This window comes from Streptomyces sp. CA189 (genome assembly GCF_056428985.1).
In genome coordinates this window covers 1-56,735 of sequence record NZ_JBWJVM010000054.1, presented here as the reverse complement: position 1 = coordinate 56,735, position 56,735 = coordinate 1, and the positions used below count along the sequence as shown (strand labels likewise).

Below are 56,735 nucleotides of genomic sequence, written 5' to 3'. Positions count from 1 at the left end.
CGTCGCCGGAGTCGTCGGTCCAGCCGGAGTTGCCGGAGAAGACGAGATCGTCGCGGATCTTCAGAACGTCGGCCCGGTTGTTCGGGTTGTCCAGGCTGGCGTAGTAAGCGGCAGCCCCGGCCACGTGCGGGCTGGCCATCGATGTTCCCGACAGCGTGCTGTAGCCGCCGTCCAGGGAGGTCGAGTAGATACACGTGCCTGGTGCGGCGATCTCCACGGTGGAACCGAAGTTGGAGAAGTCGGCCAGTGTGTCGTCGGTCTCGGCCCGGCAGGTCGAGGCGGCCCCGCCGCCGGGGGCGCCGTTGAAGTCGGCGAGCGCCGAGACGGTGATCACGTCAGGGTGATTGGCCGGAAAGAAGGTGGATGCGTCCTTCCCGCTGTTGCCCGCGGCCACCACCACGACGACGCCCTTGTCCGCCAGGTTGGTGATGGCGGTGGAGATGGCGGCGCTGGTGCACTCGCAGCCCAGGCTGAGGTTGGCGACCTCGATCGTCGTGGATCGGGCGGCCACCCAGTCGAGCCCTTCCGCGATGTCGCTGAAGGAGCCGCTTCCCGAGTCGTTGAGGACCTTGACCGACCACAGCCGGGCACCCGGTGCTACGCCGACGACGCCGATTCCGTTGTCGATCGCCGCCGCAGAGCCGGCCACGTGGCTTCCGTGACCGTGGTTGTCGTCCATGGCGGATTCGGTGTCGTTGTCGTTGCAACCGACGAATCCGTAGGCGCAGTTGGTTCGTCCGACCACGTTCAGATCGGGGTGATCGTGGTCGACGCCGGTGTCCAGGATCGCGATGTCGGCGTCGGTCCGGACGTCGTCCACGCCGTCGACGTCGAGGTCGGCGTTCTCGTCGGCGAAGATCCGCTGCACGCCCGTTGGCACCGTCTGCGCGGTGATGGTGGCGACCTGGTCGAGCTCGACGGAGGCGACCCGCGGGTCGGACCGCAGGCGGGTGACCGCCGAGGCGGGGAGCTTCGCCGAGTAGCCCTTCAGCGCGTGCCGGTAGACGGACTTCACCGCGCCGTCGTGCCGGCGGACCTGCTCGTCGGCGAGACCGGCCGGGTCGTTCACCGAACTCTTGAAGGTCACGATGTAGTTCGACTGCTGTGACGCCGACTCCGGCTGCGATTGCGCCGGGGCGGCCCATGCGAAGGTGAACAAGCAGGTAGTGGCGGCTGTGACACAGCATGCGAGCACTCTTCGTATCACGTGATTGTGCCCCTTCTCGGAACAGTGCGGGGGGGTAGGGGAGCGAAGCGCACTCTACGAGCCCAGAGCTGTCATGAGCAGGCCATCGGCCGCGTCTGAAAGCAGACGTTCGACGGGTAGCAGACACCACCGTGCCGGGGCGGACGCGACAATCTAGAGCCAGCCCAGCTTGGCCGCCCGCAGAGCCGCCTGGAACCGCGTTTCCGCACCGAGCGTCTTCAGCAGGTGGGCAACCCGCCGGGTGACACTGCGCTCTGTGATACCCAGCGCCCTTGCGATGGCTCGATCCTTCATCCCCGCGGCGAGCATGGTGAGCATGTCGCGATCCGACTTGCCCGGCTCACCGCCCTTCTGGCCCCCCGACACCGGTACGGCCTGCATCCACAGATGCTCGAACGACGTCACGATCGCGGACAGTAGCGGTGACGCGTGGACCAGGATCAGACCACTCAGTTCGGCGGCGTCGAAACTGACCGGGATCAACGCCTGCCGGCCGTCAGCGATCACCATCTTCATTCGGACCGCGGGTAGTACCCGCGCCTTCTCACCTGCCGCGATATTGGCCAACAAGTCGTCCATGCGGCCCGGTTCGTCCAGTACGGGAGCGTGGTAGATGGCCCGGTACGTCACACCACGACGCATGGACTGTGTTTCCTGCGGGTTTCCCGTGGTCGGCCGGTGCAGGTAGGGAGGACAGTCGACGATCAGTACTTCCTGACGTGCCCCGAGCTGGAGCCTCAGTACGTGCTCCACCACGGCCTGCTCACCTTCGATCATTTCGATCATGTCGACACGGCTCCGGGGAGCCTCCCGCAGCAGATCGGCCAAGGCTCTCGCATGGCCACGCGCCTGTTCCAGCTCTTCCTGGCGGCGCCGGACCAGAGCGTCAACCGCCACGTCCGGAGGGGCGGGCAGGTAACGGCCGGGTTTGCCTGAAACCCGAGTGATGAGTCCGGCGTCCACCAGAGAGGCAAGCGCTCTCCGTATCCGGCCGGGAGACATACCGATACGGCCCGCAAGATCCGCCACAGTACTGCTGGGTTCGGAGAGCACCTGCATGTAGATGGAGCTCTCCACGCCACTCACCCCCAGCGGCTCCAGCATCCTCATCCCCGTGAGACTGTCCGGCATCGGTTGCGCTCCCCTTCTCGGCGTCGTCCTGATTCGGGCCCGTGGGTGCGGTGAGGCAATCGACGGGCCGATAGACCTCGGATCAGACTTTCAACTTCACCTGCGACGAGAGCCTCCACGCCAAGAGAGACGAATCGACTCAGGGATCAACTGGCCGAAGAGAAGGAGTGGATGTCCAGCTCGCCGATGGCATGGGCGGGGCCCCTCGGAGCCGTGGCACAAGGCTCCGAGAGCGCACCAGGTCAACGAGATCGAGGCGACCTTCCTCGCCGACCTCGCGGGCTGGAGGTCTCATTCGAAGCAGACAAGCGCGGCGGCTCTTCTCCGAGGGCCACGACGCCCTCTCCCGCCACCGGATCACCTACACCTACGGGCGCTCCAGCCCGGTCAGGCCCCGGCGGTAGATCTGCGCGGCTTCCAACTGCTGGCGCCAGCCCGGCTCGTACCGGTAGCAGAGGTCGTCCAGGGTGACCCCGAGGCGAGCGGCGAAGTACGTCGTGACACGGCAGGAAGGGCCCGCTTGCCTCCCTCGCGGCGCGTCGAGCCGCTCGAGTTCGGGCGGCGTCAGGAGACGGCGCCCCGTACGGGCCGCACCGGAGGCCATGGCCCACCAGACGTGGCGGGTCCCGTTGCGCTCGTCCGTTCCGCCGTACCCGCTCGTCCTTGACCAAGGCCGGCGCATGGCTGCCGTTCGCGGCCCTGGTCAGGGCACCGTGCTCACGGGACAGGGGTGTCGGCCAGCGCGGGCCGGACCGCGTGCAGCCGACCCATCAGCTCCCCCAAATCACCGTGGCCGGGGCAGTCCAGCAGCGCCCAGGCCAGCCGGTCCAGCGACGAGCGCGGCGGCCCTACCGGATCGCCGGGCCGGGCGAGGACGCCGCTCGCCTGCACTCCAGGCCAGTTGGACCACTCCTCCTGGCCGGTCGACTTCAGCACTCCCAGCCGGTCGGCGACCAGAAAACAGCTGCCTCCGTACCGCGGCTCGGGGGCGGGCGCCGGGCGCATCGTGTCGCCGAGTGCAAGCCCCAGAACCTCGGCGAACAGGTCGATGCCGTAGCTGACACACATGGCGTCCATGCAGAAGTCGCCGGGCGCCCGCACCGCCGTCTCCATGATGACGAGTTGGTCTGCTCGGGTGCGGAATTCGACGAACATGATCCCGGTCCGCATCCCGATCGCATCCGCCACCGCCTGGCCCAGCGCGTCCGAGGCCCGGCCCAGGCGGGGGTTCAACCGCTCATGGCCCGAGAAGTGTGCAAGCTCGACGAAATCGGGGGCGCCGGTGGTGAGCTTCCGGGTCAGGCTGCCGAAGCAGACCCGGCCATCGGCCACCAGTCCCTCCCATGAGTACTCCTGCCCCTCGACGAACTCCTCGACCAGCAACGGCCCCTCGTCGCCCCGCCGCCGTACGGCATCGGCCCAGCCATTGGCGTCGTCGATCCGCTCCACCCCGTCGCTGCCCGCCCGGTTCAGCGGCTTGACCACCACCGGGAACCGGGCCGCCGCCCAGTCGGCGGCGGCGCCGAGGCGGGGCGCCTTGAAGTGTGCGGGCTGTGCCAGCCTGGCGGCGGCGAACCGGAACCGCTGCTGGCCCTTGTCCCGGGAGATCGCGGCCGCGTCGAGTCCGGGTCCGGGCAGGCCGAGCTGGTCCTGGGCCATCGCGGCGGCCAGTACATGGATCTCCGAGGAGGCCAGGATCCCGTCCGGATGCAGCCGCTGGGCCAGGGCCTGGACCGGACCGAACCAGCCGTCGTCGCGGCCGACCGCCGCTGGGCCGACCTCGGCGGTGTCGACCACGCACCGGTAGTGCTCGCGCAGCTCGGCGGCCCGGGCGGCAGTCTCTACCAGGCCGACCTGCAGGCCGAGGCGCTCGGCGGCCCGTAGGTAGCCCTCGGTCATCGGCGCGGTGCCGACCAGTAGCAGCCTGCGGCTCATCGCACCGCCTCCTGCTCCAGCAGCACCGTCAGCGCCCGGCGGTCGGTCTTTCCGTTGGTGTTCAGTGGAAACGCGTCCAGGTGGGTGAAGCCGCGTGGGAGCATATAGCCGGGCAGCCTGCCCAGTCTGGTCCGCAGCGCCACCGGGTCCTGCCGCTCCCCGGTGTAGCAGGCCTCCAGCCCGGGCTCCCCGAAGGTGTCGGGCAGCGCCAGGACCACGGCTTCGGTGATGCCGGGGAGAGACCTCAGTGCGGCTTCGACCTCGCCGAGTTCGATCCGATGCCCTCGGATCTTCACCTGCTGGTCCAGCCTGCCGAGGTGCACCAGCTCGCCGTGGACCACCGCGACCTGGTCGCCGGTCCGGTAGTACACCTCGGGCGCCGGGCCGCCGCCTTCCCATGGCGCCGCCCGTACCCCGTCGTACGCGACGAACAGGCCCGCGTTGTCCGCCGGGTCGAGATACCCGGGAAACCGCTGCGGTCCACGGAGGCAGAGCTCGCCTACGGAGGCCTCGCTGCCGTCCTCGTCCAGCACCAGGCAGTCCAGGTGCGGATAGGGCGTTCCGATGGGCACGGTGCCGTTCGACGTGGTCGGCCACTGGCCCGGATCGGCGGGCAGCCGGTAGTCGGAGCACACGACGGTGACCTCGGTCGGTCCGTACAGGTTTTCCAGCACGCTGCCGGGAGCGGCCTCGTGCCACAGGCGGATCTGCTGCAGCGTCAGCTGCTCGCCGCAGAAGCCGCTCCAGCGCAGTCGCGGCATGCTGCCCGGGGCTAGATCCCCCAGTCGGTGGGCGAAGTTGATGATCGACGGCACCGAGAACCAGTGCGTGACCTCCCGCTGTGCGACGAAGCGCGCCGGCCGGACCAGTTCGCTCCGGGTCGGGACAACCAGCGTGGCCCCAGTGCCCCAGGCGGCGAACAGGTCCCAGACCGACAGGTCGAAGGTGAGGTCGAAGGTCTGGGAGAGCCGGCAGCCGGGGCCCAGCTCGTAGCGCGGGATAATGTGGTCCAGCAGCGCCGCCACGTTCTCCTGCCGTACCGGCACGCCCTTGGGGGTGCCGGTGGAGCCCGAGGTGAAGAGGATGTACGCGATGTCCTGCGGCTCCTGCCGCCCGCACACGTCGCCCGTCCCGGCGCTGTCCGCCGCCCCGCCGGCATCGACCACTGGCACCGGAAGGTCTCCGGCGGGGTGCTCGGCCAGGACCACGTCGAGTTCCGCCAGCCCGGCCACGGCGGCCAGGCGCTCCGGCGGGAACTGGGGGTTCAGCGGTACCACGGTGCTGCCGAGCAGCTGGGCCGCCAGATAGCCCGCATAGGCCGCCACGCTGCGGTTGGCCAGCACCCCGACCCGCCGTGGCGGGCGTCCGTCGAGACCGGCGAGCAGGCGCGCCGCCAGTCGGCGGGCCTGGCCGGCCAGTTCCGCGTAAGTGAGCCTGGTATCGCCGAGCTCCAGGGCGCTCAGCTGAGGGAATCGCTCGGCGGAGGCGGCGAACCGCTCGTACAGGCTGGGCTGGTCGGCCATGTCAGTTGCCGTCCTTGAGGTAGGCGTTGTAGTAGACAGGGGTGCCGAGGCAGGCAGAGGTGAACACCCCGCCCACCCGCGAACCGCGCAGGGAGAGGTTCACATAGCGAAATAGCGGCACCATGGGTATGTGCTCGCGCATCAGCCGCTCGTCCAGCGCCGCCCATTCGGCGGCGGCCTCGGCGGCCGGCAGCCGTCCGATCCGCGCGATCTCGGCGTTGACCTCCGGATCGTCCAGATAGGTGACGTTGTCGTTGCCGGCCGGGCCGATGGTCCGGCCGTCGAAGATGCTCAGCAGGGTGGAGGCGCCGGGCCAGTCCGGGGCGAGACACACCAGGGAGAGGTCGTACGGGTTGCCGCGGGCCTTGATCGCGGCATTGTGTGCAGGCCGGTCGATCGGCACCACCTCGGTACGGAATCCGGCCCTCTCCAGGCTGCCGGCCAGCATCCGGGCGGGCGTGAGGAAGTAGTCGTCGTCCCGGCTGAGCAGCCGCAGCTCCGGCTGGGTACCGCGAAGCAGCCGGGCGGCTGCCTTCGGGTCGCCGTGCGGACCGCCGGCGTACGGGTCCGGGTAGTCGCGGTGGCCGAGCACCGACTCGGGCAGGATGGTGTGCGCCGCAACGCCCTGGCCCGCGCTCATCGCGTCCCGGACGCCGGCCTTGTCGACCGCCCAGGCGATCGCGCGCCGCACGGCGGGGTCGCTGACCCGCGCGGTGTTGATCGCCAGATACCAGGTCAGCGGCGTGGTGACGCGGCGCATCCGGTCTGCCAGCGAGGCATCCGAGATCAGCCCGGCCGCCACCGCCGCAGGGGGGTTGTTCTCCGCCGCCGCTCTGGCGTCCATGCCGCGGTCGGCGGCGACCCGCAGGTTCTGCTCGCCCGCGTCGACTCCCATCTCAACCTCCACCCGGTCCGGATGGGCGTGCCGTACCGGGTCGGTGGCCGGATCCCAGTGGGGATTGCGTACGAGGGTGAGCCGCTCGCCCGGGATGTGCTCTTCGATCCGGTACGGGCCGCTGGCCACCGGCATCAGGTCGTAGGCGTCCGGGGCGTCCGCATCCCGCGGCACCGGGGAGGTGACCGGCATGGACACCGCGAACGGCAGATCGGGGTGCGGCTGACGGAAGTGCAGCATCAGCGTGTGGCTGTCCGGCAGCTCGATGCCGGGGACCCGGGATTCAGCGTCGCGGTAGGGCCCCTGGTAGTCCCCGTTCTCGCCCAGCCAGGTGCGCAGATGGGTGGGCCCGTCCGAGCACTCGGGGGCGAAGGAGCGTGCGATTCCGTACGCCACGTCCGCGGCGGTGATCTCCCGGCCGTCCTCGAACCTGAGCCCGCGCTTGAGCACGAACTCCCAGCTGCGGCCGTCCCCGTCGATGTCGCGCCCGGGAGTCTCGGCCAGGTCGCCGACGAGCACCCGGCCCCCGGCCGCGTCCTCCCGGACCATGGTGAGGGTACGGAACAGCAGATGGCCGATCGCCATCGACTGCAGGGTGTAGCTGCGCTGCGGGTCGAGGTGGTCGTAGGCGGCATCGCGCAGGATCCGCAGGGTGCCGCCGCGGCGGGCACCGTCCTGCAGCGGGGCCGGGCCGCGTGAAGCGGCCGGGTCCAAGGCGATCGCGTCGGACGTCATGCAGGTATCTCCATTGTGGAAGCAGTGGTCAGGAACTCGCCCTCGGCGAAGAGCAGCGGCCGGTCGGCGGGGAGGAGACCGAAGGCCTGGACCTCGCCGACCACGATCGAGTGATCGCCGGTGGGGCGGATGTCGAAGACCGTGCAGTCGAACCAGCCGACCCCGCCGAGCAGCACCGGGCTCCCTGTGGCCGGTCCCGGGCTCCAGCCGTCACCGGCGAAGGCAGCCGTGCCGGCCGGCCGCGCCGGGTCGGCGAACCGCCGGGCCGTGCCCTCCTGCCCGGCGCCGAGCACAGTGATCGCAAAGCCCCCGGATTCCGGCAGATGCTCTCGGATCCGGGCCCGCTCACCAATGCACACCAGGACCAGCGCAGGATCCAGCGACACGGTGGTGAAGGAGTTGGCGGTCATCCCGAACAGGCCTTGCGCCCCGCAGGTGGTGACCACGGTGACGCCGGTGGCGTAACGGCCTGCCACCCGCCGCAGCAGCGCGGTGTCCTCCCTCACCGGGCGCTCCGCCGGCGCAGTTCGTCGAGCTGCTGCAGGCCGCCCCGTACGGTTGCGCCGGGAATCCCGAAGTCGATCAGGCAGGCCAGCTCGTCGACCCCGGCTTCCCTGGCCCGCTCCACCACCGCGCTCGCCTGCTCGACCGTGCCGAACAGTCCGCTGCCGCTGTAGTACTTGTCGAACGACCGGCGGACCAGGAAGTCGATGTCCCTCTCACGCAGCTGGTCGACGTCAAAGCCGGACAGCACGCTCTTCGCCGACCGGGCGATCAGCCGGATGGAGCTCTTGAGGTACGCGGTGAAGGGCTCGCGGACGATCTCCCGTACCTGATCCGGATCGTCGCCGAGGAAGGTGTGCAGCATCAGCACCACGTGGCCGGGCCGGCCGTCGTGGTCCAGGCGGTCGGCCAGGGCCTTTCGGTAGACGCTGATCTTCTCCGCCAGCTCGTCGAAGTCCTGGCCGAGCAGATGGGTCAGCACACCCGCGCCGGCCTGCCCCGCCCCCTCGAAGGTCTGGGGCCCGCCCGCGCTCGTCACCCAGACCGGCAGCTCTTGCTGGACGGGCGGCGGGAAGATTTTCACCTCGGCTGGATTCCCCGCGCCGTCCACCACGACGAGCGGTTCACCGCGCCACAGCGACCGCACGGTCCGTACGGCCTCCAGCACGGCGTCCTTGCGCTCGGCCCAGCCCTCCGGGCGCAGCGCAAAGTCCACCGCGTTCCAGCCGGAGGCGAGGGAGATACCGGCGCGGCCGCCCGACAGGTTGTCGACCACCGACCACTCCTCGGCGATTCGCAGCGGGTGGTGCAGCGGGGCGACCACGCTGCCGGCCCGGATGGCGATCCGTTCTGTGACCGCCGCCAGCGCCGCGCCCGTGACCGACGGGTTCGGGTAGAGACCTCCGAACGGATGGAAATGGCGTTCAGGTGTCCACACCGCGGAGAACCCGTGGGTGTCCGCGAACCTCGCCCCGTCGAGCAGCAGGTCGTACCGCCCGGTGGAGTCCTCGGCCGAGTCGTCGGCGAAGTAGAAGAGACTGAAATCCATGGCCTGCCTGCCTTGCTGGTTGGCGCGGTGTGGGTTAGCGAACGCTGAGAGGACGCAGGTCCGTCCAGACACGTTCGATGTACTCGAGGCACTCGGCGCGGGAGCCCCGGAATCCGGTCTCCCGCCATCCCGCGGGGACGGGGACGAGGATCGGCCATACCGAGTGCTGGTCCTCGCTGTTGACCACGACGGTGTGCACGGGCTGCTGGTCCGACATTGCGAACTGCCGCCTTTCCTGGTGTGGGGGCGATGGAGGGGTCACTCGGCGAGCGGCGCGGGCAGTTCGTGGCGGATCCGGGCCAGGGATGAAAAGCCCAGTGGGATCAGTGCGAGGCACAGGCCGAGCGTGGTGATCAGGATGGTGCCGCGCAGCCCGACGGACGCACCGAGGACGCCGCCGACCAGTGCGCCGAGCGAGCCCACGCCCACCGCCACGAACCGGTTGGTGGCCGCGACCCGGCCCTGCAGCCCGTCAGGTGTGAGGGTCTGGCGGATGGTCAGCATGATGATGTTGTTGGCGACGCCGAACGAGGCGAAGAGGAAGTGGATCACGACCAGGGCGCCCACCGTGGCCACACCCCACGGCCGCAGCAGTGCGATCAGCGGCATCACCAGATTGGCCGCACAGGCCGTGAGCAGCAGCGTCCTGCCGTAGCCGAGCCGCTTGGGCAGCCAGGTGGCCAGGACCGCACTGACCAGGAAGCCCGGCCCGAGTGCGGCGAACACCAGACCGATCTCGCCGGCGGACAGCTTGAGGGTGTGCGGCATGTACTGGACGAAGGCCACCTCGAACGCGGTGAACGAGAAGTTGAAGATCGAGGCCATGATGGTCATCGCGCGCAGCTGCTCGGTGCGGAACACCAGCCGTAGCCCCTCGCGGATCTGCCTCAGCGTCCCGGCCGCGCCGCTCGCCCCGGAGGAGTCGGGGGCCGTCTCCCGGTGCCTGATCAGCCAGATGCTGACCACGGAGATCAGATACGAGACCGAGGCCGCGCACACGGCGACCGGGGCGGTCAGCCACTGGACGAGCACGCCGCCGAGCGCAGGGCCGGCGATGGTCGACGCCGACTGGCTGCTGCCGAGCAGCGAATTGCCGGTCGTGAGGTCCTCCCGGTCGACCAGCCGCGGCAGATACGCCTGTGCGGCCACGTCGAAGAGCACGCTGCAGCAGCCGGCCAGGAAGCCGAGCACGTACAACCAGCCGATGCCGAGGCTGTGCAGCCAGTACAGGGCCGGGACGATCCCGAGGATCACCGTACGGCCCAGATCGGCCGCGATCATCAGGCTCCGCCGCCGGACCCGGTCCACCAGCACTCCGGCGACCAGCGCGACCAGCAGGTACGGCAGTTTGACCGCGGCGGTCAGCAGTCCGACCTGCTGTGAGGTGGCGGCCAACACCAGCACCGCGGTCAGCGGCAGCGCCAGTTCGCTGATCTGGGCCGCAAACTGGGAGGCGGTCTGCCCGATCCACAGCCTGGTGAAGTCGGCGTTACGCCACAGGCTTGGCCGGACGACGGCCTCTTCCCCGCCCGGTACGGCCTCGGTTGCGCTGGATGACATGGGGGACTACTCCTTGGATGCGTGGGACGGGGATGGCCCGGTCGATCGTGATCAGGCGCGGGCGCACCGGGCCGGGCAGTGGGTCCGGCCGCTCAGTCGGGCTCGACCCCGGCCGGCCGGCCCGCGAGCGAGGCCCCAATCCGGTCGGCGGCCTTCGCGACATGGGGCGGCTCGAGCATCGAAAAGTGGTTGCCGGGCGATTCGTCAATGAGCAGCCGGCCAGCCACCCGTTCCCTCCACCCGAAGTGCCAGCCGCTGAAGAGCTCGCGCTCGGCCCGGATCAGCAGCACATCGCCGCGGTAGGGAGCGCGCGGCGTGTCCCGGTAGGTGAGCAGGGCTCGGGCGTGCCGCTGGTAGAGCCCGAGCAGCCTGCGCAGGTCCTCGACGCTGCCCGCGTCCTGGCGCTCGTCATCAGTGCCCTTGGTGAGCCGGACGACGTACCGCAGCCGGGCATCCGGATCCAGGGCTGCCAGCTTCTCCTCGGTGGTCGGCAGCTTGTGGGCGAAGGCACCGATGATCGCGGCAGCCTCCGAGGTGGCGTACCGGGGCGGCACCGGGTCGTCGATGCTGGCGCTCACGATGACCAGTGCGGCCACTCGCTCGCCGGCGGCCTGCAGCTGCCGGGCCATCTCGTACGACACCATGCCGCCCATGCACCAGCCGCCCAGATGGTAGGGACCCTCGGGCTGGACGGCGCGCAGCTCGGTGATGTACAGCGCGGCGATCGACTCGATGCTGTCCGGCCTGGGGATGTCCGGGCCGGCGTATTCGGGCGCCTGGATCCCGTAGAACGGCTGGTCGGGGTGGAGCGCCCCGGACAGGTCCGCATAGCTGAAGACGCTGCCGCCCAGCGGGTGTACGAAGAACAGAGGCGGTCTGCTGCCTGCCGACCGGAACGGCACGACGACGCTGCTCGTGCCCTGAGGCTCGCCATCGATGATCTGCGCCAGCCGCTCGACGGTGCCGCCCTCGAACAGCGCGGCGACCGGCACCTCGTGCTCGGTCAACTCCGGGAGCCGCATGAGGACGCGGAGCGCCGAGATGGAGGTGCCGCCCAGCTCCAGGAAGTTGTCCGTGGCGCCAACCCGTTCCACGCCGAGGATGTCGGCCCAGATGGCGGCAAGCGCGCGCTCGGTCTCAGTGCGAGGCTCGACGAACGTCCCCGCGCTGGTCTCCTCGCGGCGCGGGGCCGGCAGCTGGTCGCGGTCAACCTTCCCGTTCGGGGTGAGAGGGAAGGCGTCCAGCACCACAAAGGCGCTCGGGATCATGTACTCCGGCAGTTCGGCGGCGACCGCCGTGCGCAGCGCAGCCGCGGACGGGGCGGCTTCCTCCGCGGTCAGATACGCGACCAGCCGGTGGTTGCCGGGCTGGTCCTCGCGGGCGGCGACGACCACCCGTCCGATGCCGGGCTGCCGGGCCAGCACCGACTCGATCTCGCCCAGCTCGACCCGGAAGCCGCGTACCTTGACCTGGTGGTCGGAGCGGCCCAGGAACTCCAGTGCGCCGGAAGGCAGTCGGCGGGCCACGTCGCCGGTGCGGTACATCCGGCTGCCGTCGCCCGCGAACGGGTCGGGAAGGAACCGGTCGGCGGTCAGGTCCGCGCGGCCGAGATAGCCATGGGCCAGACCACTGCCGTCGATGTAGAGGTCACCGGGCACACCCTGAGGAACAAGGCCGAGGGAGTCGTCCAGCACATGGACCCGGGTGTTGGCGATGGGGCCGCCGAGGGTGACCGGATCGCCCGGCCGCAGCCGCTGCAGGCACGACCAGATGGTGGTCTCGGTGGGCCCGTAGGCGTTCCACACCACGGGGAAGCGGGCGGTCAGCTCGGCGGCGAGTTCGTCCGGGAGCGCTTCGCCACCGGAGATCACACGCAGCCCCGGGTCCGGCCGCAGCCCGGCTTCCATCAGCAGCCGCCAGCTCGACGGGGTGGCCTGCATCACGGTGGCCCCGCTGCGCTCCAGATATTCCCGCAGCCGGGGCCCGTCCACCGCGATGTCTGGCGCGAGGATCAGTTCGGCGCCGGTCAGCAGCGGCAGATACACCTCCAGCGCGGCGATGTCGAAGGACAGCGAGGTGACTGCCAGCAGCCGGTCGCGCTCGGTGAACTCCAGATCGGCACGGAAGGACAGCAGCAGGTTGAGCAGCGCACGGTGCGGAATCTGCACACCCTTGGGGCGGCCGGTGGAGCCGGAGGTGTAGATGACGTAGGCCAGGTGGTCGGCGGTGACCGTGAGCGGCGGCCGGTGCCCGGGATACCCCCGGCCGGCGTCGGCGTCCACGGGGAGCTCGTGCGCGCCGGACGGGTCGAGCGTGCCGGCCAGCTCCGGGTCGCACAGCAGCACCGCGGCCCGGGCGTCGGCCAGCATGTACTGCAGCCGGTCCTTGGGATAGCCGGGATCCAACGGCACATAGGCACCACCGGCCTTGAGCACGGCGAGCAGACTGATGATCAACTCTGCGGACCGGTTCAGGTGCACGCCGACCAGTACGTCCGGGCCCACTCCGAGCTCGCGCAGCTGCCAGGCGAGCCGGTTCGACCGGGCGTCCAGCTCGGCGAAGGTCAGCTTGGCCTTGTCGGTGCGCAGCGCGATCGTGTCCGGACGGGCCTGGCACTGTTCGGCGAGCAGTGCGGGCAGGGTCGTGTCCGGGAGCTCTGCCGCCGTGTCGTTGGGGTGGTGCACCAGCCGGTCGAGCTGCTCGCTGTCAAACAGATCGGCCGACCGAGCGGGTGCGGTGGGGTCGGCCACCAAGGCGGCGAGGGCTGCGGCGTAGTGTCCGCCGATCTCGGCGATCCGCTCTTCGGTGAACTGGGCCCGGTCGAAGTTGATCCGCAGCCGGACCTGTCCGGTGGCCGGGTCGGTAGCGAAGTTGGCGGTGAAAGGGAAGTTGGTCTGCTCGAAGAACTCCCCTGCGGTGACCTTGATTTCCTCGAGCTTCAGGTCGTAGCCGCGGAAACTGCGGTGGTCCACCACCGTCTCGAAGAGCTCCGGCCGCCGTAGGTCCTGCAGCAGCTGGGCCATCGGGTAGCGGCGGTGCGGCAGTGCCTCGCTCTCCTGGCGGTGGATCTGCCGGGCCAGCTCGATCCAGCTGGCCCCGGCCACCTCGGCGACCAGCGGGAGCGTGTTGAGGAAGAGGCCGACCACCTGGTCGCCGTCCGCGGTCTCCGGGCGGCCGTTGCTGACCCGGCCGGTCACCACCCGGGTGCGTCCCGACAGCAGCGCCAGCACCCGGGCGTGCGCGGAGAACATCACAGCCTTGACCGGCACTTGTGCCTGGGATGCCACCGAGCGCAGCCCGCTCGCGAGGTCGTCCGGCAGCGGCACCTCGTACACCTGCGCCTGCCGTTCGGCGGCGAGACCCGCCTCAGCGTACCGGGGAAGGCCGGTGAACTCGGTACCGGCCAGGGTGCGGGCCCAGTAGTCCCGGGCCTCGTCGCTGGCCAGAGCCGCCTGCTCCAGGGCCAGAAAGTCCCGGAACCGGGTGATGGGTGCGCCGGTCGGCAGCGCACGCCCCGCAAGCCGGGTGTCGTACCCGGTGAGCAGCTGGGAGGTGATCAGGGACAGGCTCCAGCCGTCCAGGATCGCATGGTGGAAGCTCAGCTGAAGCTGGAAGTCCGTGTCACGGAAAACCTGGACGTGTACCCGCAGCAACGGCGGCGCTGCCAGGTCGAAGGCGGTGGCCTTCTCCCGGGCGGTCCACTGAGCGACGCGCAGACGCTGCTCGTCCTCGTCGAGCCCGCGCAGGTCGTCGACGGTGAGCGGGGTCGGGACGGTGGCGTGCACCAGCTGCATCGGCTGGCTGAAGCCGGTCAGATCGATGCTGCTGCGCAGGATGTCGGAGCGCTCGATCACACCGGTGAGCACCTCGCGCAGCGCGGTCTCGTCGAACCGGCCGGCCAGCCGGATGGTGGACAGGTCGTGGTAGGTGGGTGTGTCCCGGTCCTGCAGGCTGTGGAAGAGCATTCCGGACTGAAGCCTGGTCAGAGGGTAGGCGTCGGTGATCTCACCGAGGTTGGCCATGGAGGGTCCTTTCCGGACGGTCGGTGGTGAGTTCAGCGGCCGGGCAGCTTGGCGAGGTCCTCGGGGGACAGCAGTCCGAACGCGGCGACCGACTGGTGCCGTTCGACTACCGTGGAACGGGAGTCCAGCCAGGCGGCGGCGGACTCCACGGTCGGATGGGCGAACAGTGCTGTCAGCGGAATGTCCAGGCCCTGCTCCCGTGCGAGTCCGGTCAGCCGGACCGCGTGCATCGAGTCGCCGCCGAGCTCGAAGAAGCTGTCGCGGGAACCGATCCGCTCCACACGCAGCACCTGCTGCCAGAGTCCAGCGAGCCGGCGCTCGGTCGCGGTGCGGGGCGCGGTCCAGCCTGCGTCTGTGGACAGATTCCGCTCGGGGGCCGGCAGGCCGGCCCGGTTCACCTTTCCATTCGGGCTGAGCGGCAGGGCGTTGAGCACGACGAAGGCGCTCGGCACCATGTGGTCCGGGAGGCTGCCATTGAGAGCGGCACGCAGAGCGGCCGGACCGGGGGCCGCTGTGCCCTCCGTTGCGGTGAGATATGCGACGATCCGTCGGTCCCCCGGCTTGTCCTCCCGTACCACCACCACGACCTGCCCGGCCCCGGGCTGAGCGGCTACCGCGGCCTCGATCTCGCCGAGCTCGATCCGGAAGCCGCGAACCTTCACCTGATGGTCTAGCCGACCCAGGTACTCCAGCGTGCCGTCCGGCCGCCAGCGGGCCAGATCCCCGGTGCGGTACAACCGGGCTCCCGGCCCGGAGAATGGGTCCGGTACGAAGCGGTCCGCGGTAAGCGCCGCCCGGCCGCCGTAGGCCCTGGCCAACTGGACGCCGCCCAGATGGAGCTCGCCGGGCACCCCGGCCGGGACCGGGGCCATCCATCTGTCCAGCACATACACCTGCGTGTTGGCGATGGGCGTGCCGATCGGCAGGCTCGGCCGGTCCCAGTCCGGCCGGCTCGACCAGCGGGTGACGTCCACGGAGGCCTCGGTCGGACCGTACAAGTTCTCCAGCCGCGTGGTGGGCAGCGTTCGGTGGAACCGGCGGGCGAGTTCGGCGGGCAGCGCCTCGCCGCTGCACACCACGAGCCGCAGCGAATCGCAGTGGCCGGCCGGTGCGGCGGACAGGAAGGCGTCCAGCATCGGCGGCACGAAATGGCACACCGTCACCTGCTCGCGCTGGATCAGCTCCGCCAGATGGCCGGGGTCCCGATGCCCATCGGGTTCGGCGAGCACCAGACGGGCGCCGGTGATCAGCGGCCAGAACAGCTCCCACACCGAGACGTCGAAGCTGACCGGGGTCTTCTGCAGGACGGTGTCCGCCGGGCCGAGCCGGTAGGCGTCCTGCATCCACAGCAGCCGGTTGACGATCCCGCGGTGCGGCACCTGTACGCCCTTGGGGCGTCCGGTGGACCCGGAGGTGTAGATCACATACGCCAGATGGTCCGGCCCAGCCAGCGGCTCGGGGGGGTGCACGGGCGGGCCGGCGGCCGTGTCCGGGCCGACGGCGACGACGGTGACACCTTGTGCGGTCGGCATGCCAGGGCCGCCCGGGGCGGTCAGCAGGACCAGGACCCGGGCGTCTGCGAGCATGAAGTCCAGCCGCTCCTGCGGGTAGCTCGGGTCGAGTGGCAGATAGGCGCCGCCCGCCTTGAGCACGGCCAGCAGGGCGACCATCAGCTCCACCGAGCGCTCCAGATGGATGCCCACGACCACGTCCGGGCCGACCCCGAGGTCGCGGAGCTGCCAGGCCAGCCGGTTCGCGCGCTGGTGGAGCTCGGTCCAGTCGAGCTGCCGGCCGCCGCAGCGTACGGCGATCCCCTCGCCGGGGCACTCCTCCAGCAGCGAGGTCAGCGTGCGCTCGAGCGGCCAGTCCGTGGCGGTGGCGTTCCACTCGCACACCACACGGTCGCGTTCGGTGCGGCCGAGCAGCTGCACAGTCGCCGTGCAGGTGTCGGGCGCGGTGGCCACTGCTGCGAGCACGTTGCCGAAGTGGCCGGCCAGCCGCTCGGCGGTCGCGGCGTCGAACAGGTCGGTGTCGTAGTCCAGCCAGCCGACGATCTCCGTACCGGTGTCCAGCATCCGCAGGTTCACGTCGAACTGGGCGTTCGCCTCGGACACCTCGACCAGCTCGCAGGTCAGTCCGGGCGCCTGCAGCTCTCCCAGCCGCATGTTCTGCAGGGCGAACAGCACCTGCACCAGCGGGCTGCGCGACAGATCGCGGTTGGGTGCCAGCTCGGTGACCAGCTTGCCGAACGGCACCTGCTGATGGGTGAAGACCTCCAGCGCGCTGTCGGTGGTACGGGCGAGCAGTTCCCGGAATCCCGGTTCGCCGCGCAGGTCGAGCGGGACCGGCACGGTGTTGAGGAAGCAGCCCACCAGGTTCTCGAACTCGGCCCGGTCGCGGCCCGCCACCGGGGTACCGACCAGCAGCTGTTCGTGCCCGGCATAGCGGGACAGCACGATTCCGAACGCGGACAGCAGGGTCATGTACAGGGTGCTGCCGGCGTCCCTCGCGAGCTTGCGCAGCCGATCGGCCGTAACCGGTGGGATCACCAGCCGGTGCCGGGCGCCGTGGTGTGCCTGCACGGCGGGCCGGGGGCGGTCGGTGGGCAGCTCCAGTACGGTCGGCAGGCCCGCGAGCCTGCCGGACCACCAGTCGAGCAGCTCCGCCAGCGGCTTGCCGTCCAGTTCGGCGCGCTGCCAGCGCGCCACATCGGCGAACTGCAGACTGTCTCCGAGGTCCGCAGTCCGGCCCTCGGAGGTGCTGCGGTAGGCGCGCGACAGGTCGTCGAGCAGGACTCCGAACGACCAACCGTCGAAGACGATGTGATGGACCGTCAATACCAGCAGGTGCTCCTGGTCGGCGATGCAGATCAGCAGCGCGCGCAGCAGCGGCCCGGTGGCCAGGTCGAACGGGTGCTTGGTCTCCTGCATCGCCTCCCTCAGGGCGCCGTCGGGGTCGTCCCGCATCTCCAGGCGCCGCAGCGGTACCCGGGCGTCCGGGAGGGCCAGCTGCATTGGCTCGCCGCCGGTCTGCCGGAAGCCGCTGCGCAGCACCGAGTGCCGGCGCAGGACCGCATCCAGCGCCGTCTGCAGCGCGGCCACGTCCAGCAGGCCGCGCACGCGCAGCACGAGTGGCATGTTGTACGAGGTGTCTCCAGGGCGCAGCTGGTCCTCCAGCCAGAACCGCTCCTGGGTCCAGGACAGCGGTGCGGCCTCCGCCTCGGGGTGGCGCGGGATGGACCGGGCCGGTGCCGCGGTTGCCGTGCGTCCGATCAGCCCCGCGAGGGCCTCGATGGTGGGATGGGCGAAGAGATCACGAAGCGATAGCTCGACCGAGAGCGTGCGGCGCAGACGCACCAGCACCCGGCTGAGGAGCAGCGAATGTCCGCCGAGCGCAAAGAAATCGTCCCGGGCGCCGATCCGCTCGCGGCCCAGCACCTCCCGCCACAGCTCGGCCAGCCGCTCCTGGAGCTCGCCCTCGGGCGCCGTGTACTCCTCGGCCGCGGCCTCCTCCCGGCCGAGGCGCCGCAGCGCCGTGCGGTCGATCTTGCCGTTGGCGGTCAGCGGGAAGGCGTCCAGCACCACATAGCCGGCCGGGATCTGGTAGCCGGGGAGCTGCGCTGCGAGGGCCGTACGCAGCCGGGCCAGATCGGGCCGGGCCTCGCCGGCGGCCAGATAGCCGACCAGCCGGTGGCCGCCGTCCGGTTCGGGCTCCGCGAGCACCACGGCCTGCCGGATACCGGGCTGGGCGGCGAGGGCAGCCTCGGTCTGTGCCGGCTCGACCCGCAAGCCACGCACCTTGACCTGGTTGTCGGCCCGGCCGAGGTATTCCAGCAGCCCGTCGGGCCGCAGCCGCGCGAAGTCACCGGTGCGGTACACCTCCTCGGGTGCGCCGGGCGCCGCCAGCGGGTTGGCACCGTACCCGCCGGTGTCTGCCGGATCGGCGCGGCGAGCCAGATGCGGCGTACGGACCACCAGCTCGCCGGCCTCCCCGAGTGCGGCCGGCCGGTCACCGGCCAGGACCAGCAGCTGCACCTCGTCGATGCCCGGGCCGAGCGGCACCCGGCCGTCGTCCGGCCGCGCGGGCTGGCCGGCCCGCCGGGCCACGTGCACCGAGACGGCCTGCGGGGTCTCAGTGGCCCCGTACATGTTGAGTAGGTCGGCACCAGGCGCGAGTGCGGCCCACTCCCGCACGGTGCGCCACGTCAGCACGTCGCCGCCGAAGCCGACAAGCCGCAGCCGCGGCCAGCCCGGAGCGCCGGCCTCGGCCAGGGCGCCGGCGAGGGCCGGGGTCAGATGGGCGACGGTGATCTCCTGGCGGCGCAGGTCCTGTGCCAGGGCGGAGGTGTCCCGCACGTCGGTGCCCGGGAAGACCGCTGTCGCCCCTGCCCACAGCGGCGCCAGCACATCGCGCAGGAAGGGGTCGTGGCCGATCCCGGACAGCACCGAGCAGCGGTCGCCGGCACCGATTCCGAAGGTCTTCGTGTACCAGTTCAGGAAGTGGCTGACTGGACCATGGCGGCCGAGGATCCGGCGGGGCCGGCCTGTGGTGCCGGAGGTGAAGCAGACGTAGGCGAGATCCGCTGCGGTCGGCCACGCACCGGTGGAGAGCGGCTCTGCGGCGCCGGGTGAGCGGGTCATGAGGTCGTCCGAAAGCGGCCCGCCCGGACCCTCCACGGCGATCACCGGGCCCGTCATGAAGTCTTCGGCCTTATGCCCCGGTGCCGCCGCGAGCCAGGCCTTCGGCCGCAGCAGCTCGGCGCGTCGGGCGAGTTCGGCCGCGGGATACGCGGTGTCCAGCAGCGCGAAGGCAGCGCCGCTGCGCTGTACGGCGATCATTGCCACCGCCACTGCGGGGTCGCGGCTGGCCTGCACCGCGACCACATCGCCGGGGCCGACGCCCAGCGCGGCCAGCCGGCCGGCGATCCGGTCGGTGCGCTCGGCCAGTTCAGAAAAGGTCCAGCTGCCCGCCGGGCCGGCCAGCGCGGGCCGGTCCGGGTGCTGGGCGGCATGCTCCGCCAGGCGTTCGAGGAGCGACCCCGGATAGGTCTCGGTGAGCACGGCGCCCGGCTCGGGGGCGAGCGCTCTGGCCCGCTCGGTGGCGAGGGCGAAGTCCGCGACCCGGCGGGCGGGGTCGGCGACCGCCTGCCGGAGCACGAGGGCGACCTGCTCGAGCACGTCGTCGATCCGGTCGGCCTGGTAGAGGTCCGCGTCGTAGACCGCCTCCAGCGCCAGCTGGTCCGGCCGTACGGAGACATAGAGCGTCAGGTCGAACTTGTTGTCAATCGCAGGGAAGGGAAGCTGCTGCACGGTGCAGCCGGCCAGGTCGAGGGAGCCGAACGCGGGCATGACGTTGAAGAAGACCTGGATCAGCTGGTTCCGGCCGAGATCGCGGCAGGGGGCCATCTCCTGGACCAGGCGCTGAAACGGCAGCCGCTGATGCGCGACGGCCGCCGTCACGCTGCGCCGCACCCGGCCGAGCAGCTCACCGAAGGCCGGATCACCGTCCAGGTCGAGTAGCAGCGCAAGGGTGCTCACAAAGCAGCCGAGGGCACGGTGCTGACCGGCCCGGCGGGTGGTCGACGGCGAACCGACCAGAAGCCGCTCCTCGCCCGTCTGCCGGGCCAGCACCACGCCGAAGGCGGACAGCAGGGTCACGAACGGGGTGGCTTCATGGGTCCGGCCGAGTTCGCGGACCCCGGCGTTCATCTCCGGGCCCAGCAGCAGCCGGGCCTGGGCGCTGGATCGGCCGCGGACCTCGGGCCGCGGCCGGTCGGACGGCAGGTCCAGCTCCGTCGGCACCTCGTCGAGATACTCCCGCCACCACTTGAGCAACCCCTCCTCCGCTTCGGGGGTGAGCTGCTCGCGCTCAGCGATCACGGCGTCGGAGAACTGCCGTGGCCCGGCGGCGAGCTCTGGCCGGATGCCGGCCAGGGCGGCCGCGTAGCAGGTCGACAGCTCCTCTAGGAACGGAGCGAACGACGTACCGTCGAAGCAGATGTGGTGCAGGGTCAGCACCACCAGGTGGCTCTGCTCGCCGGTGCGCAGGGCGAGCACCCGCAGCAGCGGACCACGGGCTGGATCGAACCCTCGTCGCGCCTCTTGCAGCGCGGCCTTTGCCCCTGCTGCCTGGGGATCGGACAGCGTCCGCAGGTCCTGTTCGGCGACCGGCACCCGGACGGTCGGCAGCACCTGCTGCACGGGCACGCCGTCCGGAGCCGCGAACACCGTCCGCAGCGCGTCGTGCCGGGCGACCACGGTGTCGACGGCCGACTGGAGAGCGGCCAGGTCGAGCGGCCCGGAGACCTTCGAGATGACGGGCATGTGATAAGCCGTGCTGCCGGTCTGGAGCTGCTCCTCGAACCAGATTCGTTCCTGGGTGAAGGAGAGGGGAAGCGGAGCAGAAGTCGTGCCGCCCGCTTCGTCGAGCAACGTGTCAGTCACGTGAGGTCCTTCGTGAGCAGCTGGGTCAGCTCGGATTCGAGCAGGTCGACAAGGAGCGCGCGGGTGGCGGGCGACAGCAGGCCGTCGGGGGCTTGCAGCCAGCCCGTCAGGTGATCGCCGTCCTCCCACAGCTCGCAGACCAGTTCTGCCTGCGGCGCGAGATGCGTGGTGGGCCGCGGCCGGAGAGTGGTCTCGCCCAGCCGCACCGGCGCACCGGCCCGCTGAAGGATGAGCAGGTTCTGGTAGAGCGGCATCCGGCCGTCTGCGGGGCGCGGGGTGAGCCGCGCGATCTCGCCGGTGGGCAGCACCGCGTGCTCGAACACCTTGAGCAGGCGCTCGCCGGCCAGGGTGACCAGGTCGGACCCGGTGTGGTCCGGGGTCCCGGCGATCCGTACCGGCAGGCTGTTGGCCAGCGAGCCGATGGTGCGTTCGTCGGCGGAGGTCCGGTTGGCCACCACGATGCCGATGCTGAAGTCGAGCTGGCCGGTCCACTGAGCCAGCGCGCGCCACCATGCCGCCAGCAGGACGGCGAGCGCCGGCCGCCGGATGCGCGTTGCGGTCTCGCGCAGCCTCGCGGCGGTGCCGGCCGGCAGGTGCACTGGCTGCTCGGCGAGCGGCGCCCTCCACAGGCCGGGCACGGAGGGCGGGTGCGCCACGGGCAGCCGCAGCGGTTCCAGCCCGGCCAGATCCGATCGCCAGAACGCGCGGTGCCGGTCTGCCCCCGGCATCGGGCCGGCCGGGGCCGCGGGTGCCGGGTCCGGTACGGCCCCGGCCCAGACCGCTGCCAGATCTGCGAGCAGTACCTGCTCCGAGTGCCCGTCGTAGAGCGTCTGGTGGCAGGCGATCACCAAGGTGTGCCGGTCCGCGGCCTCGGTGAGCAGACCGGCCGCCCAGAGCGGGCCTTCGGCCAGGTTGTGCACCTTGGCGGCCAGCTCGGCGGTGAGCCGGGCGGTCTCCGACGCCGGTGCGCCCTGGGACCGTTGGCGGAGCAAGGCAAGCGCTGCCGGTGCGTCGGATACCGCGCGGCACGGCCGGCCCCGGTCGGCCGGGAAGGTGGTGCGCAGGGCGGGGTGCGCGGTGGCGACCGCGGTCAGCGCCCGCTCCAGCCGGCCGGCATCGAGCTGTCCGGAGATCTCGATGCGGCTGATGGCCACCTGGCCGCCGGAGCCCGGCGCCAGCTGCTCGGCCAGCCAGAACCGGCGTTCACCGGCGGACAGCTCGGCTGTCGCGGCGGCCGTGTCTTTGCCCGTGAACCCGTCCGGCCGCTCGCCGGCCAGACGTTCCAGCTGCCGGAGAGTGGGGTACCGGTATACGTCTGCCGCGGAGAGGTCCGCGTCGAGCAGGCGTGAGAGCCGGGCCGCGATGCCGAGCACCTGCAGCGAGTTCACTCCGTGGCTCAGCAGATCCTCGTCCGCCCCCAGAGCGGGCAGCCGCAGCAGCGCGCGCACCTCCTCCAGCGCTGGTTCCGCGGCCGCGTCCGCGGCGGCGGTCACCTCGTCGTGAGCGGGGGGCGACGGGTGCCCGAGGCTCTGCTCGATCCTGCGAAGATCGGCTTTGCCGGTCGGCCCGAGCGGCACTTCGGCCAGCTCGGTGAACCGGTCGGGCAGCAGATGGCCGGGGAGGACGGCCACGCTCAGCTCGCGCAGCCGCTCGGCAGACACCGACCGGCCGGGCTCGGCGCGGTACGCGCAACAGGTACTGGTCACCGTCCCGTCGACGGCGCGGACCGGGAACAGGAAGCACTCCCCTATCCCGTCCAGCGCGCCGATGGTCCGTTCCACCTCGCCGGGTTCGATCCGGTAGCCGCGCACTTTGAACTGCCGGTCGGCCCGGCCTACATAGGACAGCCGGCCGGCGGACGTCATCCGCACCAGATCACCCGTCCGGTAGACCCGTACCGGCCCCCTGCCCGGCACCTCGAGCGTGCCGAAGCGCCTGGCGTCCTCCTCCGGACGGCCCAGGTATCCCAGGGCCAGTCCGTCGCCGCCGACCCACAGTTCGCCGGTCTCCCCGGCCGGCACGAGAGCGCCCTCGGTATCCACGACCGCGAGCAGCGTGTTGCGTACCGCCGTCCCCACCGGAATCCCGTCGGGCTCGGTGAGATCGGCCGGTGTGATGTCGTGCGTGGTCACAAACACCATCGACTCCACTGGTCCGAAGCAGTTCGACAGCCGGGCCCCTGGATGGGCGGCGAGGAAGCGGCCCATATGCGGTACGGAGACCCGCTCCCCTCCGGTGAGCAGATGACGGATGCCGGTGAACGCGTCGGGTTCCTCGTCCAGGATCAGGTTGAGCAGGGAGCTGGTCAGGAAGAGGGTGTTGACGCCCTCCTCGCGCACCAGCCGCCGCAGCCGGGACGGCGTCACGGGCCCGGGGGGCGCTTCGACGGCAAGGCCGCCGTTGAGCAGCGGGCCAAAGACCTCGAGGGCGCCAGCATCCCAGTACGGCGCGGCCAGCAGCGGCATCACCGTGGATGGCCCGAACTCCGTATTGCCGCCCTCGATGAAGGTGCGGATCACAGCGCGGTGCGGGAGAGCCACCCCCTTGGGGCGGCCCGTCGACCCGGAGGTGAAAAAGACACAGGCCGGCGCATCGGCCCCGGTCCGCACAGGGGCCGGGACCTGCGGCGCGGCGGCCATGGCGGGAGGCAGCGGTATCAGTCTCGCGGTCGGCATCTGCTCCACGCCGACCGCGTCCAGGACCAGGTCGGTGCCCAGGTCCTGAAGGACCTGGGCCATTCTGGCCGCGGGCCACTGGGGGTCCACGGCGGCGAAGGCCGCACCGGCCAGCAGGACGCCCAGCACGGACACCGCGAAGGCCCCGCCGGGGCGGGCGAGCACCGGAACGTACGAACCGGGGCGGACCCCCGCTTCGTGCAGCGCCGACTGCACCGCCCCGGCCTGGGCCGCCAGTTCGCAGTAGTTGAGGGTGCGGCTGACGGTCCGCAGAGCGGGGGCGTCCGGGGTGCGCGCCGCCTGCTCCAGGAAGACGCCGTGCACGGTGTCGGTATCCCGGACCGGCCGGTGGGACCCGAAAGACAGTGAGAGGTTCATGACCACGGACCGGTCAGTTCTGCGGGAGGTCTCGGAGTGCCGCGTCCACGGCCTGGGCAAGGCTGTCCGGGGTGGCGTTGAGCACCTCGAGGAAGTCCACCTCGACCCCCCAGTCCGCGTGGATGCGGGACATCACCAGCACGGCGAGGAAGGAGTCGCCGCCGTGTGCAATGAACGAGCCGTCACCCGGGATCTCCACACCAAGTACCTCTGCCATCAGCGCTCGGACCGCTGCCGGGTCGGCCTGCTCGACCGATGTGTCCAATGAGGACACTGCAATTCACCTCCAGGTGAGTGAGACATCGCTGTGCCGCAGCGTCAGGGATTCCTGGCTCGGCGGTGCTCAGCGCCAGCTGGTGTACTCGCGGCGAGCCGGCGCGAATGGATGCCGTTGCCCGCGGTTGGGGACGTGGGGTGGTTACCGGAACGTGAGGGCGGGGTGACCCGTGTCTGCCTCTTCCGTGCTTGCACACAGGGAGCTGCCGGAGACCTTGGTGGCGGTGAACGGCTGGTTGGCGTAGTTGCGGGTGGTTGCGTCGCGGGTCCAGACGACGTTGGTGGCCTTGTAGCGGCAGGAGATGAACCCCTTGCGGCCCGTGATGTCGATGACGTCCGTGGTTGCGGTGCCGCTGGTGTCGTCGAACGTGAGGGTGGGGCTGTTGTTCAGGGTGGCGGTGAAGCCGTCGGTGCAGCTGAGGTTGCCGCTGGGCTTGTTGACCGTGGTCCGGTCGATGGCCAGGGTGTCTGGAGGGTTCGCGCTCGTGCTGCCCTGGGTCCAGTGGCAGGTGGTGTCGCCGATCGCGATCGTCCCGTCGACCTTCTGCGTGGACGCCAGTCCGGCTGCTCCCGCGGTAGTGGTGATGCATAAGGCCGCGATCGCGGCTGCGGAGATCGAGCCGAGCTTCATGCTGTGACGCATGTGTCCGCCTCGACGGATGGTGTGGGATATGCCTGTCCGCCGCCGGTAATCCGGGGGGCGGCGGCCAGGGAAGATTTCCGGGTGGAGTGGGGCGGCTGTCAGCCGACGTGGGCTTTGACCTGGCCGTAGACGGTGGTGTCGGTGCGCAGTTCGCCGTGGCTGAGGCAGGCGGTCTTGGTGTTGGTGGCGCCGGTGAGGGCTACGCTGCTGTCGGGGTTGATGACGTTGTCGCAGGGCGACCACCAGGTGGCGTACCGGGAGGTGCCGGGGGTTTCGTCGCCGGAGTTGAGGGCGTTCAGGAAGGTGGAGCCGGGGCGCATCTCGGTGCAGGAGGCGCCGCTGCACCAGTAGGCGGTGTCGGTGCCGTGGTTGGGCCCGCCGAGGGAGATCCAGGCGTCGACTTTGGTGTCTCCGCCGAGGTTCTTGAGGTAGTAGCGGGAGGAGAGTCCGCCCATGGAGTGGGTGATCACGTCCACCTTGGCCGCTCCGGTGGCGGCCAGGACGCGGTCGATTTCCTGGGCGAGCTGGGAGGCGGTCGTAGCGTTGGACTGGCTGGTGTTGTACGTCCACTGGTTGACGTGGCCGACGGGCCAGCCGTCGGTCTTGAACCGGCCGGCCATGGTGTCCCAGGTGGAGCCGCTGGAGTTCCAGCCGTGGACGAACACGATCGGGTCGGGGACCGCGGCTGCGGGCTGTGCTCCACGGGCAGGGCTCTGGGCCGTGAGGCCGATCAACGTGGCGGTGACGGCGACTGTGAGGAGGAGGGGGCGGCGTCGCATGGGCTGTCTCCGGGGAGTGGGGGGCCCGTCGTGCGGCCGACAGCGGATGATGCCGGCGGGGGAGGAAGGTGCCGGGGTCCGGCGCCGTGCCGCACGACGGTGTCGTTGAGGTACCGGGCGGCTAGGAGGCGGGGCAGTACTGTGCTTGTTTGCCGATGGAGCGGTACATGCAGTCGGCGTTCTCTATCAGCTGCAGGACCGCGTCGCGGTTGCGGCTGGTCTCGCGTTCGATGACCTCGTCGGGCGGGTAGAAGCCGCCGGTCCAGGCGCTCTTGGGGTAGAGCTCGAAGGTGTAGCCGAAGATCTTGTGGACGCCCCAGAGGTAGTCGTCGATGGAGCCGTCGGTGATGTACAGGTCGCTGGACTGTTCGGCGGTGTAGCCGTTGCTGGCGGCCATCTTCTGGCCGACGGTCGCGAAGGCGTCGCGGTCGTCCTGGGTCATGCCCGGCGCGGTGTCGGCGTTGGTGTAGCCGAAGGGCCACAGCACCAGTTCGCTGTAGGTGTGGAAGTCGATGCCGGCCGTGATCTGCTGCTTCCCGCCGACCACTCGGGAGCGGACGAAGTCAGAGACGACCTTCACCTCCGGCGCGGACTCGGGCGCGGTGCCCCGGTAGGTGTCGGAGGACTTGCTGGAGGAGGAGCCGCCGCAGCAGCCCCACTTGTAGTCCCAGTTGCGGTTCTCGTCCGTGCCGATGGCCGTGGACCCCGCGTTGGGCTGGCGATTCTTGCGCCAGTTCTTGTAGGAGCCGGTGGAGATGTCGTACTCGCCGCCGTCCGGGTTGAGGTCGGGGATGATCCAGATCTCGCGGCCGTTGACGGCACTGGAGATGCGGGAGTCGGTGGTGTAGTCCTCGCCGAACTCGCGCAGCAGGTAGAGGGCCATTTCGACGGTCAGGTGCTCGCGGGCGTGCTGGTGGGCGGTGAAGAGGATCTCGGGCTCGGCCTCGTCCGCCCCGACATTGTCGCTGATCTTGATCGCGACCATGTCCCGGCCCTCGTAGGACTTGCCGATCACCCGCTTGCTCATGATGTTCGGGTACTGGGCGATCCGCTGGTCGATCTCGGCCATCGCCTCGGCGTAGTTGTGGTACTTCGAGTCGGCCGATGGGAAGTCCATGGCCCCCACTTCACCCTCGTGGGAGTGGGCCGTCGGGCCCGGTACCTCCTTGAGGGAGTACCCCTGTGCGCGCAGCTGTTTGGCTTGCAGGGTGTCGGCGCTGATGACCACCGACCGGGCGTCGACCTCGTCGATGGAGACGCCTGTGGCGGCGAGCACGGTGCGGGCGGCGTTGGTCGAGGGGCCGTCGACCACGTACTGGCGGATGTCCTCGTCGACTGTCGCGGTGGAGGGCCGGGGCGGTGGAGCGGCGGTCGCGGAGACGCTGAGGGGGGTCGCGAGGGCAAGGGCGAGTAAGGCCGCCAGCGCGGCGGACCTCTTGCTGCGCATGCGGATTCGCATGGTGAGACTCCTGGGGAGTGGGGGTGGGACCGGTGTGGGCCCGGCGGGCGGCGTGCAGGGACATGCGACGCCCGCCTGCCGGGGGCCGGGGAAGTTTTCTGAGCGGAGCCCGGGGCGGGTGACGGACCCGCCCCGGGATCACGGGCTCAGAAGAGTGTGTAGAGGAGCTTGTTCGGCGAGCCGGTCTTGGGGTCCTGGACCTTGCCGTTGGTGGCGCCGTTGACGAGAGCGTCGCGGACCTGGGCGGGTGTGGCCGAGGTGTTGCTCGCCAGGTACAGGGCGGCGGCGCCGGCCACGTGCGGGGCGGCCATGGAGGTACCGCTGATGGACTTGGTGGCGGTGTCGCTGTCCTTCCAGGCCGAGGTGACGCTCACGCCGGGAGCGAAGAGGTCCAGGCAGGTGCCGTAGTTGGAGAACGAGGCGCGCTTATCGGCGCTGTCGGTGGCGCCGACCGTGATCCCTTCCGCGACCCGTGCCGGGGAGGAGTTGCAGGCGTTCTGGGGCTGGCCGAAGATGTTGCCGTTGCCGGCCGCGAGCGAGTAGGTGACGCCGGAGGCGACCGAGTTCTTGACCGCGCTGTCGAGCGAGGTGTTGGCGCTGCCGCCGAGGCTCATGTTGGCGACGGCGGGCTTGACGGCGTTGGCGGTGACCCAGTCCACGCCCGCGATCACCCCGGAATTGGTGCCGGATCCCTGGCAGTTCAGGACGCGGACACCGACGACGGCAGCGGCCTTGGCCACGCCGTAGGTGGAGCCGGCGGCGGTGGCCCCGACGTGTGTGCCGTGGCCGTTGCAGTCGTTGCCGTTCTGACCGTCACCGACGGTGTCGGTACCGATCGAGGCCCGACCGCCGAACTCGGAATGCGAGGTGCGCAGCCCCGTGTCGATGACGTACACACGCACGTTGGAGGCGGTGGTGTTGTACGTGTAGGTGCCGCTGAGCGGCAGGTCGCGCTGGTCGATCCGGTCGATGCCCCAGGTCGCGTTGGACTGCGTCGCCGTGGCGGTCACCTTCGCGTCCTGTTCGACGTAGGCGACGCGGGGGTCGGCGGCGAGCCTGCGGGCCTGCACCTCCGTCATCTTGACGGAGAACCCGTTGAGCGCGCTGCGGTAGACATGGGTGAGGCGGCCGTTGCCGAAGCGGGCCAGTTCGCCCGCGACGGTGTCGATTGAGCGGGTGTTCTGCTTGAGGACGACGATCCAGCTGTCGGAGATCGCGGTGGTGGCCGCGGCCAGTCGGACCTCGCCGACGGCGGGGACGGCCGTGCTGTGTGCGGGGGAGCCCGCGATCTGTATGCCTGCCGTGAGCATGACAATCGGCACGAGGGTGCTCAGTCGGCGCGTGAGGGGACGCGTGTGGTGCACCAGACCTTTCGTTGACCGGGATGCGGACACGTGGGGGCTGCGCCACCGCACCTCTGGGTTCAGGGGTGCGGTGCGGTGCGAAGTGCGTTGGTGCCGGTGGGGCGGCGAGGTAACAGCGCCCTGCGGGACTCCTGTTGCCCCCTCGGGCTGTGACGGCCTGGGGAACCGGGTCCCTTGGTCAGATGACGGCGACGGGGCCCGCAGGCGCCAGATGTGTCAACAGGAATATCGAACGCTGTTACCTCGCAGGTGGAAGTGTGCCCTCGGTGCGTTGCACCGTCAAGTGACCTGCGGTGGCCGCTGTTTGAGCTATCAGGCCTGAGCATGACAAACAGGGCGAAGAGGCGATGTTCCGCCTGGCCTACTTCTCCAGGGCCATCAGGCCTCGGCGGTAGACGGCCGCCCCCTCGTCGGTTTGCCCCCACTGGATCAGCAGGTCACCCAGGATGCGGCAGGTCGTGGCCACTTCGAGCACGGCACCGAGGACCTGGTAGCGCTCGATCGCCGAGCGGAACAACGCCTCGCCCCCCGCCGCGTCCCCGCGGTCCACTGCGATCTGCGCCCCGATGCGGTCCAGCTCTGCTGCCTGCTCGGGATCTTCGTACTGCTCGGACAGCGCGCGGCACTGCTCGAGGAGGGTCGCTGCCTCCTCGGCCTGCTTCAGCCGGCGCAGGACTTCTGCGAGTTCGGCCAAGGCGTTGACCTGGCGCGGTACCGCCCGGGTATCCGCGAAGACCGTCCCCGCGTGACGGAGGCTCTCCCGGGCTTGCGCGAGGTTTCCCTGCCGGGCGCAGAGGTACCCGCGGGCGAAGTGGCACATACCGGTCTCAGTGCGCATGCGCAGGTGCTCGAAGAGGGCCAGCGCGCGGGCCAGGACCTGCTGTGCTTCCTCGTAGCGCGCCGTCGCCGTCAGGACGCGGTTGATGTGGTAGTAGCCCTGCGCCAGGACTTCCGGGTCCTTCACCCGTGGTGCCATCTCCAGAGCGGCATTCGCGGCCGCCGTCGCCTGATCGAGATCCCCGCGCTCGACATGAGGCAGCACGGTCGCGGCGCGCAGTGCGAACTCCGCGGTGATCTGACGGGTCTGGCGGGCATCGCGCAGGTGCTCCTCGGCCAGCGACAGCGCCTCACTTATCTCGCCGCGGGCGAATCGTGCTCCCATCTGCCCGATCACAGCCTGCAGCCGGATGTCCAAAGGCTGTCCTGCCAGCAGGGCTTCGGCTTCGGTGAACAGGTTCAGGGCGCGGGCCGGGTTTCCTTGATGCCGCGCCACCAGGCCAAGGCCGCACCGCGCGGTGGCGCCGAGCTCCGGGTCGCCATGGGCTTCGGCGGCGGCAACGACGTCCTGGCAGCTCTCCAGCGACCGCTCCACATCACCCCGCGACAGAGCGAGCCGGGCTTCGGTGAGCGCGGTCCGCAGTTCCTGGCGCCGGCCCGGCTCGTACCGGTAGCACAGGTCTTCCATGGTGACGCCGAGGCGCTCGGCGAAATGTGAGGCCGCGCGGGGTGACGGAGTGCGCTTGCCCCCCTCGATCGACGAGACGTAAGCACGCGTGAACAGGTCCCCGGCCAGATAGGACTGGGTGACCTGCCGCTCGGTCCGCAGACGCAGCATCCGCGCCCCGATCCCCTCTGCATCGGCCCCCAGGGGAAACACCTCGTCAGACATAGCGGCCACTCTAGGCCCTCCTTCCGTCCGGTTTGCGGGGGCTCGTGTCCGCGCAGCGCAACTCCCCTTAGCTCAGGGGATGTTCGGCCCTTGACGCGGCTCCGGAGCCGCCCCCAGACTCGCCACCAAGCGAGGTAACGGTGAATGCAACTGCTGTTTACAGCATGGGCGCGCAGTCTGCTAGCACCGCAGGTCCGGCATGTCCCGTGGGGGGTGCACGCCAGGGCCGCGCGCCCGGCCGTCACCCTCCCCGGAACGGAAGGCCGCCGTTGCCTCGCTGCTGTGCACACCCCAAGAACGGCGTCCCGCCCCGTCCAACGGCCCGCCATCGAACGCCGCATGCGCGTTCTCGTGGCCCGTGCCCGGCGGCGACCGGGACTGCCCCCACCACAAGGAGCTAGCCCCATGCGATCCGCACTCGGCCGCAGGCGCGGCCGGATACCCCTCGCCTTCACCACCGGTGCCGTGGCCACCGCCGCGCTGATCGGCGCAATGTCCGTACCGGCCGAAGCCACACCCGCCCAGGCACCGGCCCAGGCCGCAGCGGTCTCCGCAGTACCCGCCGCCTATGACGGGTTCATCGTCGGATTCCGACAGGGAACCGCGGCGGCCCGCTCCGACGCCGAGGCCGGGAAGGCTGTCTCGGCAGTCGCGAAAGCCGACCGCCGACAGGCCGCCGTCGAGCGGCGGCTCGCCACTGGCGGCGTCCTGATCAAGACCCCAGGCCGACTGAGCCCCGAGCAGGCCCTGGCCCTGATGCAGCGCTTCGCGGCGCGCGCCGACGTCGCGTTCGTCGAACCGAACACGGTCATGCAAGCCTTCTCCACGCCCAACGACACCCGGTACACCGAGCAGTGGGACTTCCACGAGGCCACGGCCGGCATGAAGGTGGACACCGCCTGGGACGTGGCAACCCGCCGCGGCAGTGGCGTCACCGTCGCCGTGATCGACACCGGCTACGTCGCCCACTCCGACCTCGCCGCCAACGTGGTGGCCGGCTACGACTTCATCTCCGACGCCAACAACGCCAACGACGGAGGCGGCCGCGACACCGACGCCTCCGACCCCGGCGACTTCTCCGAATCCGGCGACTGCCAATTCGGCTCGGCCCGCAACTCCTCCTGGCACGGCACCCACGTCGCCGGCACCATCGCCGCCGTCGCCGGCAACGGCAAGGGCGTCGCCGGAATCGCCTACAATGCCAAGATCCAGCCCGTCCGCGTCCTCGGCCGCTGCGGCGCCACCTCCGCCGACATCGCCGACGCCATCATCTGGGCCTCCGGCGGGACCGTCAGCGGCGTTCCGGCCAACGCCACCCCCGCCAAGGTCATCAACATGAGCCTCGGCGGCGAGGCCGCCTGCGACACCACCACCCAGAACGCCATCAGCAGCGCCACCTCCCGCGGCACCAGCGTGGTCGTCGCGGCCGGCAACTCCAACAAGGACGTGGCCGGCTTCACCCCGGCCAGCTGCAACAACGTGATCTCCGTCGCCGCCTCCGACCGGGCCGGCAACCGCGCCTCGTACTCCAACTTCGGAGCCAAGATCGACCTCGCCGCCCCCGGCGGCGACGGCACCGCCACCGACGACCCCGGCCGCATCCTGTCCACCCTCAACAGCGGCACCAAGGGTCCCCAGACTGAGTCCTACGCCTTCTACCGCGGCACCAGCATGGCCTCCCCGCACATCGCCGGCCTGGCCGCGCTCATGCTCGGCGAGAAGGCCATGACCCCGGCCGAGGTCGAATCCACCATGAAGGCGAACACCCGCCCGATGCCCGGCACCTGCACCGGCGGATGCGGCGCCGGCCTGGCCGACGCAGACAAGACCGCCCGCGCCATAGCCGGCACACCCGCAACCCAGGTGACGCTCACCAACCCGGGCAACCAGACCAGCACCGTGGGCACCGCCGCCAGCCTCCAGATCCAGGCGACCACCACCGCGGGCGGCACCCTCTCCTACAGCGCCACCGGCCTGCCGGCCGGCCTGACCGTCAACACCTCCTCCGGTCTCATCTCCGGAACACCCACCACGGCAGGCACCAGCACGGTCAACGTCACCGCCACCGACAGCACCGGCCCCTCGGACACCGAGTCCTTCACCTGGACCGTCAACGGTGCCGGCGGCGGATACTTCGAGAACACCACCAACGTGAACATCCCCGATCCCGGCAACGTGACCAGCTCCATCACGGTCACCGGCGTCAGCGGCAACGCACCCGCCGCCCTCAAGGTCGCCGTCGACATCAAGCACACCTACCGCGGCGACATCGTCCTCGACCTCATCGCCCCCGACGGCACCTCCTACCGCCTGAAGAACCTCGACGGCTGGGACAGCGCGGACAACATCCTGGCCACCTACACCGTCAACGCCTCCTCCGAGACGGCAAACGGCACCTGGAAGCTGAAGCTCACCGACTGGTACGGCGGAGACGCCGGCCACCTCGACGCCTGGAACCTTCAGTTCTGAGCGCGCCCCACGACCGCTTCTCCCCGGCCTCGCGACCCCCCACGTCACGTCGCGGTGCCGGGGAGAAGCGCACACTGAGGTGACCTCCCCCTCAGGGGGACAGCCGGAATACGCCGGAAGCGCGCCGAAGGCGGCCGGGGAGGGCTGCAGGAGCCTGCTCGCCGGGTGGAGTTCATCCGCTGGCAGGTGATCGCCGCCTGCCATGACGCCTTCAAAACCGGTTATGGCCGCACAGAGTGACCAGCTGAGGGAGTATCAGGATCTCTGATCTATGACACTCCCCCAGCTGAAGGCCGCCCGCGAGGCGTTGGAGAACGCGATCGGCAGCACCGACGTCCTGCTGAAGACGCTGGCGTCGGTGGGGCTGCAGGGAAGGTGGCGGGGATGAGTTACCGTGCGTCGGCGAGGGCGGCGAGGTAGCGCTCGGTGTCGAGGGCTGCCTGGCAGCCGCTGCCGGCGGCGGTGATGGCCTGGCGGTAGGTGTGGTCGACGACGTCTCCGGCGGCGAAGACGCCCGGGATGTTCGTCCGGGTGGAGGGCGGCTGTACCTTGAGGTAGCCCTCGCCGTCCAGGTCGAGCTGGCCGGTGAACAGCTCGGTGCGAGGGTTATCGCCGACCGCGATGAACAGTCCCGTCACGTCGAGGTGGCGGAGCTCCTCGGTGATCGTGTCGCGGACGGTGAGGCCGGCGAGCTTGCCGTCCTTGTCCTCGATCTCGGTGATCTCGCTGTCGAAGAGGAAGGAGATCTTGTCGTCGGAGAAGGCGCGGTTCTGCATGACCTGGGAGGCGCGCAGGGTGGAGCGGCGGTGGACGATGGTGACCGTGCGGGCGAAGCGGGTCAGGAAGGTTGCCTCTTCCATGGCGGTGTCGCCGCCGCCGACCACGACGATGTCGCGGCCCTTGAAGAAGAACCCGTCGCACGTGGCGCACCAGGACACGCCGCGTCCGGAGAGTTCGTCCTCCCTGGGTAGTCCGAGCCTGCGGTAGCCGGAGCCGGTCGCGATGATCACGGCCTTCGCCTGGTGGATGGTGCCCTCGGAGTCGGTGACGGTTTTGATCTCGCCGGTCAGGTCGACGGAGACGATGTCGTCGTCGATCATCTCGGCGCCGAAGCGCTCGGCCTGGGCGCGCATGTTGTCCATGAGGTCCGGGCCGTCGATGCCCTGGGGGAAGCCGGGGAAGTTCTCGACCTCGGTGGTGGTCGTCAGCGCGCCGCCGACGAAGACCGCGCCGCCGAAGACGAGCGGCCGGAGGTTCGCGCGGGCCGTGTAGAGGGCGGCGGTGTATCCGGCGGGGCCTGAGCCGATGACGATGACGTCGCGGATGTCACTCATGCCGCCGGCTCCGGGCCGATCTCGACGATCAGGCCCTCGACGAGCTTCTTGATCTCGTCGCGGATCGGACGTACGGCTGCGACGCCCTGGCCGGCCGGGTCCTGCAGCTTCCAGTCGAGGTAGCGCTTGCCGGGGAAGACGGGGCAGGCGTCGCCGCAGCCCATGGTGATGCACACGTCGGAGGCCTGGACGGCGTCGACAGTGAGGATCTTGGGGGTCTCGGCGGACATGTCGACCCCCACCTCGGCCATGGCCTCGACCGCGGCCGGGTTCACCGAGTCGGCGGGGGCCGAGCCGGCGGAGCGGACCTCGACGCGGTCCCCGGCCAGGTGGGTCAGCCACGCGGCGGCCATCTGGGAACGGCCCGCGTTGTGGACGCAGACGAAGAGCACGGAGGGCTTGTCGGACATCGGGGTCTCTCTTGTCTCGCGGCGAAATCAGATGCCGCTGATATCAGCATCCAGTGGCGTCAGTCGCCACTGATGTGAGAGTATCAGTCCATGATGACGTCAGTCGACACTGAACTGATCCGAGTCCTGGCAGATCCTCTCAGGCTCCGGATCGTGACCCTGCTCGCCCGCGAGACGCTGTGCACCACCCACCTCGTGGAGGAGACCGGTGCCAAGCAGACCAACCTCTCCAACCACCTGAGAGTGCTTCGCGAGGCGGGGGTGGTGGAGACCGAGCCCTGCGGCCGCTTCACGTACTACAAGCTCCGCCCCGGTGTCATCGCCCAGCTCGCCGGCCAGTTCACCGACCTGGCCGAGTCCGCCCGTACCGCTGCCGAGAACAAGAGGGCATGTCCGTGACCCCCACCCAAGCTCCCGCCCCTGCCCCCGCCGGGCACTCCTCGGTCGTCGCGAAGCTCTCCACCCTGGACCGCTTCCTCGCGGTCTGGATCCTGATCGCCATGGGCCTCGGCCTGGGTCTCGGCCGGCTGATCCCCGGCCTGAACGACGCCCTCGCCAAGGTCGAGATCGGCGGCATCTCGCTCCCCATCGCGGTCGGCCTGCTGGTGATGATGTACCCGGTCCTCGCCAAGGTCCGGTACGACAAGCTCGACGCGGTCACCGGCGACAAGAAGCTGATGATCTCCTCGCTGGTCATCAACTGGATCGTCGGTCCGGCGCTGATGTTCGCGCTGGCCTGGATCTTCCTGCCGGACCTGCCCGAGTACCGGACCGGCCTGATCATCGTCGGCCTGGCCCGCTGCATCGCCATGGTCATCATCTGGAACGACCTCGCCTGTGGCGACCGCGAGGCCGCCGCCGTCCTCGTCGCCCTCAACTCCGTCTTCCAGGTGATCGCCTTCGGACTGCTGGGCTGGTTCTACCTCGACCTGCTGCCCCGCTGGCTCGGCCTCGGCGGCGGCCAGGGCCTGGACGTTCCCGTGTGGCACATCGCCCTGAACGTGATCGTCTTCCTAGGCGTCCCGCTGGCCGCCGGCTTCCTCACCCGCCGCATCGGCGAGAAGAAGCTCGGCCGCCAAACGTACGAGTCGAAGTTCCTGCCGAAGATCGGCCCCTGGGCCCTCTATGGGCTGCTCTTCACGATCGTCATCCTCTTCGCCCTCCAGGGCAAGACCATCACCTCGCAGCCGCTGGACGTGGTGCGCATCGCACTGCCGCTCCTCGTCTACTTCGCGGTGATGTGGTTCGGCACCTTCCTCCTCGGCAAGGCCATCGGCCTGAGCTACGACCGCACCGCCACCCTCGCCTTCACCGCCGCCGGCAACAACTTCGAGCTGGCCATTGCAGTCGCCATCGCCACCTTCGGCGTCACCTCCGGTCAGGCCCTCTCCGGCGTCGTCGGCCCCCTCATCGAGGTCCCCGTCCTGGTCGCACTCGTGTACGTGTCTCTGGCCTTGCGCAAGAAGTTCACGGCCGGCCCACTCCAGCCCCCCGTAGGGAGCGGCAAGTGAACTGCCTGGACTGCCACGGCTCGGGCACTCAGACCCCGGCCACCGGAATCTGCCGCCAGTGCGGAGCCGCCGCGTGCGCCGCGCACGCCGAACTCAGTGAGCAGTTCCTGACCTGCACCAAGCCGCTGGCACGCACGGTCGCGGTCGGACCGCCCGTACGACGGCTGCTGTGCCGCCACTGCGCCGCAGCCCACCGGGCGTACACCGAATGCTGCCCCGGCTCAGCCGGCACGCTGCGGACAACATGACCGCGGTACACCCCTCCGACAGCGAAGACCTCGCCGGGCCGGTCCCTCACCCGCGTCGCCAGGCTGCCCCGTGGGGGGCGGTACGGGCATCGCCGCAGCCTGGTGATGGGATCCGGGTTCGGCTGCCTCGACATCGCTCCACCCCCGCGGCCGCACGGCACGGAAACGGCCGACGGTGATCATTCCCAACCCGGCGTGCCCCGCGCAGGGAACTGGGCAGCGGAGTCTGGTGTGTGGCGGTGTGGCCGCGGCAGCACCAATCGACTTCATAAACAGCATTCGCTGCTGATAGGCGTATTTGCTGATGTTATGGGGGGTCATGACTGCGACTCTTCCCGTCGCGGTGACCGATCCCGCGACCCTGCTCTCCGAGGGCGATCGGGCCCGCCTGCTCGCCCCGAAGTTGCGGGCGCTGGGAGATGAGACCCGGCTGACGCTGATGCTGCTCATCGCCGAGCGCCCCCGCACGGTGAGGGAGCTGCAGGAGGCCACCGGGCTGAGCCAGACCCTGCTCAGCCACCATCTGGCCCCGTTGCGGGAGCAGGAGCTGATCAGCTCGAAGCCGCGCGGGCGGAGCAACGTCTACTCGCTGTGCTGCGGCGAGCTGGGAGGCCCGGTGCAGCTGCTGGCCAGCCTCGCCGCGCAAGCCCCCGAAGGCGCGGTGTCCTGCCAGTGATCCACGCAGACGATTCCGGCCCGCACACCCACACGCCGTAACCGGGCCCTTCCACATCCCATAGCCGAGCCCACTCTCCCCGCCAGCACGCGAGCCGGCAGGTCGACTCAGTGCGCTCCGCAAACCCCAAGGTGCACCCCCCCATGAACCAGGTCATCGAGGTCGCCAAGACCTTCGCAATCATCACCGGAGAGCTCGTCGCACTCTTCATCGCGATCACCTTCCTCGTGACGCTGCTGATGCGCAGGATCGGCCCTCACAAGCTCGCCTGGCTCGGCGGCGGCCACTTCAAGGGAATTGCCAAAGGCGCCGTCTTCGGCGCCGTGACTCCCTTCTGCTCCTGCTCGACGATCCCCGTCCTCGCCGGAATCCTCCGCGCCGGAGTGCCGTTCTCGACCGCTGTGGCCTTCCTGATCGCCTCACCGATCCTGGATCCGCTCGTCTTCGTGGCCATCGGCGCCCTGTTCGGCTGGGGGATGGCCACCAGCTTCACCGCCGTCGCCGCCGTCGGCACCTTCCTCATAGCCCACGGGATGCACCGCGCCGGATTCGCCGACCAGGTCAAACGAGTCCGCGTCGCGGGCGGCAAGGAAGACGAACACGTGCCCTGGCAGGGCCTGCGCGCCGAACTCCCCGGCGCCTGGCGCGCCTCGGTGGAGGAGCTCAAGCCCATGGTCAAGCCGATGCTGATCGGCGTATCGATCGGCGCGATCATCTACGGGGCGGTGCCTACCGACCTGATGGCCGCTGTGGCCGGCGATGGCAAGTGGTACGCGATCCCCCTCGCTGCCCTGATCGCCATCCCCCTCTACATGCGGGCCGAGACCGCCCTGCCCATCGGCTTCGCCCTGATGGAACGCGGCATGAACCTCGGCGCCGTCTTCGCCTTCGTCATCGCCGCGGCCGCCATCAGCCCCCCCGAACTCACCCTGCTCACCAAGCTCTTCAAGCCCAAGCTCCTCACGACCTTCGTGGCCTCGATCTTTGCCCTGGCCCTGGCCGGCGGATTCCTGGTCCCCATGATCGCCTGACCCGCACCGCACGCCCCCACCCCGCATTTCAAGTACACCCATCAAGGAGACGACGACCCCATGAGCACCAAGACCGGCCTCTTCGGCAAGCTGTTCGGCAAGCCCGACAGCCAGGACAAGCCCGACTGCTGCGACGTCCAGATCATCGAAGAAGACGACACCGAAACCCAGCCTCAGAAGAACACGACAGCCGCAGGGAACAGCGGCAGCTGCTGCTCCACTTCGGCTGGCTGAAGCCAGCCCGGCTCGCAGCATGGGATGGCCCCCTCGGCAGAGGGGGCCATCCTGGCCTCCGCGCCGCGACCGGGTTCGCGGCCAACCCATGGCCACCGCTCAGGCGCGGCCCCGCAGAACCCGGCACAGACCCGTGGTGGGCTCAGCGCTCTCCGAGCCACCCCAGAGCGACAAGTGGGGAAATCCGAATATCCCCATCACGGAGAACAGTTCGGCGAGGTCGGCGATGGTGTGCCCGCCGCTGCGGTGCTCTTTGACGAGGTGGGCCTGCTGGCGGGCCGACAGCTTGGGCTGCTTGCCACGCAGCTTCCCCTTGGCCTTCGCCACCGCCATCCCCTCGCGGGTCCGCATCCGCAGGAGGTCGACTTCGAATTCGGCGAAGGTGGCCAGGATGTTGAAGAACATCTTGCCCATCGGGTCGGCCGGGTCGTAGATCGAGCCGCCCAGCGACAGCTTGACGCCGCGGGCGGTGAGGGAGTCGCCGATGTCACGGGCATCGGGTACCGAGCGGGCGAGGCGGTCCAGCTTCGGGACGACGAGGGTGTCCACGCCAACCCAGGTTGTTCAAATTTGAAGAACAGAGTACGGTCCCAATGTGGTTCGATTTTCAACTACTCAGTGGAGTGGAGCCTGATATGACCGAGACCCCGGCCGCCACAGTGCGTACGCGCGTGCGGGTGCCGCTGAGCTTCGGCGACGGATACTCCGTGGACGCGGAGCTGGTCACCTTCCACGGCCTCGTGGACGGCCGGGAGCACCTGGCCGTAGTGCTGGGCAGCCCGGGCGCGGCCCAGGTGCCGCTGGTGCGCCTGCACTCCGAGTGCCTGACCGGTGACGTGTTCGGCTCCGCCCGCTGCGACTGCGGCCCGCAGCTGCGCGAAGCTGTCGAGCGGATCGCCGAGCGCGGTGGCATCCTGCTCTATCTGCGACAGGAGGGCCGCGGCATCGGCCTCTACAACAAGCTCGACGCCTACGCCCTGCAGGACCAGGGTCTGGACACCTACGCCGCGAACACCGCGCTCGGCCTGCCCGAGGACGCCCGCGACTACACGCCCGCGGCCCAGATGCTCACCGTGCTGGGCGTGGAACAGCTGGACTTGCTCTCCAATAACCCGGACAAGGCCGCGCAACTGGGGAAGCTGGGCATCCTGGTCCGCGACCGTGTACCCACGGGCGTGTTCACCACCGACCACAACCTGCGCTACCTGCGCGCCAAGGTCGAACACACCCGCCACACCCTCACGCTCGCCGGACCCGCCGCCCCGGCCGCGTCGGCCCTCTGAAAGGGGAGAACGCAATGACCACCACGCCGGCGCGGATGCCCGCGCTCTACCTCTCCCACGGCGCCCCGCCGCTCGCCGACGACCCGCTGTGGCCAGGGCGGCTCGCCGCCTGGTCCGCGGAACTGCCCCGGCCGAAGGCCGTGCTCATGGTCTCCGCCCATTGGGAGGAAGCACCCCTCGCCCTCGGCGCTACCACCACCGTCCCGCTGGTCTACGACTTCTGGGGCTTCCCCGAGCCCTACTACAAGGTCCGCTACGAAGCCCCCGGGGCCCCCGCCCTCGCCGACAGCGTCCGCAAACTCCTGCGTGCCCCCGGCACCCCCGTCCAGGACATCCCCGACCGCGGACTGGACCACGGCGCCTACGTCCCTCTGGTCGAGATGTTCCCCGACGCCGACATCCCCGTCCTGCAGATATCCATGCCCACCCTGGACCCGGGCCGGCTCATGGAGATCGGCCGCAAACTCGCCCCGCTGCGCGAGGAAGGCGTCCTGATCGTCGGCAGCGGCTTCTTCACCCACAACTTGGCCGCCCTCAACCGCCACAACCAGGTCACCTCCGTCATGGCCGAGTTCGACGACTGGGGCCGCCGAGCCCTGGAGACCCAGGACATCGATGCCCTCCTCGACTTCGAACACAAGGCCCCCGCCGGAAAGCTCGCCCACCCCCGCACCGAGCACTTCGCCCCGCTCTTCGTCACACTCGGCGCCGCCCACGAAGAACTCGACGCACAGCGCGCCGTCATCGAGGGCTTCTGGATGGGCATGGCCAAACGCTCCCTCCAGTACGGCTGACCCACACACCAGCCGCCCGGCCACGGCACGGTTCACGGTCAGGGCAGGCCCATCCACCCCATCCCAGCACCACCACCGGAGAACCCCATGGCCTCGTCCGTCGCACACGTCCCGACCACCGCGGCCGCCCGCTACGCCAAGCAACTGGCCGCCCACCTCGGCAGGAAGATCCCGGTGAAGGAACTCCCCGACGGCGCGGTCCGCCTGACCCTCCCGTTCGGAGAAGGCACGCTGACCCCGGAGCCGGAGCGCCTGGTCCTGCACGCCGAGGCTGCGGACGACGACGCCCTGGCCCGCCTGCAGGACGTACTGGGCAGCCACCTCGAACGATTCGGCCGACGCAACGAACTGAACGTGACCTGGCGCACCCCATGACCGCAAGGAAGCGACACCCTGCGGGAGGCCGTCACCCAGGCCGAGATCAACGCTGACCGACGTCACGGGCAACCGCGGCCGCCCGGTCGAGATACAACGGTTGTCCGCCCACCCACTCGCCGCCAACAACAAGAACAGAGGAGCCCACGGGGCGAGGGCAGCACCGGCAGCTGGCAGCGGCCTCCTCTCCGGGCCGAAGGTCAGAACTTGCCGCTGTTCTTCGCCGCCGCGGCGGAAGGAATGGGCTCGGCGTTGTCCCAGTGCTCGACGATCCGACCGTCCTCCAGGCGGAAGATGTCGAAGACCGCCATGGGGGTGCCCGCCCAGTCGACCTCGCTGAGGGTGACGACGAAGTTGCCCTGGCCGATCAAGCGGTGCACCTTGGTGTACGTCAGCGGCTTTCCCGCGGCTGCCAAGGCTGCGGCGAAGGCACTGAAGCCCTCGATGCCGTCGGCGACTTCGGGGTTGTGCTGCACATACTTGTCCGGCGAGATGTACGCGGCGATGTGCTGGGTCTGTCCGCCCTGCAGGACCTCGGTGATGAACTCCGCGACCTTCCGTTTGTTCTCCTCGGTCCGGTCGAGGTCGGTGAGCTCCGTAGCGCCGTCCGTTTGGGTGTGCCCCGACGGGCTGGTCCGGCCGCCGGCCGCGATGGTGTCCCAGTGCTCGACGATCCGGCCGTCCTCGTCGGTGTCGAACAGGTCGGCGGTCACCCATCGGGTCGCCCCGCCCAGGGTCTGCACCACGTGCAGGAAGACGTACGGGTCGTCCTCGAGCGCTCGCACCACCTGGATCTCCCGTACCGGATTCCGCGCGAGGAACGGCTCGAAGAACGCGAGGAAGCCCTCCTTGCCGTCGGCGACGCCCGTGCTGTGCTGCGTGTACCGGTCGCCGACGTATCGGTGGAGAGCCTCTCGCGCGTTTCCGTCGCGGATCCCGTCCAGGTAGAGCCCCCGCGCGTTGTCCATTCTCACTGTCATGAGCGCCATCATGGAGGCGCTACCGCAACCCGTGCGCCTACGACACGGGGCGACGACACGCAGGCAGCAGCGCGCCATCAGTTCCGCAACCACAACGAGTTCCACGACTCCCGCCGTCCGCGCGTGCCGACCCGAAGCCTGATAGGCGAGCACCATTTACCACGAGCCGATCCGTTCGGAGCGGTCTCGGTTCCCTGCCCTGAGGAGGACTTGCATGGCGATCGAAGGGGTTTCCCCCTACCTGCGGTACGAGGACGCGGACGCGGCTCTCGACTGGATGGAGAGGGTCCTCGGTTTTACCGACGCGGTCCGCTGGCGCGATGATTCAGGGCGGACATTCGAGGCTGACATCCATGCGGGTGTGACGAAGATCGGGGTCAGCGGCGGCGGGTTGAACGACGAAGGCAAGAATGCCCTGTTCATCGTGCACGTGGACGACGTCGATGCGCATTTCGAGCTGGTCCGGGCCGCATCCGGCATGGAGCTGGACGCTCCGGTGGATCAGCCGTACGGGCCGCGGACCTTCACGATCACCGACCCCTGGGGGTATAAGTGGAGCTTCTGGCAGGGCGAGGCCACACCACCCCGGTGATCGCCGGTGCGCCCCTGCGGTTTCATGGGGTCGTCGACGTCGTCGCTGTCAAATCCGGTGCCGCCGCCGTGATGTGGCTCAACAGGCACAGCCAGCGGCCGTCCCGCTTCACGAACACATCCGACGTCCACTCGTCGGCGTCGAACCGACGGCCCCCGTAATGGGCGGTGTTGGTCATCCGCACACTGAGTACCGCGGTGTTGCCGTGAACCCGGACCCGGGCCCTGCTGACGAGGTCCATAGCCGAGTGCGTCAGCTGCCCGGAGGCGACGAACCCGAGGAACTCGTCCCTGGAGGCGATGCCGGACTCCGAGACGATGGCCCAGTCGTCGGTCATGAAGCTCGCGATCCGCGCCGCATCGTTGGAGACGATCGCCTCGGCCCACGCCTCCGCGACGGCGGTGAGGTCCGCTTGGACCGCATCGTCGACGCCGTCCTGAGTGGCTTCGTCCGCCGGACCGGTCGGGTCTCCGCTGTGGTTCTCGGCCATGACTCGATGCTAGGCCCTGTCCGGGCCCGATGGCCTGCGGAGCAGCACCGTGACCTTCGGCGGGCGGTGTGCGAGGGCCGCGAGAACAGTCGTTTGGCTGCCCGTCACCTGGCCGGCTGGCCGCCGCCACGGGTGTGGATCCGCCGGGCGCGTCGCAGCGCCCATCCGGCGAGTACGGCAGCCGCGGCCACCGCATAGGCGGTGGTTGCCACCGTGGTCCAGTCGCCGAGCGCCCGGCCCGTGACGTAGGTAGCGGCTCCCGCCAACGCGATGCCCAGCCACTCCCAGCGGCCGTCGAGGGCGACCAGGGCGACGAGCAGCAGCGCGTACCAGGAGTAGCCCGGCGTCAACAGAAGGAACGCCGTTCCCGTGACCAGCAGGCCGCCGCTCCAAGGGCGCTCAGGATCGCCGTGGCGCAGGACGTGCCACACGACGGCCAGCAGGCCGACCGCCGCGGCGGGCAGAGCCCAAGGGTCGGGCATGACCAACTGGAGCAGGGCGTAGCGGTTCGTACCCGAGGGGGTACCGGCGTAGCCCTCCTCCTCGACGTAGCCACCGAGGTAGCCGAAGACCGACCTCTCGGACAGCAGTGCGTACGGTAGATAGACCATGGCGACCACCACGGCCGTCAGGAGCAGTACGCCCGCCGCGTCCCGGACCCGCCGTACTCCGGACAGCGCGCCGGGCAGCACCAGCGCGGGCAGCAGTTTGGTCGCTACGGCCGCGCCTAGCAGGGCGCCGCCCGCGATCCGGTGGCGGGTGACGATCCCGAGCGCGACGACGGCCAGAAGCACGCCGAGGACGTCGGCGTGCGCGTTGTTCACCGCTTCGACGGGCACGGCCGGGCACCAGGCCCAGTACGCGGCCCACCGCACATTGCCGCGCCGGCGCAGCAGCAGGAGCAGCACGGCCGTGGTGCCGAGGGAGAGGAGCGCCCCGCCGATCTGTAGCGGCTTGTGGCGGGCCCCCTCCGGGGACAGGGCGTGGACCAGGAGGAAGTAGCCCTCGGCGACAGGTGGATAGATGGTGTGCACCTGCGGCCGGTTGATGCGCGTGCAGTGACTGACGCCGGCCGGAGCGGGGATACGTGCCAGGTCCGGATGTCGGCATGCGCTGCCGGTGGGGAAGAGCCAGCCGTCGCGCAGCCCGGCCAGTTGCGGGGCTGCGGGCGCGTGGTCGTAGGGGGAGATGCCAGCTGCCTGGACACGACCGTCCCAGGCGTAGCGATAGGAGTCGGTACTGGTGCGCGGGGGAGCGGCCAGCCCGGTGGCGGTCACCGCGATGCCGCCGACCAGCAGCAGCACCACGACGTGCCGGACGGGAACCTTCCGCAGCGACCACACCGCGGCCGCGAACAACAGCCAGGACGCCGCGTACCACCAGGACAGTCCGGCCGGATCCCAGTGGTATCCGTCCTTGCGGACGGTCAGGACGAGGGCAGCGGTCAGGGCGGTCAGCCGGAGAGCGGTACGGACGGTGGGCGGGTTGATCACGGGTTCGCAGCTGCCGTCCTTCTTGGTCGGCCTGCCTGGCGCCTGCACCGTTCGATCGACTGGCAGGCGGCGTCGTCGGGTCCTGGCGAGCGAGGATGAGCGACGCGGCGTACCCGTGCGCGTGCCGGACCGGGGCGCGGTGTGATGTCGGCGGTCATCGCGGCCTGGCCGGCGTCAAGGAGGCCAGGGCGGAGGCGAAGCGGGTGTGCGGGGCCTCGGCCGCCACCGCCAGAGCGTCGGCGGCTGTGTCGACATCGCGCAGCACCTGCAGTTCGCGCACCGTCAGACCGGCGTCGGTCAGCCGCCGCCGTTGCTGGGTACCGGTGTCGGGCACGTCCATCGGCACGCCTCGCAGAAGCGCCGGATCGGGTTCGGCGAGTCCCAGCGCCCAGAAACCACCATCGGCCGCCGGGCCGAACCAGGCGTCGCAGCCCCGCCACGCGTCCTCGGCCAGCGCGGGCGCGAGGATCGCGGGGGTGATGTGCGGGGTGTCCATGCCAATCAGGACGGCTGGACCGGTACAGAGTCCGAAAGCCGCGGCCAGCCGTTCGTCCAGCCGGCCCCGCCCCTGCGGCGCGACCTCGATGCCGGGCGGCAGCCAGGGGCCGGGCGCCCCTTCCAGGACCAGCAGACGCCGCTGTACGGGGGCCGCGAGCATGGTTTGCAGGGAATCGGTGAGCATTGCCTCGGCCAGGAGGGCCGCCTCCTGGGGCGTGTAGGGCGGAGTGAGCCGGGTCTTCACCCGCCCTGGCAGCGGTTCCTTGGCGAGGATGAGCATCGTGGTCACCGCGCCCCCGCCCCACCCGATGCAGGGACGGTCAGCGGTGGCTCCGAGAGCACCGCGCGCATGTCGTGCACCGCCTGCCAGGTACCGCGCCAGGTACCGGTGACCTTCGACCTCCCGGCCCGCGGAAGGTAGGGGACGTCGAGTTCGCTGACACGCCAGCCCGCGTCGGCCGCGCGTACGACCATCTGGAGCGGGTAGCCGCTCCGTCGGTCAGTCAGACCGAGGCCGAGCAGCGGCTCACGCCGGGCGGCGCGCATGGGCCCCAGATCGTGCAGGCGCAGTCCGGTGCGCCGGCGCACCATCCGGGACAGGGCCAGGTTCCCGGCCCGAGCGTGAAGGGGCCAGGCGCCGTGCCCCTGCGGCTGGCGCCGTCCCAGCACCAGATCGGACTTCCCGCCGGCCACCTCCCGTACGAAGGAGGGAAGCAGCCCGGGGTCCAGGGAGGCGTCGCAGTCGCAGAAGCAGACGAACTCGGCCTGCGCCGAGAGCAGCCCCGCCTGGCAGGCGGCGCCGAAGCCACGTTCCGGCTGGGAGACGACCGTGGCGCCGAGCGCGGCGGCGATCGCGCCAGAGCCGTCGCTGGAGCCGTTGTCGACGACGATCGCCCTCCACGCGGGCGGGATGCGCCCCAGCACCCAGGGCAGGGCGCGCGCTTCGTCCAGGCAGGGCAGGACGACGTCCACCGTCGTCGTATCCGGGTCGGTCACATCCTTACCGTACTAACCCAAACTGCATATTCGGGACTTTCTGCCCTCGCGCATCGGAGACGTCGACCCCGGCTGTCGTCGACTACGAGCCGCGAACTCGCCCAGAACGCGGCGGGTACGCCTCCGACGCCCGCCGGGCCATGACCGAGGAACGTCCACTCGAGGCCCCGGTCCCGCAGTGCCCCGGCGCGGTGGCGGTGGATCTCTATCCGCCGAGCAGTCGGGATGTGATCAGGTACTTGGCTTGCTCGGACAACTCCGTGCGCCGGGCCTGTTCGTCGGCGATCTCGATTTCCTTGCGCAGCGCCAGCTCGGTGCGCAGCACCGTCGTCCTTGGGGCCAGCACCCGCTGGCCGGGCTTCTCGGTGAACTGCTGCAGTTCTCCGGCGATGGCATGGGCATCGTCGGATGTTCCACGACGCAGGGAGAGGAACACTCGGGCGAGCCACTGAGCGGGGATCTGCACCATGAAGTCAGCAGTGTGGTTTCACCGGTTCCTGGTACCGCGCCGCGCCCCACTGGCTCTCGATGGGTGGCCGACTACAGGATCCCTGGGCCGGCTCCCCGCCCTCGGGCGACGTGACTGGCTTCGAGGGTCGAGGAGACGGCCGCCACGCCCGCCGTTCCCGAACGGCCACGACACCCGACGGGCACTCCCATCAGACACCATCGACACCCGCTTCTCCCCCCTGCCACGCGGCTTCAGGAACGATTCCGGCGACTGCGCCGTCGCACCGACCAACCCTCTACCGTCACCTTGTCAAGGCGCCTGGCCAGCTCCCGAAGACCGCACCGCGGGGCCCATCGGCGGGACTTTCGCGCCGCTCGCACCGGGGCGTACGAACCGCGCGGAGTGCAAGGCTCGGGCTGAGTTTCGCGGTCACCACGGTTGAGAGGGGCGGTCCCCATCGTGACCCTGACGGATGAGTTCGGCGCCGCTGGGGCAACAGTCGGCTTCGCTCTCGGGCGGCGGGGCACCGCGTTTCGAGAAGGGGGCGACCGCGGCCGACCGGCGATGCGAAACGCGGCCGCCGGTCGTGCTTCGAGATCATGCTCCGCGCAGTTCGCTGCGTGCGAACTCCGCCATCCCCTCGGCGAGGCCGCCCTCTGCCCGCCAGCCCAGCTCGCTGGTGAGACGGGCGGAGGACGCGGTGATGTGCCGTACGTCCCCCAGCCGGTACTCACCCGTGACCACTGGTAGTGGGCCGCCGTGAGCCGATGCCAGTGCCGTGGCCATCTCCCCGATTGTGTGTGGTTCTCCGCTGCCGGTGTTGAAGACCGTCAGGACGCCCGGCCGACGGCCCGCGAGGGCCTCCAGCGCTACCATGTTCGCTGCGGCCCCGGCCCTCACGTGTACGAAGTCCCGCCGTTGCCCGCCGTCCTCGAAGACCCGCGGCGCCTCGCCCCGGGCGAGCGCCGACCGGAAGAACGAGGCCACACCCGCGTACGGGGTGTCGCGCGGCATCCCCGGCCCGTATACGTTGTGGTAGCGCAACGACACGGCCCGCCCGTCACTCGCGCGCGCCCACGCTGCGGACAGATGTTCCTGGGCGAGCTTGGTCGCGGCGTACACATTGCGAGGATCGGTGGGCTCGTCCTCATCGACCAGCTTGGGCAGCAGCTCGCCGCCGCAGTCGGGGCATGTGGGCTCGAAGCGCCCGGCATCGAGATCCGCGGGCGCCCGAGGCCCCGGCCTGACCCGTCCGTGCCGCGGGCAGTCGTAGCGGCCCTCTCCGTACACGACCATCGACCCCGCCAGCACCAGGTCGCGGACCCCGGCCTGCGCCATGGACGTCAGGAGGACGGCGGTACCGAGGTCATTGCAGCTCACGTAGTCCGGCGCGTCGGTGAAGCCCTTACCGAGGCCCACCAGGGCTGCCTGATGGCAGACCGCGTCCACGGTGTGCAGTACTCGGATGAGCGCCTGTCGGTCGCGGACATCCGCGTGGATCCAGTCCACGGCGGCGACGGGCCGTACGGCGGCGGCCGTATGGGCCGTGGGAAGCAGTGCGTCGAGGACGACGGGTTCATGGCCGCGCGTGGCGAGCGCGGTCACGATGTGCGACCCGATGAAACCCGCTCCTCCGGTGACAAGTGCACGCATACCGGGACGCTAGGCGATGCGGCGCCTTGCTGCCCGGGTGCGCGCCGGGATGACAGCCCCTGCGGCTTGCCGAGCGGGTACCGGCGTGAGTGGATGGATGTACGGCAGATGATTCCTGAGTTCCTGGAGCAAGATCAGAGGTCGTTCGGCATGGCCGTCACTAATCGGTTCTCGGCTCCTGAGCCGCTGGGCTCGTCCCGCGTCTCCCGGGTGCTGTTGGCGGTTTGCCGGGTCGTGGTCGCTCTGCTGTGGATCCAGAACCTTGCGTGGAAGCGCCCGCCGGACTTCGGGAACAAGAGCGACCCCCCGCAGGACCTGTACGCCTGGACCCTGAAAGGGGTCGACAATGAGGTCTTCGCGCCGTGGGCGTGGCTGGTCGAGCATGTGATCATTCCGAACTTCGCGGTGTTCGCCTGGGGCGCCTTCGCGATCGAGGCGTGCCTGGGCGCGTTCCTGCTGGTGGGCCTGGCCACCCGCTTCTGGGCGGCGGTCGGGCTGGTCCAGACGACCGCCATCCTGTTCTCCGTGCTGAATACCCCGCACGAGTGGTTCTGGTCGTACTTCCTGATGTACGCCGTGCACCTGGCGCTGCTGGCCACCGCCGCCGGACGCGCCTACGGCGTGGACGGCGCCCTGCGCCCCGTATGGCGGCAGCGGGGCGGCCGGCTGTCGCGGCTGCTGCTCGCGGCATCGTGAGAGTGAGGCACTTCGATGCGGACTCAGCGATCCACGATCGGCCGGACGGCCGCCGGCCTGGGCATCGGCGCCGCGGTGAGCAGCGTCCTGGCTATCGCAGACGGCCCGCCTTGGGGGCTCGTTGAGCTGGGTGGTGCCGGGACTCTGGTGCTGCTGCTCCTGGCAGCGGCGGCCGTGGCGGCGGGCCTCTCGGGGTTGCGTTTGCTGATCGCTCTGGCCGGGGCGGGTTTCCTGGTGGCCTCCGTCCTGCAGCTGGTGCAGATCGGCTGGACCGGTGCGAACCTGCTCGGGGGCGACGGTTCCACCGTCGCCCTGCTACTCGGGTTCGCCGTGGGCCTGCTCGCCCTCGGCCTCACCCCCGTACCCGACGGCCCCGCTGCCCCCACTCCCGTCAGGGGAAGGCACGATCCCGCATGAACGTCGACAGTCTGTTGCAGCCGGTTCTGGCCGCCGCCACGGAGCACGCGCCCGCCGTTGACGCTGAGGGCCGGTTCTCAGCCGAAGCAGTATCCGCCTTGCGTACCTCCGGACTGCTGGGGTTGACGCTGCCAACAGGCGACGGCGGGCTGGGAGCCGGACTGGATCCGGCCGGGAAATCGCGAGTCATCCGCAGCCCCTTCAAGGACGGGTGGGGTGAAGGTGAAGTTCGTGGGCCTCGGCCGTTCCGGTCCTGCGCCCGCGACGTCACAGGGGCGTTCGGGAGGAGCGCCGAGGAGCTCCTACCTGCGGCGCAGGAGGCGCGCGCCGGTTCTGCCCCGCGTTCGCGGCCAGATCACGGCCGACTGCCGTAGAGGTCGAAAGTATGCCGCGGCGCCGCGGGGGTCGGGCCCCGATCCGCACGCCCGTTGCGAGCATTCACCTTCCTGGTCGGGGGCCGGTCGGGTGCCGTCAGGTTCCTGGTGGGTGCAGGGCGAACGTCCGGGCCGCGTTGTCGTGGCAGACGGCGCGTAGCCAGTCGTCGCCGAGGTCGAGGCGGGTGAGTGCGCGCAGCGCGTGGGCATAGGGGTAGGGGATGTTGGGGTAGTCGGTGCCGAGCAGGATGCGGTCCTGGAGGTCGCGCAGGCGGGGCAGCTCGTGGTGGGGGAAGGGCGCGTCCCGTTCGGCCATGTCGGTGAAGGTCATGGTGGTGTCGAGCATGATCTGGGGGTGGCGGGCTGCGAGGTCGAGGAAAGCCGCGTAGTCGGGATGGCCCATGTGGGCGATGATCAGGCGGAGCCGGGGATGGCGTTCGAGGAGCTTGTCCATGGGTGCCGGGCCGGTGTGCCGGCCGGGGGCCGGGCTCGAGCCGCAGTGGATGACAACGGGCGTGCCGGTGTCCTGGAGCAGGCCCCAGACGCTGTCGAGGAGCGGGTCGTTGGGGTCGTAGTCGCCGACTTGGAGGTGGGCCTTGAAGACCCGGGCGCCCGCCTCGACCGCCTGCTGGACGTACGTCGCGGCGCCGTCCTCGGGGTAGAAGGTGGCGGTGTGGAGGCAGTCGGGTGTGCGGGCGGCGAAGTCAGCGGCCCAGGAGTTGAGCCAGTGCGCCATGTCCGGCCTGTGGGGGTAGATCATCGCGGTGAAGGCTCTGACGCCGAACGCCCTGATCCGGGCCAGTCTTTGGCCTTCGTCCATGCGGTAGGTGATGGGCCAGGGGCGTCCGGTGAGCGGGCCCGCCGCGTCGAAGTACTGCCAGACCTTGGTCATGACCGGTTCGGGCATGAAGTGGGTGTGTACGTCGATCAGGCCGGGCAGGCCGAGGTCCTGCCAGAACGCGGTCACCTGGCCGATGTCGTCCGTCATGCGATGACCGTTCGGGCGCGGTCGAGGATGGCCGCCGTGTCGACGCCGGTCGGCAGAGTGCCGAACGCGTGGCCGTGTTCGCCGCCGAGCCGGGAGGCGCAGAAGGCGTCGGCGACCGCTGCGGGGGCGTGGCGCTGGAGGAGGGAGCCCTGGAGGGCGAGGGCCATGGTCTCGGTGAGCCGCCGGGCCCGGAACTCGATCTCGGCGGGGTCCGCCAGCTGCTTGTGGAGTCCCGCGGCAGCCGCGTCCAGGTGCCGGTTGGCGCCTGCTGCCTGACCTACTTCTTCGAAGAACGCCTCGACGGTTTCCGGCTGCCGGGCCATGGCGCGCAGCGAGTCCAGCGCGGCGACGTTTCCCGAGCCCTCCCAGATGGAGGAGAGCGGGGCCTCCCGGTAGAGGCGGGGCATGCCGGATTCCTCGATGTAGCCGTTGCCGCCCAGGCATTCGAGGGCCTCGGCGGCGTGCGCGGGGGCGCGCTTGCAGACCCAGTACTTGGTCACCGCGAGCCCCAGCCGGCGGAGCATGGCTTCGTCGGTGTTGCCCGCAGCGACGCGGTCGGTGGCGCCCGCAAGCCGCAGGGCGACGGCGGTCGCGGCCTCGGATTCGAGGGCGAGGTCGGCCAGGACGTTGCGCATGAGGGGCTGGTCGATGAGGGCCTTGCCGAAGGCGTGGCGGTGGGTGGCGTGGTGGACGGCCCGGACGAGGCCGAGGCGCATGCCGGACGCCGCACCGAGGACGCAGTCGAGGCGGGTCATGTTGACCATCTCGATGATGGTCGCGACCCCGCGGCCCTCCTCACCGACGAGCCAGCCGAAGGCCTCGTCGTACTCGATCTCGGCGGAGGCGTTGGAGCGGTTGCCCAGCTTGTCCTTGAGGCGCTGGAGCAGGAGCCGGTTGCGGCCGCCGTCCGGCAGTATCCGGGGCAGCAGGAAGCAGGACAGCCCCCCGGGCGCCTGGGCGAGGGTGAGGAAGACGTCCGACATGGGGGCGGAGGTGAACCACTTGTGGCCGGTGAGGCGGTAGGTGCCGTCGCCTGCCGGGACCGCCGTCGTGGTGTTGGCGCGGACGTCGGAGCCGCCCTGCTTCTCGGTCATCGACATGCCGGCGATCAGGCCGCGCTTGGTGTCGGGCTGCCGCAGTCCGAAATCGTAGGTGCGGGCGGCGAGCAGCGGCTCCAGCCAGCCGGCGAGGTCCGGGGCGGCGCGCAGCGCGGGGACGGCGGCGTAGGTCATGGACACCGGGCAGGTGTGGCCGGCCTCGACCTGGCCCCATACGTAGAACTTCGCGGCGCGCGCGACATGCGTGCCGGGCCGGTCGTCCCGCCAGGGCGCGGCGTGCAGACCGTTGCCGACGGCGATGCTCATCAGGTCGTGCCAGTGGGGGTGGAACTCCACCTCGTCGATCCGGTGGCCGTAGCGGTCGTGGGTGCGCAGCACGGGTGGGTTCTCGTTGACCAGGCGGCCCCACTCGGCTGCCTGTTCGGAGCCGGCGAGGACACCGAGGCGGTGGACGTCGGGGGTGGCCCATTCGGCGCCCTCCCGGGCGATGGCCTCCAGCAGGGCCGGATCGGCGGCCGCGTCGTATCCGTGGTGCGGCGGCACCTGGTTGGTGACCTCATGCGTCTGCGGCATCGTGTCCTCCTAGGGCACGCAGGGTGAAGGTGATCAGAGCCGGGATGACATCGCCCGTCGCCGCGTCGCCGTCCGCCAGCGGTCCGACGAGGGCCTCCGCAATCGCACCGACCAGCGCGGCTCCCGTCAAGTCAGGTGACTGCGGAGGCAGTTCGCCGGCAGCCACCCCGGCGGCGACCGCCTGCGCGAACACGTCGCGGAACGCCCGGCGAAAGACGAGCCGTTCGGTGTCCACGGCCGGGTCGGCGGGTTCGGCCAGCAAGGCGAAGGCGCGGCGCGGGGCCTGCAGCGCCCGGGCGGCGAAGACCTCGACGGCGGCGGCGACGCGCTGCGCCGCAGTGCCGGGACGGTCCGCCGCGGCGGCGACCGCCTCGACCTCCCGGGCAACCAGGGTGCGGAAGAGTGCGGCTGCCAGTTCGGACTTCCCGGAGAAGGACTGGTAGACGCTCCCGGTGGAGATGCCCGCCTCGGCGGCGATGGCCGCGACCGAGCATCCGGCGTACCCCTCTCGGGACAGCAGGCGGACAGCGGCCTCCAGTACCTCGTCGCGGCGGGCGTCGAGACGGGCTTGTACGGCGGGCGGGCGTCGGTAGGGCATACCAAGAATTGAAGCATTGATTCAATGCTTCACGCCAGCCCCTGTACCGCCACCATCCGGACCGGGTTTGTGGCTGCCGCCGCCATAGGCGCCTGCACGCCCGCGCTCAACCCGCCCGTGTCGTCCAGAGCCGATTGCCGTGCTGGAGCGCACGCTGCGCAAGGACCGCACCGAGGTCAGCGCAAGGACGGGGAGCGTTCAGCTTCATCTCCCCGCACTTCCGCCCCCGGCGACACCTGATGACAGCCCGGAACTATCGAGAAGAGATGACCACCCGCTTCACCGTCTGGAAGACGGTTACCGGCGTGTCCACGATGAGCTGAGCCACAGCGGACACCGCGGACAGGCACACCCCGATCCGGCACAAGCCGCCCACGACCCCGCCAAGTTGACAACGCCGTGCGGACGGCTGTGACGGAGAGGGAAGCGGCCACCCCTGTCACAGCCGTCCGGTGGCGACCGCGCCGGTCCGCCACCTACCGCCGACGATGACCGGTCGGAGACAGCGGGCGGGCCGCGGCACGCCGGGGACCGACCCGTACGGGTGAACGGCCGCTGCCAGAGGGGTGGAACCCGCACCGCTGCCGGTGGCGCCGCTCGGCAGAAGACGACCAGATGCCGGTGGATGTAAGGGAGCCTGCACTCCACCGGCGGCTTCCCGTCCGGTAATAGGGGGACGGGGCTGGTGAAGCTTCCCCCGCGAGACTGGGCGGCTCCTACGTGCTCTCGGTTCGGGTGTAGCGGTACCAGCCCGCCGCGGGCGCTTCGGCCGTCTGCCAGCAGTCGCCCAGGAGCGCGGTGATCTCGTCCGCGCTGATCCCGCGTGGTCCGACCCCTCGGTGCTGGGGCGGTGCGGCGCGTACGAGGAGGACGGCGCCGGGCGCGGCCAGGATGTTGACGGTGACGGCCCAGCCCAGTCGGCGTACGGCCGGGATGCCGTGCAGGCAGCCGTTGTCGAGCAGGAGCGACGTGGCACCGCAGAGGTGGCCGTCGGGGTCTACCTCTTGAGGCTCGGTCGCGTCGGCGACGCGCCACAGGACCTGCCCGCGGGGATCCTTGTGGCGGGCGGCGGAGATGGCCTCGGGTGTGTAGTCGACGGCCGTGACCTGCCAGCCGTGTTCGGCGAGATAGCGTGCCTGGCGGCCGGTGTCGCAGCCGAGGTCGACGGCCTGGGAGGGTGGCAGCGTGCTGGTCGGGTAGCCGGGGATCATTGCTGAACCCCCGGCCCCCTCAGAACCGGGCGTGCGGCTTTCACCGCACCCGGCTCAAGCACGTCCTGTGGGCTGCTCTGCGCCCTGCCCTCTTGGGCATGGCGCTGGTGATGGCACTGCGTGTGCAGGAGCACCAGATTCTTGTAGTCGTTCGTCCCGCCATGCACCCGGTGAATCTTGTGGTGCACGTTCAGGGCCTTTCGGCGCGCGTCGAACCACGCAATCCAGTCATGGACGTTGTCCGGTTCGAACTCCGCGCCCTCTACAAGATCCAGACCGCATTCCGGGCAGAGACCCTTCTGCTTCGCCGCCAGGGACTGGAGAAACTTGCTCTCCGTCTCCAACTTGCTCCGCTTGCTGGCCCTGTCCTTCCAGTACTGCGTCAGTGCCGGGTCATCCTTCGAGTGTGAGTCCATGACCGGGATGTGACGGACGATCTTCGTGTGAGCGGCCGGAGTGATATACCCCGTGTCGTCCCCGAAGATCCAACGGTTCTGACTTCCCTTGATCCGCTGTTTCCAGTAATGGTTGGCGATCCAGACCCTTCCCTTCCTCCGGTGGTTCCTGTTCGCCCACTGCCAGAGCTGGTTGAACAGAAGCCAGTCGAGGTGTTTGAAGGCATCCTTCGAGCTCCACGGCCGGTAGTACGCGGTCCACCCCCGGATGAACGAGTTCACGTGACCAATCAGTCGCTTGGTCTCGCTTCCCCGGTTGTCCCGGATGATTTCCCTGATACGTGCCGCAGCTCTCTTCATGGCGTCCTTACTCGGCCTGATGAGAGTGATTCCGTTGTCGTACCGGCGGACGTTGCCCCCCAGGAAGTCAAAGCCTTCGGTGAGATGAACGACTCGCGTCTTCTCCTCATTGAAGGCCACCCCCCTCGGTTTGAACCATTCCGTCAGCCGTCGCTTCGACTCATACGCCTGCTCCTCCGTGTGACACATGACCACGAAGTCGTCTGCGTATCTCACCAGTGCAGGGGAGTCTTCCTTGACCGCCCTGTGGGCGCCCTTCTTCCGGTAGACCACACCCGCTGCCTTTTCCATCCCGTGAAGGGCAATGTTCAGGAGAAGAGGACTGATTACGCCGCCCTGCGGAGTTCCCTCCGTGGTTGGCGCGAACCTTCCCTTGTCCATTACCCCCGCCTTCAGCCACGGCAGCTGTAGTTCGTGAGGTGTAGAGCGTCGCCGCTGGTCAGCGTGGTGGGTGGGTGCCTGTGGGTACGGGTACGGCCACCGGCATTGTGATCGTTTGTGATGACGAATCAGAACGCGGTGGCCGCAGCGGCCACGGTAGTGCACGAGGTGTGGGCCGGTTCCTTTGAGGTCCTCATGGGCCGGCTGGCCGGGTGTTTCCCTCGCCGGGAGACGCGGATGACCTGCCGGAATGTGGTCGAGGGGCTGCTGGTGGTGAAGAGTCGGCGAACTGCTGGTCGCTGGCCGAGGCGATCGGGCACGGTGGCCCGCACGTCCTGCAGCACTTCTTGTCCCGGGCCCGGTTCGACGACGCGGCGATACGCCGGTCGGCGGCGGCCTGGACGGTGGAGCAACTCGGCCCGGAGGATGTGATGTTGGTGGTGGACGAGACGGGTGATGAGAAGTCCTCCACCGACGCGGCCGGCGCGGCAAGGCAGTATTCCGGGGCGCTGGGCGGGATCGGTCTGTGCCAGGTCGCGGTGCATCTGTCCTATGTGAGCGCGGAGGGGCACGCGTTGATCGACCACCGCCTGTATCTCGGTGAGGCGTGGGCCGCCGACGACGAGCGCCGCGATCTGGTCGGGGTGCCCGAGGAGACGGGGTTCGCCACCAAGCCGCAGCTGGCCGGCGACATGCTGGCCGCCGCGCACGCCGCGGGCATCCATACCGCCACGGTCGCCGCGGACGAGGTCTACGGCGGCCGGGAGTTGCGTACCCGGATCCGCTCTCTGGGCTACGGCTACGCGATAGCCGTGCCCACCAGCCACCGCGTCACCACGCCCGGCGGCGGAAAGGAGCAGATCACCGCACTGCTGAAGCGGATACCGAAGCGGGCCTGGATGCGGATGAAGACCGGAAACGGCACCAAGGGCGAACGGCTCTACGACTGGGCGATGATCGACGTGGCCGCCGACGACACACCGCCCGGCCAGGATGCCGGGCACAGTCACGTCCTGATCCGGCGCCACCGCCGCAGCGGCACCCTCTCCTTCTACCGCACCTGGCACACCGCCCAGCAGCCGATATCCATGCTGGTCAGCACGGTCTGCCGCCGCTGGCGCGTCGAAGAGGACTTCCAAGGAGCCAAGGGCCTGGCCCACCTCGACACCGGCCAGACCACCTCCTGGACCTCCTGGCACCGCTGGACCCTCATGTCGATGATCGCCTACGCGCTCCTCGCCATCGGCACCCTCCACGAACGCCGGCGCACCGCAGGCAAGCCCGCCGACGAAGACGACATGGTGCCCATCAGCCCACGTGAACTCCTCGCCCTGCTCAGGACCTTCACCCTGCCCCGGCCCCGCCAGGACACCGACCCCGCACACGCCCTGCGCTGGTCGAACTGGCGACGCCATCACCAACACCGCGCGACGGCCTGCCACCGCCGTTGGAACGAGACCACCGCAGCAGCCACCACATGATCACGAACCCCGCGCGTCACGAACTACAGCTGCCGTGTCAGCCATCCCAGGATCATTTCCCTTCCGGGGAACTTTCCGAGAGATGTCATCAGATGCTGGTGGCTGATGCCGTCGAACGCCGCCGAGAGGTCGGCGTCCAGCACCCACACCCTGTGAGCCTGCTTCTTGCCAGCGATCTGGTAGATCGCCGCCATCGCGTCGTGACAACCCCGTCCGGGGCGGAAGCCGTAGCTCCTCGCCTCGAAGCGGGCCTCCCACTCGGGCTCCAGAGCGTTCTTGACCCTGGCCTGCTGCACCCGGTCACGGATGACCGGCATGGTGGCTTCATACTGCCCCTCCTGCTGTGAGTGTTCGGGTTGTGTGGTCGAATTTCGTGCTCTGGGCGGCGAGTTGGAGACAGATGGCCTCGTTGTCGCTGGTCCAGGGGATGCTGAGGCGG

49 protein-coding genes and 1 pseudogene (1 of these 50 running past the window's edge) are annotated in these 56,735 nt (G+C 70.0%); 15 read left to right on the top strand and 35 right to left on the bottom strand.

The annotated features are described in order from the left end of the window. The 19 genes from AC061S_RS30770 to AC061S_RS30680 all read right to left on the bottom strand — a co-directional run. Positions 1-1,159: the 5' portion of a PKD domain-containing protein gene (locus AC061S_RS30770; protein ID WP_478689155.1), read on the bottom strand. It extends 809 nt beyond the left edge of the window; only the first 1,159 of its 1,968 coding nucleotides appear in the window; the start codon lies at positions 1,157-1,159; its stop codon lies beyond the left edge, outside the window. Between the two features lie 201 nt (positions 1,160-1,360). Further along, positions 1,361-2,317 (bottom strand): helix-turn-helix transcriptional regulator, encoded by a 957-nt coding sequence (locus tag AC061S_RS30765; protein WP_478689154.1) that lies wholly within the window; start codon positions 2,315-2,317, stop codon positions 1,361-1,363. Positions 2,318-2,705: 388 nt separating this feature from the next. Continuing rightward, complete coding sequence (locus tag AC061S_RS30760; protein WP_478689153.1) at positions 2,706-2,942, bottom strand: hypothetical protein; 237 nt, start codon at positions 2,940-2,942, stop codon at positions 2,706-2,708. A 113-nt stretch (positions 2,943-3,055) separates the two neighbouring features. Then, on the bottom strand, positions 3,056-4,273 hold the full coding sequence (locus tag AC061S_RS30755) for an ATP-grasp domain-containing protein (protein WP_478689152.1): 1,218 nt from the start codon (positions 4,271-4,273) through the stop codon (positions 3,056-3,058). Next, positions 4,270-5,796, bottom strand: coding sequence for an amino acid adenylation domain-containing protein (locus tag AC061S_RS30750; RefSeq protein WP_478689151.1), 1,527 nt, complete (start codon positions 5,794-5,796; stop codon positions 4,270-4,272). Before AC061S_RS30750 ends, AC061S_RS30755 begins: the two co-directional genes overlap by 4 nt. 1 nt (position 5,797) lies before the next feature. Continuing rightward, complete coding sequence (locus AC061S_RS30745; RefSeq protein WP_478689150.1) at positions 5,798-7,426, bottom strand: ABC transporter substrate-binding protein; 1,629 nt, start codon at positions 7,424-7,426, stop codon at positions 5,798-5,800. Beyond that, the gene (locus AC061S_RS30740) at positions 7,423-7,932 is read right to left on the bottom strand and encodes a flavin reductase family protein (protein ID WP_478689149.1); all 510 of its coding nucleotides are present in this window, start codon (positions 7,930-7,932) and stop codon (positions 7,423-7,425) included. Before AC061S_RS30740 ends, AC061S_RS30745 begins: the two co-directional genes overlap by 4 nt. After that, the gene (locus tag AC061S_RS30735; protein WP_478689148.1) at positions 7,929-8,978 is read right to left on the bottom strand and encodes a MupA/Atu3671 family FMN-dependent luciferase-like monooxygenase; all 1,050 of its coding nucleotides are present in this window, start codon (positions 8,976-8,978) and stop codon (positions 7,929-7,931) included. The genes AC061S_RS30740 and AC061S_RS30735 overlap by 4 nt, the downstream gene beginning before the upstream one ends. 34 nt (positions 8,979-9,012) lie before the next feature. Next, positions 9,013-9,195: an MbtH family protein gene (locus tag AC061S_RS30730; protein ID WP_478689147.1), complete on the bottom strand. Its 183-nt coding sequence runs from the start codon at positions 9,193-9,195 to the stop codon at positions 9,013-9,015. Between the two features lie 41 nt (positions 9,196-9,236). Beyond that, positions 9,237-10,538 (bottom strand): MFS transporter, encoded by a 1,302-nt coding sequence (locus AC061S_RS30725; RefSeq protein WP_478689146.1) that lies wholly within the window; start codon positions 10,536-10,538, stop codon positions 9,237-9,239. Positions 10,539-10,630: 92 nt separating this feature from the next. After that, positions 10,631-14,560, bottom strand: coding sequence for a non-ribosomal peptide synthetase (locus AC061S_RS30720; protein WP_478689145.1), 3,930 nt, complete (start codon positions 14,558-14,560; stop codon positions 10,631-10,633). A gap of 32 nt (positions 14,561-14,592) precedes the next feature. Further along, positions 14,593-21,003 carry an amino acid adenylation domain-containing protein gene (locus AC061S_RS30715; protein ID WP_478689144.1) on the bottom strand — a complete coding sequence of 2,137 codons (6,411 nt, stop codon included), beginning with the start codon at positions 21,001-21,003 and terminating at the stop codon, positions 14,593-14,595. Further along, entirely contained in the window at positions 21,000-24,056 is a 3,057-nt protein-coding gene (locus AC061S_RS30710; protein ID WP_478689143.1) for an AMP-binding protein, read from the bottom strand. Before AC061S_RS30710 ends, AC061S_RS30715 begins: the two co-directional genes overlap by 4 nt. Positions 24,057-24,069: 13 nt before the next feature. Continuing rightward, positions 24,070-24,330 carry an acyl carrier protein gene (locus tag AC061S_RS30705; RefSeq protein ID WP_478689142.1) on the bottom strand — a complete coding sequence of 87 codons (261 nt, stop codon included), beginning with the start codon at positions 24,328-24,330 and terminating at the stop codon, positions 24,070-24,072. A gap of 144 nt (positions 24,331-24,474) precedes the next feature. Continuing rightward, positions 24,475-24,975, bottom strand: a complete 501-nt coding sequence (locus AC061S_RS30700; protein WP_478689141.1) for a hypothetical protein — start codon at positions 24,973-24,975, stop codon at positions 24,475-24,477. Between the two features lie 98 nt (positions 24,976-25,073). Continuing rightward, on the bottom strand, positions 25,074-25,754 hold the full coding sequence (locus AC061S_RS30695; protein ID WP_478689140.1) for an esterase/lipase family protein: 681 nt from the start codon (positions 25,752-25,754) through the stop codon (positions 25,074-25,076). 121 nt (positions 25,755-25,875) lie between these two features. Then, positions 25,876-27,213, bottom strand: coding sequence for a M14 family metallopeptidase (locus AC061S_RS30690; RefSeq protein ID WP_478689139.1), 1,338 nt, complete (start codon positions 27,211-27,213; stop codon positions 25,876-25,878). Positions 27,214-27,359: 146 nt separating this feature from the next. Then, a complete protein-coding gene (locus AC061S_RS30685) occupies positions 27,360-28,577 on the bottom strand; it encodes a S8 family peptidase (protein ID WP_478689138.1) in 1,218 nt (405 codons plus the stop codon). 361 nt (positions 28,578-28,938) lie between these two features. Next, positions 28,939-30,246 (bottom strand): helix-turn-helix domain-containing protein, encoded by a 1,308-nt coding sequence (locus AC061S_RS30680; RefSeq protein WP_478689137.1) that lies wholly within the window; start codon positions 30,244-30,246, stop codon positions 28,939-28,941. A 405-nt stretch (positions 30,247-30,651) separates the two neighbouring features. On the opposite strand from AC061S_RS30680, the gene AC061S_RS30675 reads away from it, so the two are divergent. Together AC061S_RS30675 and AC061S_RS30670 are read left to right on the top strand one after the other, a co-directional pair. Beyond that, positions 30,652-32,715: a S8 family serine peptidase gene (locus AC061S_RS30675; RefSeq protein ID WP_478689136.1), complete on the top strand. Its 2,064-nt coding sequence runs from the start codon at positions 30,652-30,654 to the stop codon at positions 32,713-32,715. A 271-nt stretch (positions 32,716-32,986) separates the two neighbouring features. After that, positions 32,987-33,103, top strand: coding sequence for a DUF6245 family protein (locus tag AC061S_RS30670; protein ID WP_478689135.1), 117 nt, complete (start codon positions 32,987-32,989; stop codon positions 33,101-33,103). A 1-nt stretch (position 33,104) separates the two neighbouring features. On the opposite strand, the gene trxB is transcribed toward AC061S_RS30670, so the two are convergent. Together trxB and AC061S_RS30660 are read right to left on the bottom strand one after the other, a co-directional pair. Further along, entirely contained in the window at positions 33,105-34,049 is a 945-nt protein-coding gene (gene trxB / locus AC061S_RS30665; RefSeq protein ID WP_478689134.1) for a thioredoxin-disulfide reductase, read from the bottom strand. After that, the gene (locus tag AC061S_RS30660; protein ID WP_478689133.1) at positions 34,046-34,459 is read right to left on the bottom strand and encodes an arsenate reductase ArsC; all 414 of its coding nucleotides are present in this window, start codon (positions 34,457-34,459) and stop codon (positions 34,046-34,048) included. Before AC061S_RS30660 ends, trxB begins: the two co-directional genes overlap by 4 nt. A gap of 90 nt (positions 34,460-34,549) precedes the next feature. On the opposite strand from AC061S_RS30660, the gene AC061S_RS30655 reads away from it, so the two are divergent. The 6 genes from AC061S_RS30655 to AC061S_RS30630 all read left to right on the top strand — a co-directional run bounded on the left by AC061S_RS30655 (position 34,550) and on the right by AC061S_RS30630 (position 38,159). Further along, a complete protein-coding gene (locus AC061S_RS30655; protein WP_478689132.1) occupies positions 34,550-34,858 on the top strand; it encodes an ArsR/SmtB family transcription factor in 309 nt (102 codons plus the stop codon). Further along, positions 34,849-35,970 carry an ACR3 family arsenite efflux transporter gene (arsB, locus tag AC061S_RS30650; RefSeq protein ID WP_478689131.1) on the top strand — a complete coding sequence of 374 codons (1,122 nt, stop codon included), beginning with the start codon at positions 34,849-34,851 and terminating at the stop codon, positions 35,968-35,970. The genes AC061S_RS30655 and arsB overlap by 10 nt, the downstream gene beginning before the upstream one ends. Then, on the top strand, positions 35,967-36,218 hold the full coding sequence (locus AC061S_RS30645; RefSeq protein ID WP_478689130.1) for a DUF2180 family protein: 252 nt from the start codon (positions 35,967-35,969) through the stop codon (positions 36,216-36,218). The genes arsB and AC061S_RS30645 overlap by 4 nt, the downstream gene beginning before the upstream one ends. A 319-nt stretch (positions 36,219-36,537) precedes the next feature. Further along, positions 36,538-36,894, top strand: coding sequence for an ArsR/SmtB family transcription factor (locus tag AC061S_RS30640; RefSeq protein WP_478689129.1), 357 nt, complete (start codon positions 36,538-36,540; stop codon positions 36,892-36,894). Positions 36,895-37,037: 143 nt separating this feature from the next. Beyond that, positions 37,038-37,925, top strand: a complete 888-nt coding sequence (locus tag AC061S_RS30635; RefSeq protein ID WP_478689128.1) for a permease — start codon at positions 37,038-37,040, stop codon at positions 37,923-37,925. Positions 37,926-37,985: 60 nt separating this feature from the next. Then, positions 37,986-38,159, top strand: coding sequence for a hypothetical protein (locus AC061S_RS30630; protein ID WP_478689127.1), 174 nt, complete (start codon positions 37,986-37,988; stop codon positions 38,157-38,159). A 99-nt stretch (positions 38,160-38,258) separates the two neighbouring features. On the opposite strand, the gene AC061S_RS30625 is transcribed toward AC061S_RS30630, so the two are convergent. Beyond that, positions 38,259-38,708, bottom strand: a complete 450-nt coding sequence (locus tag AC061S_RS30625; RefSeq protein ID WP_478689126.1) for a recombinase family protein — start codon at positions 38,706-38,708, stop codon at positions 38,259-38,261. Between the two features lie 86 nt (positions 38,709-38,794). On the opposite strand from AC061S_RS30625, the gene AC061S_RS30620 reads away from it, so the two are divergent. The 3 genes from AC061S_RS30620 (at position 38,795) to AC061S_RS30610 (ending at position 40,611) form a co-directional block, all read left to right on the top strand. Further along, a complete protein-coding gene (locus AC061S_RS30620; protein ID WP_478689125.1) occupies positions 38,795-39,442 on the top strand; it encodes a GTP cyclohydrolase II in 648 nt (215 codons plus the stop codon). A gap of 14 nt (positions 39,443-39,456) precedes the next feature. After that, positions 39,457-40,236, top strand: a complete 780-nt coding sequence (locus tag AC061S_RS30615) for a dioxygenase family protein (protein ID WP_478689124.1) — start codon at positions 39,457-39,459, stop codon at positions 40,234-40,236. Positions 40,237-40,323: 87 nt separating this feature from the next. After that, positions 40,324-40,611, top strand: coding sequence for a DUF2218 domain-containing protein (locus AC061S_RS30610; RefSeq protein WP_478689123.1), 288 nt, complete (start codon positions 40,324-40,326; stop codon positions 40,609-40,611). 200 nt (positions 40,612-40,811) lie between these two features. Here AC061S_RS30610 and AC061S_RS30605 read toward each other — a convergent pair whose 3' ends face one another. Continuing rightward, positions 40,812-41,591 (bottom strand): nuclear transport factor 2 family protein, encoded by a 780-nt coding sequence (locus AC061S_RS30605; protein WP_478689122.1) that lies wholly within the window; start codon positions 41,589-41,591, stop codon positions 40,812-40,814. 214 nt (positions 41,592-41,805) lie between these two features. Here AC061S_RS30605 and AC061S_RS30600 point away from each other — a divergent pair, with 214 nt between their 5' ends. Next, complete coding sequence (locus AC061S_RS30600; protein ID WP_478689121.1) at positions 41,806-42,183, top strand: VOC family protein; 378 nt, start codon at positions 41,806-41,808, stop codon at positions 42,181-42,183. A gap of 22 nt (positions 42,184-42,205) precedes the next feature. Here AC061S_RS30600 and AC061S_RS30595 read toward each other — a convergent pair whose 3' ends face one another. The 6 genes from AC061S_RS30595 to AC061S_RS30570 form a co-directional block, all read right to left on the bottom strand. Next, on the bottom strand, positions 42,206-42,673 hold the full coding sequence (locus AC061S_RS30595) for a nuclear transport factor 2 family protein (RefSeq protein WP_478689120.1): 468 nt from the start codon (positions 42,671-42,673) through the stop codon (positions 42,206-42,208). Between the two features lie 104 nt (positions 42,674-42,777). Then, positions 42,778-44,214: a glycosyltransferase family 87 protein gene (locus AC061S_RS30590; RefSeq protein WP_478689119.1), complete on the bottom strand. Its 1,437-nt coding sequence runs from the start codon at positions 44,212-44,214 to the stop codon at positions 42,778-42,780. A 106-nt stretch (positions 44,215-44,320) separates the two neighbouring features. Further along, complete coding sequence (locus tag AC061S_RS30585) at positions 44,321-44,944, bottom strand: TIGR04282 family arsenosugar biosynthesis glycosyltransferase (RefSeq protein ID WP_478689159.1); 624 nt, start codon at positions 44,942-44,944, stop codon at positions 44,321-44,323. A 5-nt stretch (positions 44,945-44,949) separates the two neighbouring features. After that, positions 44,950-45,660, bottom strand: a complete 711-nt coding sequence (locus AC061S_RS30580; protein WP_478689118.1) for a glycosyltransferase family 2 protein — start codon at positions 45,658-45,660, stop codon at positions 44,950-44,952. Positions 45,661-45,865: 205 nt separating this feature from the next. Then, positions 45,866-46,129: a hypothetical protein gene (locus AC061S_RS30575; RefSeq protein WP_478689117.1), complete on the bottom strand. Its 264-nt coding sequence runs from the start codon at positions 46,127-46,129 to the stop codon at positions 45,866-45,868. Positions 46,130-46,708: 579 nt separating this feature from the next. Continuing rightward, the gene (locus AC061S_RS30570; RefSeq protein ID WP_478689116.1) at positions 46,709-47,764 is read right to left on the bottom strand and encodes an NAD-dependent epimerase/dehydratase family protein; all 1,056 of its coding nucleotides are present in this window, start codon (positions 47,762-47,764) and stop codon (positions 46,709-46,711) included. A 150-nt stretch (positions 47,765-47,914) separates the two neighbouring features. On the opposite strand from AC061S_RS30570, the gene AC061S_RS30565 reads away from it, so the two are divergent. Both AC061S_RS30565 and AC061S_RS30560 read left to right on the top strand, forming a co-directional pair. After that, positions 47,915-48,460, top strand: coding sequence for a DoxX family protein (locus AC061S_RS30565; protein WP_478689115.1), 546 nt, complete (start codon positions 47,915-47,917; stop codon positions 48,458-48,460). A gap of 15 nt (positions 48,461-48,475) precedes the next feature. Then, on the top strand, positions 48,476-48,877 hold the full coding sequence (locus tag AC061S_RS30560; protein WP_478689114.1) for an Rv1678 family membrane protein: 402 nt from the start codon (positions 48,476-48,478) through the stop codon (positions 48,875-48,877). Positions 48,878-49,348: 471 nt separating this feature from the next. Here AC061S_RS30560 and AC061S_RS30555 read toward each other — a convergent pair whose 3' ends face one another. The 5 genes from AC061S_RS30555 to AC061S_RS30535 all read right to left on the bottom strand — a co-directional run bounded on the left by AC061S_RS30555 (position 49,349) and on the right by AC061S_RS30535 (position 54,815). Then, positions 49,349-50,239, bottom strand: coding sequence for an amidohydrolase family protein (locus AC061S_RS30555; protein ID WP_478689113.1), 891 nt, complete (start codon positions 50,237-50,239; stop codon positions 49,349-49,351). After that, positions 50,236-51,870: an isovaleryl-CoA dehydrogenase gene (locus AC061S_RS30550; protein ID WP_478689112.1), complete on the bottom strand. Its 1,635-nt coding sequence runs from the start codon at positions 51,868-51,870 to the stop codon at positions 50,236-50,238. Before AC061S_RS30550 ends, AC061S_RS30555 begins: the two co-directional genes overlap by 4 nt. Beyond that, entirely contained in the window at positions 51,854-52,468 is a 615-nt protein-coding gene (locus tag AC061S_RS30545) for a TetR/AcrR family transcriptional regulator (protein WP_478689111.1), read from the bottom strand. Before AC061S_RS30545 ends, AC061S_RS30550 begins: the two co-directional genes overlap by 17 nt. Positions 52,469-53,184: 716 nt before the next feature. Beyond that, a complete protein-coding gene (locus AC061S_RS30540; RefSeq protein ID WP_478689110.1) occupies positions 53,185-53,679 on the bottom strand; it encodes a class I SAM-dependent methyltransferase in 495 nt (164 codons plus the stop codon). Further along, the gene (locus AC061S_RS30535; RefSeq protein ID WP_478689109.1) at positions 53,676-54,815 is read right to left on the bottom strand and encodes a group II intron maturase-specific domain-containing protein; all 1,140 of its coding nucleotides are present in this window, start codon (positions 54,813-54,815) and stop codon (positions 53,676-53,678) included. The genes AC061S_RS30540 and AC061S_RS30535 overlap by 4 nt, the downstream gene beginning before the upstream one ends. Positions 54,816-55,027: 212 nt before the next feature. Here AC061S_RS30535 and AC061S_RS30530 point away from each other — a divergent pair, with 212 nt between their 5' ends. Then, on the top strand, positions 55,028-56,296 hold the full coding sequence (locus tag AC061S_RS30530) for an IS701 family transposase (protein WP_478689108.1): 1,269 nt from the start codon (positions 55,028-55,030) through the stop codon (positions 56,294-56,296). Positions 56,297-56,334: 38 nt separating this feature from the next. Here the strand turns inward: AC061S_RS30530 and AC061S_RS30525 are convergent. Further along, positions 56,335-56,613: pseudogene (locus AC061S_RS30525) on the bottom strand (reverse transcriptase/maturase family protein); the annotation flags it as partial. Between the last annotated feature and the right edge of the window lie 122 nt (positions 56,614-56,735).

What these genes read in the sequence shown, in the direction of transcription:
- AC061S_RS30765 (WP_478689154.1), bottom strand. Translation starts at nt 2,317, where the DNA reads ATGAGGATGCTGGAGCCGCTGGGGGTGAGTGGCGTGGAGAGCTCCATC.
- AC061S_RS30760 (WP_478689153.1), bottom strand. Translation starts at nt 2,942, where the DNA reads ATGGCCTCCGGTGCGGCCCGTACGGGGCGCCGTCTCCTGACGCCGCCC.
- AC061S_RS30755 (WP_478689152.1), bottom strand. Translation starts at nt 4,273, where the DNA reads ATGAGCCGCAGGCTGCTACTGGTCGGCACCGCGCCGATGACCGAGGGC.
- AC061S_RS30750 (WP_478689151.1), bottom strand. Translation starts at nt 5,796, where the DNA reads ATGGCCGACCAGCCCAGCCTGTACGAGCGGTTCGCCGCCTCCGCCGAG.
- AC061S_RS30745 (WP_478689150.1), bottom strand. Translation starts at nt 7,426, where the DNA reads ATGACGTCCGACGCGATCGCCTTGGACCCGGCCGCTTCACGCGGCCCG.
- AC061S_RS30735 (WP_478689148.1), bottom strand. Translation starts at nt 8,978, where the DNA reads ATGGATTTCAGTCTCTTCTACTTCGCCGACGACTCGGCCGAGGACTCC.
- AC061S_RS30730 (WP_478689147.1), bottom strand. Translation starts at nt 9,195, where the DNA reads ATGTCGGACCAGCAGCCCGTGCACACCGTCGTGGTCAACAGCGAGGAC.
- AC061S_RS30725 (WP_478689146.1), bottom strand. Translation starts at nt 10,538, where the DNA reads ATGTCATCCAGCGCAACCGAGGCCGTACCGGGCGGGGAAGAGGCCGTC.
- AC061S_RS30720 (WP_478689145.1), bottom strand. Translation starts at nt 14,560, where the DNA reads ATGGCCAACCTCGGTGAGATCACCGACGCCTACCCTCTGACCAGGCTT.
- AC061S_RS30710 (WP_478689143.1), bottom strand. Translation starts at nt 24,056, where the DNA reads ATGAACCTCTCACTGTCTTTCGGGTCCCACCGGCCGGTCCGGGATACC.
- AC061S_RS30700 (WP_478689141.1), bottom strand. Translation starts at nt 24,975, where the DNA reads ATGCGTCACAGCATGAAGCTCGGCTCGATCTCCGCAGCCGCGATCGCG.
- AC061S_RS30695 (WP_478689140.1), bottom strand. Translation starts at nt 25,754, where the DNA reads ATGCGACGCCGCCCCCTCCTCCTCACAGTCGCCGTCACCGCCACGTTG.
- AC061S_RS30690 (WP_478689139.1), bottom strand. Translation starts at nt 27,213, where the DNA reads ATGCGAATCCGCATGCGCAGCAAGAGGTCCGCCGCGCTGGCGGCCTTA.
- AC061S_RS30680 (WP_478689137.1), bottom strand. Translation starts at nt 30,246, where the DNA reads ATGTCTGACGAGGTGTTTCCCCTGGGGGCCGATGCAGAGGGGATCGGG.
- AC061S_RS30675 (WP_478689136.1), top strand. Translation starts at nt 30,652, where the DNA reads ATGCGATCCGCACTCGGCCGCAGGCGCGGCCGGATACCCCTCGCCTTC.
- AC061S_RS30670 (WP_478689135.1), top strand. Translation starts at nt 32,987, where the DNA reads ATGACACTCCCCCAGCTGAAGGCCGCCCGCGAGGCGTTGGAGAACGCG.
- trxB (WP_478689134.1), bottom strand. Translation starts at nt 34,049, where the DNA reads ATGAGTGACATCCGCGACGTCATCGTCATCGGCTCAGGCCCCGCCGGA.
- AC061S_RS30660 (WP_478689133.1), bottom strand. Translation starts at nt 34,459, where the DNA reads ATGTCCGACAAGCCCTCCGTGCTCTTCGTCTGCGTCCACAACGCGGGC.
- AC061S_RS30655 (WP_478689132.1), top strand. Translation starts at nt 34,550, where the DNA reads ATGATGACGTCAGTCGACACTGAACTGATCCGAGTCCTGGCAGATCCT.
- arsB (WP_478689131.1), top strand. Translation starts at nt 34,849, where the DNA reads ATGTCCGTGACCCCCACCCAAGCTCCCGCCCCTGCCCCCGCCGGGCAC.
- AC061S_RS30640 (WP_478689129.1), top strand. Translation starts at nt 36,538, where the DNA reads ATGACTGCGACTCTTCCCGTCGCGGTGACCGATCCCGCGACCCTGCTC.
- AC061S_RS30635 (WP_478689128.1), top strand. Translation starts at nt 37,038, where the DNA reads ATGAACCAGGTCATCGAGGTCGCCAAGACCTTCGCAATCATCACCGGA.
- AC061S_RS30630 (WP_478689127.1), top strand. Translation starts at nt 37,986, where the DNA reads ATGAGCACCAAGACCGGCCTCTTCGGCAAGCTGTTCGGCAAGCCCGAC.
- AC061S_RS30620 (WP_478689125.1), top strand. Translation starts at nt 38,795, where the DNA reads ATGACCGAGACCCCGGCCGCCACAGTGCGTACGCGCGTGCGGGTGCCG.
- AC061S_RS30615 (WP_478689124.1), top strand. Translation starts at nt 39,457, where the DNA reads ATGACCACCACGCCGGCGCGGATGCCCGCGCTCTACCTCTCCCACGGC.
- AC061S_RS30610 (WP_478689123.1), top strand. Translation starts at nt 40,324, where the DNA reads ATGGCCTCGTCCGTCGCACACGTCCCGACCACCGCGGCCGCCCGCTAC.
- AC061S_RS30605 (WP_478689122.1), bottom strand. Translation starts at nt 41,591, where the DNA reads ATGACAGTGAGAATGGACAACGCGCGGGGGCTCTACCTGGACGGGATC.
- AC061S_RS30600 (WP_478689121.1), top strand. Translation starts at nt 41,806, where the DNA reads ATGGCGATCGAAGGGGTTTCCCCCTACCTGCGGTACGAGGACGCGGAC.
- AC061S_RS30595 (WP_478689120.1), bottom strand. Translation starts at nt 42,673, where the DNA reads ATGGCCGAGAACCACAGCGGAGACCCGACCGGTCCGGCGGACGAAGCC.
- AC061S_RS30585 (WP_478689159.1), bottom strand. Translation starts at nt 44,944, where the DNA reads ATGCTCATCCTCGCCAAGGAACCGCTGCCAGGGCGGGTGAAGACCCGG.
- AC061S_RS30575 (WP_478689117.1), bottom strand. Translation starts at nt 46,129, where the DNA reads ATGGTGCAGATCCCCGCTCAGTGGCTCGCCCGAGTGTTCCTCTCCCTG.
- AC061S_RS30570 (WP_478689116.1), bottom strand. Translation starts at nt 47,764, where the DNA reads ATGCGTGCACTTGTCACCGGAGGAGCGGGTTTCATCGGGTCGCACATC.
- AC061S_RS30565 (WP_478689115.1), top strand. Translation starts at nt 47,915, where the DNA reads ATGGCCGTCACTAATCGGTTCTCGGCTCCTGAGCCGCTGGGCTCGTCC.
- AC061S_RS30560 (WP_478689114.1), top strand. Translation starts at nt 48,476, where the DNA reads ATGCGGACTCAGCGATCCACGATCGGCCGGACGGCCGCCGGCCTGGGC.
- AC061S_RS30555 (WP_478689113.1), bottom strand. Translation starts at nt 50,239, where the DNA reads ATGACGGACGACATCGGCCAGGTGACCGCGTTCTGGCAGGACCTCGGC.
- AC061S_RS30550 (WP_478689112.1), bottom strand. Translation starts at nt 51,870, where the DNA reads ATGCCGCAGACGCATGAGGTCACCAACCAGGTGCCGCCGCACCACGGA.
- AC061S_RS30545 (WP_478689111.1), bottom strand. Translation starts at nt 52,468, where the DNA reads ATGCCCTACCGACGCCCGCCCGCCGTACAAGCCCGTCTCGACGCCCGC.
- AC061S_RS30540 (WP_478689110.1), bottom strand. Translation starts at nt 53,679, where the DNA reads ATGATCCCCGGCTACCCGACCAGCACGCTGCCACCCTCCCAGGCCGTC.
- AC061S_RS30535 (WP_478689109.1), bottom strand. Translation starts at nt 54,815, where the DNA reads ATGGACAAGGGAAGGTTCGCGCCAACCACGGAGGGAACTCCGCAGGGC.